The 55,802-nt window shown below is 60.4% G+C and carries 55 protein-coding genes and 2 tRNA genes (2 of these 57 running past the window's edge); 32 read left to right on the top strand and 25 right to left on the bottom strand.

Translation table 11 applies throughout. The annotated features are described in order from the left end of the window. On the bottom strand, positions 1-570 hold the 5' portion of the coding sequence (locus Q1A91_RS08820) for a radical SAM protein (RefSeq protein WP_299875794.1). Its footprint begins 378 nt before the window's first position; 570 of the gene's 948 nt are visible here — the first part of the coding sequence; its start codon is at positions 568-570; its stop codon lies beyond the left edge, outside the window. Positions 571-755: 185 nt separating this feature from the next. Between Q1A91_RS08820 and zwf the strand changes: the two genes are divergently transcribed. The 3 genes from zwf to pgi are packed head-to-tail and all read left to right on the top strand — an operon-like array spanning position 756 to position 4,476. Continuing rightward, complete coding sequence (zwf, locus tag Q1A91_RS08815; RefSeq protein ID WP_299876173.1) at positions 756-2,222, top strand: glucose-6-phosphate dehydrogenase; 1,467 nt, start codon at positions 756-758, stop codon at positions 2,220-2,222. After that, a complete protein-coding gene (gene pgl / locus Q1A91_RS08810) occupies positions 2,219-2,887 on the top strand; it encodes a 6-phosphogluconolactonase (RefSeq protein ID WP_299875792.1) in 669 nt (222 codons plus the stop codon). Before zwf ends, pgl begins: the two co-directional genes overlap by 4 nt. Then, complete coding sequence (pgi, locus tag Q1A91_RS08805) at positions 2,887-4,476, top strand: glucose-6-phosphate isomerase (protein ID WP_299875790.1); 1,590 nt, start codon at positions 2,887-2,889, stop codon at positions 4,474-4,476. Before pgl ends, pgi begins: the two co-directional genes overlap by 1 nt. Here the strand turns inward: pgi and Q1A91_RS08800 are convergent. Both Q1A91_RS08800 and Q1A91_RS08795 read right to left on the bottom strand, forming a co-directional pair. After that, positions 4,460-4,912, bottom strand: coding sequence for a GNAT family N-acetyltransferase (locus Q1A91_RS08800; protein ID WP_299875788.1), 453 nt, complete (start codon positions 4,910-4,912; stop codon positions 4,460-4,462). The genes pgi and Q1A91_RS08800 overlap by 17 nt on opposite strands. Continuing rightward, positions 4,912-5,391 carry a thioesterase family protein gene (locus tag Q1A91_RS08795; protein ID WP_299875786.1) on the bottom strand — a complete coding sequence of 160 codons (480 nt, stop codon included), beginning with the start codon at positions 5,389-5,391 and terminating at the stop codon, positions 4,912-4,914. The genes Q1A91_RS08800 and Q1A91_RS08795 overlap by 1 nt, the downstream gene beginning before the upstream one ends. Positions 5,392-5,478: 87 nt before the next feature. Between Q1A91_RS08795 and Q1A91_RS08790 the strand changes: the two genes are divergently transcribed. Next, on the top strand, positions 5,479-7,104 hold the full coding sequence (locus Q1A91_RS08790; protein WP_299875784.1) for a long-chain-fatty-acid--CoA ligase: 1,626 nt from the start codon (positions 5,479-5,481) through the stop codon (positions 7,102-7,104). Here Q1A91_RS08790 and Q1A91_RS08785 read toward each other — a convergent pair. Then, positions 7,101-7,358 (bottom strand): zinc ribbon domain-containing protein, encoded by a 258-nt coding sequence (locus Q1A91_RS08785; protein ID WP_299875782.1) that lies wholly within the window; start codon positions 7,356-7,358, stop codon positions 7,101-7,103. The two genes, Q1A91_RS08790 and Q1A91_RS08785, sit on opposite strands and share 4 nt — an antisense overlap. Positions 7,359-7,440: 82 nt before the next feature. Here Q1A91_RS08785 and Q1A91_RS08780 point away from each other — a divergent pair, with 82 nt between their 5' ends. Further along, the gene (locus Q1A91_RS08780; RefSeq protein WP_299875780.1) at positions 7,441-7,857 is read left to right on the top strand and encodes a MerR family transcriptional regulator; all 417 of its coding nucleotides are present in this window, start codon (positions 7,441-7,443) and stop codon (positions 7,855-7,857) included. Here the strand turns inward: Q1A91_RS08780 and Q1A91_RS08775 are convergent. From Q1A91_RS08775 to Q1A91_RS08765, 3 genes are all read right to left on the bottom strand, one after another. Next, positions 7,824-7,897, bottom strand: a tRNA-Gly gene (locus tag Q1A91_RS08775). The genes Q1A91_RS08780 and Q1A91_RS08775 overlap by 34 nt on opposite strands. Positions 7,898-7,947: 50 nt before the next feature. After that, on the bottom strand, positions 7,948-8,835 hold the full coding sequence (locus tag Q1A91_RS08770) for a class I SAM-dependent methyltransferase (RefSeq protein ID WP_299875778.1): 888 nt from the start codon (positions 8,833-8,835) through the stop codon (positions 7,948-7,950). Then, entirely contained in the window at positions 8,789-10,831 is a 2,043-nt protein-coding gene (locus Q1A91_RS08765; protein ID WP_299875776.1) for an ASKHA domain-containing protein, read from the bottom strand. The genes Q1A91_RS08770 and Q1A91_RS08765 overlap by 47 nt, the downstream gene beginning before the upstream one ends. Positions 10,832-11,037: 206 nt before the next feature. Between Q1A91_RS08765 and guaB the strand changes: the two genes are divergently transcribed. From guaB to Q1A91_RS08750, 3 genes are all read left to right on the top strand, one after another. After that, positions 11,038-12,486, top strand: a complete 1,449-nt coding sequence (guaB, locus tag Q1A91_RS08760; RefSeq protein ID WP_299875774.1) for an IMP dehydrogenase — start codon at positions 11,038-11,040, stop codon at positions 12,484-12,486. Between the two features lie 45 nt (positions 12,487-12,531). Continuing rightward, entirely contained in the window at positions 12,532-13,698 is a 1,167-nt protein-coding gene (locus Q1A91_RS08755) for an RsmB/NOP family class I SAM-dependent RNA methyltransferase (RefSeq protein ID WP_299875772.1), read from the top strand. A 174-nt stretch (positions 13,699-13,872) separates the two neighbouring features. Next, the gene (locus Q1A91_RS08750) at positions 13,873-16,110 is read left to right on the top strand and encodes an ATP-binding protein (protein WP_299876171.1); all 2,238 of its coding nucleotides are present in this window, start codon (positions 13,873-13,875) and stop codon (positions 16,108-16,110) included. 225 nt (positions 16,111-16,335) lie between these two features. On the opposite strand, the gene Q1A91_RS08745 is transcribed toward Q1A91_RS08750, so the two are convergent. Further along, positions 16,336-16,929: a gamma-glutamyl kinase gene (locus Q1A91_RS08745; RefSeq protein WP_299875770.1), complete on the bottom strand. Its 594-nt coding sequence runs from the start codon at positions 16,927-16,929 to the stop codon at positions 16,336-16,338. A 206-nt stretch (positions 16,930-17,135) separates the two neighbouring features. Here Q1A91_RS08745 and recA point away from each other — a divergent pair, with 206 nt between their 5' ends. From recA to Q1A91_RS08730, 3 genes are all read left to right on the top strand, one after another. Then, entirely contained in the window at positions 17,136-18,206 is a 1,071-nt protein-coding gene (gene recA, locus Q1A91_RS08740) for a recombinase RecA (RefSeq protein ID WP_299875768.1), read from the top strand. A gap of 140 nt (positions 18,207-18,346) precedes the next feature. Next, the gene (gene alaS / locus Q1A91_RS08735; protein ID WP_299875766.1) at positions 18,347-21,007 is read left to right on the top strand and encodes an alanine--tRNA ligase; all 2,661 of its coding nucleotides are present in this window, start codon (positions 18,347-18,349) and stop codon (positions 21,005-21,007) included. Between the two features lie 5 nt (positions 21,008-21,012). Next, positions 21,013-21,309, top strand: coding sequence for a DUF1330 domain-containing protein (locus Q1A91_RS08730; protein WP_299875764.1), 297 nt, complete (start codon positions 21,013-21,015; stop codon positions 21,307-21,309). Between the two features lie 126 nt (positions 21,310-21,435). Here the strand turns inward: Q1A91_RS08730 and typA are convergent, their stop codons facing one another. From typA to Q1A91_RS08715, 3 genes are all read right to left on the bottom strand, one after another. Then, positions 21,436-23,253 carry a translational GTPase TypA gene (gene typA / locus Q1A91_RS08725; protein ID WP_299875762.1) on the bottom strand — a complete coding sequence of 606 codons (1,818 nt, stop codon included), beginning with the start codon at positions 23,251-23,253 and terminating at the stop codon, positions 21,436-21,438. Positions 23,254-23,425: 172 nt separating this feature from the next. After that, a complete protein-coding gene (locus tag Q1A91_RS08720) occupies positions 23,426-23,761 on the bottom strand; it encodes a multidrug efflux SMR transporter (RefSeq protein WP_299875760.1) in 336 nt (111 codons plus the stop codon). A gap of 16 nt (positions 23,762-23,777) precedes the next feature. Next, positions 23,778-24,236 (bottom strand): Lrp/AsnC family transcriptional regulator, encoded by a 459-nt coding sequence (locus Q1A91_RS08715; protein WP_299875758.1) that lies wholly within the window; start codon positions 24,234-24,236, stop codon positions 23,778-23,780. A gap of 114 nt (positions 24,237-24,350) precedes the next feature. Between Q1A91_RS08715 and Q1A91_RS08710 the strand changes: the two genes are divergently transcribed. After that, positions 24,351-24,554: a DUF6356 family protein gene (locus Q1A91_RS08710; protein WP_299875756.1), complete on the top strand. Its 204-nt coding sequence runs from the start codon at positions 24,351-24,353 to the stop codon at positions 24,552-24,554. Positions 24,555-24,556: 2 nt separating this feature from the next. Then, the gene (locus Q1A91_RS08705; protein WP_299875754.1) at positions 24,557-25,351 is read left to right on the top strand and encodes a class II glutamine amidotransferase; all 795 of its coding nucleotides are present in this window, start codon (positions 24,557-24,559) and stop codon (positions 25,349-25,351) included. Positions 25,352-25,419: 68 nt separating this feature from the next. On the opposite strand, the gene Q1A91_RS08700 is transcribed toward Q1A91_RS08705, so the two are convergent. Next, a complete protein-coding gene (locus Q1A91_RS08700) occupies positions 25,420-26,634 on the bottom strand; it encodes an NADP-dependent isocitrate dehydrogenase (protein WP_299875752.1) in 1,215 nt (404 codons plus the stop codon). Positions 26,635-26,843: 209 nt separating this feature from the next. Here Q1A91_RS08700 and Q1A91_RS08695 point away from each other — a divergent pair, with 209 nt between their 5' ends. Further along, a complete protein-coding gene (locus Q1A91_RS08695; protein WP_299875751.1) occupies positions 26,844-29,060 on the top strand; it encodes an NADP-dependent isocitrate dehydrogenase in 2,217 nt (738 codons plus the stop codon). 39 nt (positions 29,061-29,099) lie between these two features. Here the strand turns inward: Q1A91_RS08695 and Q1A91_RS08690 are convergent, their stop codons facing one another. From Q1A91_RS08690 to Q1A91_RS08680, 3 genes are read right to left on the bottom strand one after another with little or no spacing between them, the layout of a single operon-like run. After that, positions 29,100-29,699: an HD family hydrolase gene (locus Q1A91_RS08690; protein WP_299875749.1), complete on the bottom strand. Its 600-nt coding sequence runs from the start codon at positions 29,697-29,699 to the stop codon at positions 29,100-29,102. After that, entirely contained in the window at positions 29,696-29,968 is a 273-nt protein-coding gene (locus Q1A91_RS08685; protein ID WP_299875747.1) for a hypothetical protein, read from the bottom strand. Before Q1A91_RS08685 ends, Q1A91_RS08690 begins: the two co-directional genes overlap by 4 nt. Continuing rightward, positions 29,968-30,621: an alpha/beta hydrolase gene (locus tag Q1A91_RS08680; protein ID WP_299875745.1), complete on the bottom strand. Its 654-nt coding sequence runs from the start codon at positions 30,619-30,621 to the stop codon at positions 29,968-29,970. The genes Q1A91_RS08685 and Q1A91_RS08680 overlap by 1 nt, the downstream gene beginning before the upstream one ends. Before the next feature lie 211 nt (positions 30,622-30,832). On the opposite strand from Q1A91_RS08680, the gene Q1A91_RS08675 reads away from it, so the two are divergent. The 12 genes from Q1A91_RS08675 to rpiB all read left to right on the top strand — a co-directional run bounded on the left by Q1A91_RS08675 (position 30,833) and on the right by rpiB (position 40,362). Further along, positions 30,833-31,294, top strand: coding sequence for an Rrf2 family transcriptional regulator (locus tag Q1A91_RS08675; RefSeq protein ID WP_299875743.1), 462 nt, complete (start codon positions 30,833-30,835; stop codon positions 31,292-31,294). Positions 31,295-31,403: 109 nt separating this feature from the next. After that, on the top strand, positions 31,404-32,504 hold the full coding sequence (locus Q1A91_RS08670; protein ID WP_299875741.1) for an aminotransferase class V-fold PLP-dependent enzyme: 1,101 nt from the start codon (positions 31,404-31,406) through the stop codon (positions 32,502-32,504). A gap of 21 nt (positions 32,505-32,525) precedes the next feature. After that, complete coding sequence (gene sufB / locus Q1A91_RS08665; RefSeq protein ID WP_299875739.1) at positions 32,526-34,058, top strand: Fe-S cluster assembly protein SufB; 1,533 nt, start codon at positions 32,526-32,528, stop codon at positions 34,056-34,058. Beyond that, a complete protein-coding gene (locus tag Q1A91_RS08660) occupies positions 34,058-34,243 on the top strand; it encodes a hypothetical protein (protein ID WP_299875737.1) in 186 nt (61 codons plus the stop codon). The genes sufB and Q1A91_RS08660 overlap by 1 nt, the downstream gene beginning before the upstream one ends. Beyond that, positions 34,240-34,551, top strand: a complete 312-nt coding sequence (locus tag Q1A91_RS08655) for a heavy metal-binding domain-containing protein (protein WP_299875735.1) — start codon at positions 34,240-34,242, stop codon at positions 34,549-34,551. Before Q1A91_RS08660 ends, Q1A91_RS08655 begins: the two co-directional genes overlap by 4 nt. Positions 34,552-34,572: 21 nt before the next feature. Continuing rightward, positions 34,573-35,508, top strand: a complete 936-nt coding sequence (locus tag Q1A91_RS08650; RefSeq protein ID WP_299875734.1) for an FkbM family methyltransferase — start codon at positions 34,573-34,575, stop codon at positions 35,506-35,508. Between the two features lie 49 nt (positions 35,509-35,557). Next, entirely contained in the window at positions 35,558-36,313 is a 756-nt protein-coding gene (gene sufC, locus Q1A91_RS08645; RefSeq protein WP_299875732.1) for a Fe-S cluster assembly ATPase SufC, read from the top strand. Beyond that, positions 36,313-37,593 carry a Fe-S cluster assembly protein SufD gene (sufD, locus tag Q1A91_RS08640; protein ID WP_299875730.1) on the top strand — a complete coding sequence of 427 codons (1,281 nt, stop codon included), beginning with the start codon at positions 36,313-36,315 and terminating at the stop codon, positions 37,591-37,593. The genes sufC and sufD overlap by 1 nt, the downstream gene beginning before the upstream one ends. Further along, positions 37,569-38,084, top strand: coding sequence for a YIP1 family protein (locus Q1A91_RS08635; protein ID WP_299875728.1), 516 nt, complete (start codon positions 37,569-37,571; stop codon positions 38,082-38,084). The genes sufD and Q1A91_RS08635 overlap by 25 nt, the downstream gene beginning before the upstream one ends. After that, entirely contained in the window at positions 38,084-38,665 is a 582-nt protein-coding gene (locus tag Q1A91_RS08630) for a YIP1 family protein (RefSeq protein ID WP_299875726.1), read from the top strand. The genes Q1A91_RS08635 and Q1A91_RS08630 overlap by 1 nt, the downstream gene beginning before the upstream one ends. After that, positions 38,665-39,885 (top strand): cysteine desulfurase, encoded by a 1,221-nt coding sequence (locus Q1A91_RS08625; RefSeq protein WP_299875724.1) that lies wholly within the window; start codon positions 38,665-38,667, stop codon positions 39,883-39,885. Before Q1A91_RS08630 ends, Q1A91_RS08625 begins: the two co-directional genes overlap by 1 nt. 27 nt (positions 39,886-39,912) lie before the next feature. Continuing rightward, complete coding sequence (rpiB, locus tag Q1A91_RS08620) at positions 39,913-40,362, top strand: ribose 5-phosphate isomerase B (protein ID WP_299875722.1); 450 nt, start codon at positions 39,913-39,915, stop codon at positions 40,360-40,362. Between the two features lie 25 nt (positions 40,363-40,387). Here rpiB and Q1A91_RS08615 read toward each other — a convergent pair. Both Q1A91_RS08615 and Q1A91_RS08610 read right to left on the bottom strand, forming a co-directional pair. Beyond that, positions 40,388-40,464, bottom strand: a tRNA-Arg gene (locus Q1A91_RS08615). A 137-nt stretch (positions 40,465-40,601) separates the two neighbouring features. Beyond that, entirely contained in the window at positions 40,602-41,171 is a 570-nt protein-coding gene (locus tag Q1A91_RS08610) for a DUF882 domain-containing protein (RefSeq protein ID WP_299875720.1), read from the bottom strand. Positions 41,172-41,495: 324 nt separating this feature from the next. Between Q1A91_RS08610 and Q1A91_RS08605 the strand changes: the two genes are divergently transcribed. From Q1A91_RS08605 to Q1A91_RS08590, 4 genes are read left to right on the top strand one after another with little or no spacing between them, the layout of a single operon-like run. After that, positions 41,496-43,109, top strand: a complete 1,614-nt coding sequence (locus Q1A91_RS08605) for a L,D-transpeptidase family protein (RefSeq protein ID WP_299875718.1) — start codon at positions 41,496-41,498, stop codon at positions 43,107-43,109. Positions 43,110-43,140: 31 nt separating this feature from the next. After that, positions 43,141-44,232 (top strand): UDP-3-O-(3-hydroxymyristoyl)glucosamine N-acyltransferase, encoded by a 1,092-nt coding sequence (gene lpxD / locus Q1A91_RS08600; RefSeq protein WP_299875716.1) that lies wholly within the window; start codon positions 43,141-43,143, stop codon positions 44,230-44,232. A 33-nt stretch (positions 44,233-44,265) separates the two neighbouring features. Further along, a complete protein-coding gene (locus Q1A91_RS08595; RefSeq protein ID WP_299875714.1) occupies positions 44,266-44,523 on the top strand; it encodes an acyl carrier protein in 258 nt (85 codons plus the stop codon). 3 nt (positions 44,524-44,526) lie between these two features. Beyond that, positions 44,527-45,735 (top strand): beta-ketoacyl synthase, encoded by a 1,209-nt coding sequence (locus tag Q1A91_RS08590; RefSeq protein WP_299875711.1) that lies wholly within the window; start codon positions 44,527-44,529, stop codon positions 45,733-45,735. Positions 45,736-45,794: 59 nt separating this feature from the next. Here Q1A91_RS08590 and Q1A91_RS08585 read toward each other — a convergent pair whose 3' ends face one another. Next, positions 45,795-46,406: an invasion associated locus B family protein gene (locus Q1A91_RS08585; RefSeq protein ID WP_299875709.1), complete on the bottom strand. Its 612-nt coding sequence runs from the start codon at positions 46,404-46,406 to the stop codon at positions 45,795-45,797. Between the two features lie 470 nt (positions 46,407-46,876). On the opposite strand from Q1A91_RS08585, the gene Q1A91_RS08580 reads away from it, so the two are divergent. Then, the gene (locus Q1A91_RS08580; protein WP_299875707.1) at positions 46,877-48,427 is read left to right on the top strand and encodes a helicase HerA-like domain-containing protein; all 1,551 of its coding nucleotides are present in this window, start codon (positions 46,877-46,879) and stop codon (positions 48,425-48,427) included. 78 nt (positions 48,428-48,505) lie between these two features. On the opposite strand, the gene Q1A91_RS08575 is transcribed toward Q1A91_RS08580, so the two are convergent. From Q1A91_RS08575 to Q1A91_RS08550, 6 genes are all read right to left on the bottom strand, one after another. Next, positions 48,506-49,843, bottom strand: coding sequence for a branched-chain amino acid ABC transporter permease (locus Q1A91_RS08575; protein WP_299875704.1), 1,338 nt, complete (start codon positions 49,841-49,843; stop codon positions 48,506-48,508). Continuing rightward, positions 49,840-50,850, bottom strand: coding sequence for a branched-chain amino acid ABC transporter permease (locus tag Q1A91_RS08570; protein WP_299875702.1), 1,011 nt, complete (start codon positions 50,848-50,850; stop codon positions 49,840-49,842). The genes Q1A91_RS08575 and Q1A91_RS08570 overlap by 4 nt, the downstream gene beginning before the upstream one ends. Next, positions 50,850-51,293: a hypothetical protein gene (locus tag Q1A91_RS08565; protein ID WP_299875700.1), complete on the bottom strand. Its 444-nt coding sequence runs from the start codon at positions 51,291-51,293 to the stop codon at positions 50,850-50,852. Before Q1A91_RS08565 ends, Q1A91_RS08570 begins: the two co-directional genes overlap by 1 nt. 11 nt (positions 51,294-51,304) lie before the next feature. Continuing rightward, the gene (locus Q1A91_RS08560; protein WP_299875698.1) at positions 51,305-52,123 is read right to left on the bottom strand and encodes an ABC transporter ATP-binding protein; all 819 of its coding nucleotides are present in this window, start codon (positions 52,121-52,123) and stop codon (positions 51,305-51,307) included. An 84-nt stretch (positions 52,124-52,207) separates the two neighbouring features. Beyond that, entirely contained in the window at positions 52,208-52,990 is a 783-nt protein-coding gene (locus Q1A91_RS08555; protein ID WP_299876169.1) for an ABC transporter ATP-binding protein, read from the bottom strand. 135 nt (positions 52,991-53,125) lie between these two features. Continuing rightward, positions 53,126-54,319: an ABC transporter substrate-binding protein gene (locus Q1A91_RS08550; protein WP_299875696.1), complete on the bottom strand. Its 1,194-nt coding sequence runs from the start codon at positions 54,317-54,319 to the stop codon at positions 53,126-53,128. A 232-nt stretch (positions 54,320-54,551) separates the two neighbouring features. Between Q1A91_RS08550 and Q1A91_RS08545 the strand changes: the two genes are divergently transcribed. Then, the gene (locus tag Q1A91_RS08545; RefSeq protein ID WP_299876167.1) at positions 54,552-55,601 is read left to right on the top strand and encodes a PQQ-dependent sugar dehydrogenase; all 1,050 of its coding nucleotides are present in this window, start codon (positions 54,552-54,554) and stop codon (positions 55,599-55,601) included. Here Q1A91_RS08545 and Q1A91_RS08540 read toward each other — a convergent pair. After that, positions 55,598-55,802 carry the end of a GlxA family transcriptional regulator gene (locus Q1A91_RS08540; RefSeq protein WP_299875694.1) on the bottom strand. Its footprint extends 800 nt past the window's final position, so only the last 205 of its 1,005 coding nucleotides appear in the window; its start codon lies beyond the right edge, outside the window — the gene reads right to left on this strand; it ends in the stop codon at positions 55,598-55,600. The genes Q1A91_RS08545 and Q1A91_RS08540 overlap by 4 nt on opposite strands.

The following is a 55,802-nucleotide window of genomic DNA, read 5'->3' as shown; positions in this document are numbered from 1 at the left end:
GACCGACCGGCCGGCGACGGCCATGCGGAAGCCGTTGTCGCGCAGCCAGTACATGCCTGCGAGGGTTTTCTCAAACGCGCCTTCGCCCCGTTCCGCGTCATGCAGGTCAGGCCGGTAGTGATCGACTGAGATGCGCAGCGTCAGCTTGCCGGGGTACTCCGCGTTCAACCGCTTCAACCCTGCCTGCATGGTTTTGCGCATCATCGGCCGCATGGCATTTGTGAGGATCAGCACCTCATACCCACGGGCCAGCGCGGCATGCGTGATCTCGATCATCTGGGGGTTCATGAAAGGCTCACCACCGGTGAAGGCGATCTCAGACACGGACCACTTCCGCTCTTCCAGCTGGTCGAGGTAATCGCGCACCTCTGCTGCGGTGATATAGACGAGCGCGTCGTTTGTCGGGCTCGATTCGATATAGCAGTTCACGCATTCGATGTTGCAAAGCGTGCCTGTGTTGAACCAAAGCGTCTGCGGATTGCTGAGCGCGACGGTCGCGCGCGGCTCTCCCTTGGCGGTGAGGGCAGGGTCCTGAAACTTGCCTGCATTGCCCGGTGCCAGATCTTTCATGTTTGGTCCTTGCCTCAAAGCCTGCGATATTGTTCCCTCAGCTAAGATATTTTGGCGCCTATGGAAAGCCCATGGGCGGTGGCGTGCACGACCTTGTGAAGCGCGCAGATATGCGTATGGTAGCGCTAACAGTAATTTGCCAGGCGGAGCGCGTGATGGCCACAATTCAGCATGAAATGCCACATATGGAATCCCGTGTTATTCCGGTGGAACCCTTCGATCTGGTGATTTTCGGCGGCACGGGTGATCTGGCGCGGCGCAAAATCCTGCCGGGGCTGTTCCGGCGGTTTTGCGCGGGGCAGATGCCGCGCGATGCACGGGTGATAGGTGCCGCACGCTCTGAGATTGATGCGGATGGCTACCGCGACATGGTGCGCGCCGCGATTGGCGAATTCAACAGCGATTTCAAGCATAAGCCCAGCGATCTTGATGCGTTTCTGTCGCAGCTTGAGTATGTCGCGATTGATGCGCGCGGCGAGGCAGGCTGGGCCGAGTTGCAGAAGCTGATCGCGGGCGAGGGTCGGGTGGAAGCCTATTATTTCTCCGTCTCGCCGGGGCTGTTCGGCGATCTGGCGGAGCGGTTGCACAAGTGGGGCATGGCGGACGCCAAGGCGCGGATCGTAGTGGAAAAACCCTTTGGCCGCGATCTGGAAACCGCGCAGGCGCTGAACAACACACTGGCTGAACACTTCCACGAACGGCAGATTTACCGGATCGACCACTATCTGGGCAAGGAAACCGTGCAGAACCTGATGGCCGTGCGGTTCGGCAATATGCTGTTTGAGCCGCTGTGGAACGCGCAATACGTCGATCACATCCAGATCACCGTAGCGGAAACCGTGGGCGTTGGGGGCCGTGGGGAGTATTACGACAAGTCCGGTGCGATGCGGGACATGGTGCAGAACCACCTGATGCAGCTTTTGTGCCTGATCGCGATGGAGCCGCCAGCGCGTTTTGATCCAGATGCGGTCCGGGACGAAAAACTTAAGGTGATCAGGGCGTTGGATCCCGTTCTTCCGCATCATATCAGCCGGGGGCAATATCAGGCGGAGGCCTGTAATGAGGCGGAAATGCCGGGATATCGCACGGCTGTCGGGGATCCAAAGTCCCGCACGGAGAGCTTTGTCGCGCTCAAGACCCACATCAGCAACTGGCGCTGGTCCGGCACGCCCTTCTACCTGCGCACTGGCAAACGCATGGCCGCGCGCTCCTCAGAAATCACGGTGGTCTTCAAGGAAACGCCGCATTCGATTTTCTCCGAAGAAGCGGGACGGCACCGCAATGTGCTGTCGATCCGGCTGCAACCGAACGAAGGGATCACACTGGGCGTGACGATCAAGGAGCCCGGACCGGGGGGAATGCGCCTGATTGACGTGCCACTTGATATGTCTTTTGCCGAAGCGCTGGGGGATGATAAGGATCATGTGGACGCCTATGAGCGGCTGATCATGGATGTGATCCGGGGCAACCAGACCTTGTTCATGCGCGGGGACGAAGTGGAGGCCGCCTGGGCCTGGACCGATCCGATCATTCAGGGCTGGGAAGGGCGCAATGAAGTGCCCAAACCCTATGACAGCGGGTCTGACGGCCCCACGGATTCGTTTGAACTGATGCGCCGCGACGGACGTGAATGGCGGGAGGTAAGCCCATGAACCTGCAAGAATATCCTGATCGTGAGATGCTGGCGATGCAGCTGGCAAATGTGCTGGCGAGCGAGCTGCGCAAGTGTCTGCTGGTGCATCCCTTTGCCTCTTTCGCGGTGCCCGGAGGGACCTCGCCGGGGCCGATCTTTGACATGATCTGCGCCACCGAACTGGAATGGGACCGGGTGCATGTGATGCTCACGGATGAACGCTGGGTGGCTGAGGATGATCCGCAGTCCAATGCGCGGCTGATCAAGGAGCGACTGCTGGTGGACCGGGCGGCAGCGGCGACGTTCATGCCGTTCTTCCGCGCGGGCAAAGATGCTCAAACGGGTGCCGCTGAAGTGGCCGACGGTCTGGCCGATCACATGCCGATCTCTCTGCTGATGCTGGGGATGGGGGACGACATGCACACCGCGTCGCTCTTTCCCGGCGCGCAGGGTTTGATGGCGGCGCTGGCGCCGGATGCGCCGCTTCTCTGTGCGGTGCATCCAGAGGGGCAGCTGCCCCGCGTGACCTTGCCCGCCCATGCGTTGCAAGGGGCGATGTCCAAACATCTGCTGATTTACGGTGACGCAAAACGCGCGGCGTTGGAACGCGCCTTGCATCTGCCTGCGCAGGAGGCGCCGATTGCGACCGTTCTGGACGGGCTGACCGTGCATTGGGCCGCGTGATGGAGATCTGGAAAACGCTTGAGAGCCGCCACGCCGCCATCGGGGCGCGTCCGATCCTTGCGCTGTTCGAAGATGACGGGCGCGCCGATGATTTTGCCGTGCAGACGCAACACATGCGTCTGGATTACGCCAAGACCAACATGGATCGCGACACCCGCGCGGACCTGCTGGCGCTGGCCGAAGCAGCCGGTGTTGCCGAGAAACGCGATGCGATGTTCGCCGGTGCGCAGATCAATGAGACCGAAGGGCGCGCGGTTTTGCACACCGCGCTGCGCAACCTTGATGGCGGTCCTGTTGAGGTCGATGGCGCGGATGTGATGCCCGGCGTACTGGACACGCTGGCGCGCATGCGCCGGTTTGCGGATGAGGTGCGGGCAGGGCAGATCACCGATGTGGTCAACATCGGCATTGGCGGTTCCGATCTGGGGCCAGCAATGGCGGTGGCTGCGCTTGCGCCCTATCACGACGGGCCACGCTGCCATTTTGTCTCCAATGTCGATGGGGCGCATATCGCGGATACGCTGCGCGGGCTGGATGCAAAGACCACGCTGGTGATTGTCGCTTCCAAGACCTTCACCACGATTGAGACGATGACGAATGCGCGCACGGCCAAAGCGTGGATGATGGACCATGGTGGAAACCCTGCGGTTCAGTTCGCAGCGCTCAGCACCTCCGACGACAAAACCGCCGCTTTTGGCATCGCGTCTGAACAGGTGTTCGGGTTTGAGGATTGGGTCGGCGGGCGGTATTCGGTCTGGGGGCCGATCGGGTTGTCGCTGATGATCGCCATCGGGCCCAAAGGGTTTGACGCCTTCCTGCGCGGCGCGCAGGCGATGGACCAGCATTTCCGCATCGCCACCCCGTTGCAGAACATGCCTGTGATGCTGGCGCTGGTGGGCATCTGGCACAATCAGATCTGCGGATACGCCACCCGCGCGGTGCTGCCCTATGACGAACGGCTGTCGCTGCTGCCATCCTATCTGCAACAGCTTGAGATGGAATCAAACGGCAAATCCGTGGCCATGGATGGCACCGCGCTGGCGCAGCATTCCGGCCCCGTGGTCTGGGGCGCGGCGGGCACCAATGGGCAACATGCGTTTTATCAGTTGATCCACCAAGGCACGCGGGTGATCCCCTGTGAATTCATGGTTGCCGCCAATGGGCATGAGCCGGAACTGGCGCATCACCATCACCTGCTGATGGCCAATTGTCTGGCGCAGTCAGAGGCACTGATGCGGGGCCGGTCGCTGGCCGAAGCCACAGGCATGATGGCCGATAAGGGTCTGGAAGGACAGGAGAAAGACCGTCAGGCGCGGCACCGGGTCTTCACCGGCAACCGCCCGTCCACGACGCTGGTATATGAGCGGCTTGATCCCTTCACGCTGGGCCAGATCATCGCGCTTTATGAACATCGGGTGTTTGTCGAAGGGGTGATCCTCGGCCTCAATTCCTATGACCAATGGGGGGTTGAACTGGGCAAGGAACTGGCCACGTCGCTGCAACCGGTCATCGAAGGCCGCGAAGACCCGGACAGCCGGGACCCGTCAACCGCTGCACTCGCCAAGTATCTGATTACGCACCGGGATTGAGGTCATAGGTTACCCACATCGTCCGGGTGGCAACCTTGTCATAGACACCACGGCCGCGGTAATTGTCATCCGCCGTGATCCAGCGCACGACGCCCCAACCGTGCTGGCGGGCCACCTCTGCAACACCTTCAATCAGCGCCTCCGCCGCGCCGGACCCGCGCCGTGCAGGGTCCACAAAAAGATCATCCAGAAAGCAATTGTCGATCGCGCGCAAGGGGCTCGCGAAGGGGCGGTAGTGTGTCAGGCCGATGATCTCTCCTGCCTCATCCACCGCAACCAAGCCGTTGCTTGTATGAGCCGGGTCCATCAGCCAGCCAAAGACTTTGTCCCGCATTTCAGGGGTTTGCGGCACACCGTAAAAGTCGGCGTAGCCCTTGTAGAGCACATCCCAGCGGGCCCGGTCCTCCGCCTTCAGGGCGCGTGTTTTCACTGACATCAACTTTCCTCCCTTGCGCCGTCCACTGCGGCAAACCGTTTCTTCACCGCCGCCGGAATGGCGTATTTGCCGCTGCCATCTGGTTGCAGCAGCACGATCACACAATCAAAGGTCGTGCGCAGCACGGCGCCAGACCAGACCTGTTGTTTCAATGAAAACGAGCTGTTACGCCACGCCGTGCATCCACATGTGGCGATGTAATCTTCATCCAGCACCATCTCCTGACGGTAGTGAATGGCACCCGACCGGATCACGATGCGCGGATCGTCCTCCCGGTCATATCCGGAAATGCCCCAGTCCTGCATGTAGCGGATGCGCATCCGCTCAAACCAGCTCATGTAGGCGACATTGTTGACGTGATGCAGCGCGTCGATCTCTGAAAACCGCACGCGGTCGGCCATGGCCAGCGGCTGCGGTGGGTCCAGACCAAAGGCGGCCTGCGTTTCGGCATCAAGCGGGGTGTGGTAGATCAGCGACATGACTTAGGGGTACGCGGGCGACGTCCTGCTTGCAAGAGCGCGCAGACCGCGCCACTCTGCCCGAAAATGCCCGGAGGAGGACCGCCCATGCACGGCCAGATGATGTCGCAACCTTTGCTGATTTCCAGCCTGATCACCCATGCCGAAACCTATCATCAGGACGGCGCAATCGCTTCGGTCAGTACCGGCGGCGGGATTGAGGAAACCTCCTGGGGGCAGGTGGCGCGCAATTCCCGCAAGCTGGCCTCCGCGCTGAGCAAATTGGGGCTGGAGCCGCAGGCGCGCTGCGGCACAATTGCCTGGAACAACCGGCGGCATCTGGAGATCTACTTTGGCACCTCTGGGGGCGGCTTTGTCTGCCACACGATCAACCCGCGTCTGTTTCCTGAACAGCTGGTCTATATCCTCAACCACGCGCGGGATAAGGTGTTGTTTATCGACAAGACTTTCGTGCCCCTGGTCGCCGCGATCCGCGACAAGCTGGAGCATCTGGAGCATCTGGTTCTGATGGAGGGGCAGGATGCCGGAGCGGCAGAAGCACTGCCGGGTCTGGTGTTCTATGACGATCTGATCGCATCGGGTGATGACGATTACGTCTGGCCGGAAATGGATGAGTTTACGGCCTCAAGCCTCTGTTATACCTCGGGAACCACGGGGAACCCCAAGGGTGTTCTCTATTCTCACCGCTCTACCGTGCTGCATGCCTTTGCGGTCAACCTTGCCGACAGCGTCGCCATTGCCGCGCGCGATGTGGTGCTGCCTGTGGTGCCGATGTTCCACGTCAACGCCTGGGGCGCGCCCTATGCCTGCGCGATGAGCGGGGCTGCGTTGGTGTTGCCGGGACCGGGGTTGGACGGGCCATCTCTGGTTGGGTTAATTGACCGCTATAAGGTCTCGATTTCATTGGGTGTTCCAACGATCTGGCTGGGCCTGCTGGGCGAAGCGCGCAAGAGCGGGAGCAAGTTGGAAAGCCTCAAGCGCACGGTTGTGGGCGGGTCGGCCTGTCCGCCGTCCATGATCACCGCCTTTCGGGAGGAATACGGCGTGGACACGGTGCACGCCTGGGGCATGACGGAAATGTCGCCCATCGGGACGGTCAACCAACCGTTGGCAAAACACAGTGACCTGTCCGAGGAAGACCAACACAGCCTGCGCGAAAATCAGGGGCGGCCGGTCTTTGGGGTCGAGCTGGAAATCCTCGATGATGAGGGCAATCCGCTGCCCCATGACGGAGAGGCGCAGGGCGCGCTGGTCACGCGGGGGCATTGGATTTTGGACAGCTATTTCCTGTCCACACGCGAGCAGACGCTGAGCAATGGCTGGTTCGATACCGGCGATGTGGCCACGATGGACCGGGACGGCTATGTCACCATCCGCGACCGGTCAAAGGACATCATCAAATCGGGGGGCGAATGGATCAGTTCGGTTGAGCTTGAGAACATCGCCATCGCGCATCCGAAACTGGCGGATGCAGCCGTGATCGGCGCGCGGCATCCCAAGTGGGATGAACGCCCGGTGCTGGTGGCCGTGAAAGGCGAGGGGGAAGAGCCGGATGAGGCTGAGGTCCTCGCCATTTTCGACGGCAAGATTGCCAAGTGGCAAATCCCGGACCGCGTTGTTTTCACGGATGTTTTGCCGCGCAATGCAACGGGTAAGGTCTTGAAGCGGAACCTGCGCGAGAGCTTTGGTGATGTGCTGATGGGTGACGCTTAAGCGTTTTTCCATCGCTCCAGGCGGGGAATGCCGCGGGTGAAGATCCACGCCATGATCCGCGGCATGCCGGAGCGCATCAGGGCCTCGACGCAGTGGTGCTGGAATTCCTGCACCGTCGCGTCGGGGTGGCGAAAGGCGCCGTCGTCGTAGCAGATGGAGCAAAAGCGCGTGCTCTTGCTGCCGTCCGCTTCGCGCCCGCCGCCTTCGGGATCTTTGGTCAGGGGCATACCGCAGCTTTGACATATATTGGCCATGGGGCTCTCCTTGGGTGATATTGAGCTATGGGAGGGATCATGGTATAAACCATGGACCATTGTCAACGGTTTTGGAGAAAACATGCGGATTGGAGAATTGGCCAAGAAGGCTCAGGTCAGCCGGGACACGATCCGGTTTTATGAACGCCACGGGCTGATCCGGTCAGATGTGGATGAGGCGGCGGGCAACGGTTACCGGATCTATCCCGAAGACGCGGCCATGACGCTGGAGGTGATCCGCGATGCGCAGGCCGCCGGGCTGAGCATTGCCGACATCACCGTGTTCATGGGCCAGCTTGCCGCGCAGACAGATGCGGATTTCGACGTGCAGGGATTTCTGGACGGCAAGATTGCCGAAGTCACCGCACGGCTGGACGGCGCGCAGCGTTTTCTGACCTTGCTGGAACGGACCAAAGTGGCGCTGGCCAAGGCACCGCAGGATGGGCTGGATGAAGTCCGGAAAGCTGGAGCGGGTAACGGGAATCGAACCCGTAACTAAAGCTTGGGAAGCTGCCGTGATACCTTTTCACCATACCCGCGCGCCAGTGATCTTGGGGTAATCGGGTGTGCCTGTGGCGTCAAGGGGCGCTTAGGGTCTGGTGGCGGAAAAGAGGTTGATCAGCGCGGGGATGCGGATGCCGTCCGGGGTCACGTAAGGATCAAGCGCGTCGATCAGGAACTCCATCATCTCCCGGCGCTGCGCCTCATCCGCTTCGAAATGCGACAGTGCCGCTTGGGCGGGACCAATCTGGCACATCAATGCGGCCACGTCTTCGGCGGTGCCGGGCGGGGTCAGGTCCATTTCGATTGCGTCGGCTGTTATGTCTGTCAGGTCGGCGCCGCGCAGGATCCGGGTCACGCGATCAATATCGCGCAGGGCAAAGGGGCCGGGCGCGTCCGGGTCGGTGCGTTCGCGCGGGCCGAGCACGATTTTGCTGACGGCGGCCGGCAGGGTGAAATAGGGGTTGGCAGGAATGGTGCCCCAGGTGGCGAAAACCATGCGGCCCTTTGGTTTCAAGGCTTTGGACATGTTTGCAAATGCGTCGTCAGAATTTGCAAAGAACATCACGCCGAAGCGGGACAGCAGGATGTCGCGCTGTTGATCGGTGAAATCCTCAGTCGCGGCGTCACACAGGGCGAAGTCGACATTCGGGTGATCCGCCCCCCGCCTGCGTGCCTCTGCCAGGAGCGAGGTCGAGATGTCAGCCCCCAGCACATGGCCGTCTGTCCCGACTTGGGCCCCCGCTTCAAAACTGCTGGTGCCGGCACCGCAGCCGATGTCCATCGCCCTCTCACCCGGCTTCAGCGCGGACCAGTCCAGCACCGCATCCAGAACCGGGGCCAAAGCGGTGTCCATCGTCTCGCGTTGATCAATCCAGATCTGGCCTGCGTCATCGCTCCAGAAATCGCGTTGTTCGCTGTTGTCCATATCAACCCCGCCGCCTGCGCCGACCTCCGCGTGCCGATCCTTCGCCATCGCCGGTATTGAAAGTCTGCTCGGGCAGGGTGACGATACCGCGCAGGATCGGGAAGGGTTCGACCGCGTTGGGAATGGCGGAGGCGTTCACGAAATGCTCCTGGAAGCGGGGCTCGATCGCCGTCTCGACCTTGTGGATGGCGCGCACGGTCGCTTCGATCTCACTGCGGGCTTCGCGGTTGAGAAGCGCAATGCGCGCGCCGGTGCCTGCGGCATTACCGGCGGAGGTGACCTTGTCCAGTGGCGCATCGGGGATCATGCCCAACACCATCGCGTGTTTGGTGGAGATATGGGCGCCGAAAGCCCCCGCCAAAACAACACGGTCCACCTTGTCGACGCCGAATTTGTCCATCAACAGTCGCGCGCCGGAATAGAGCGCGGCTTTGGCCATCTGGATCTCGCGGATATCACGGTTGGTGACCGTGATCCGTGGTCCACCGTCCGCGGTTCCGTCATAAACCAGATAGCTGTGTGTGCGGCCATCGAGGAAGACGGCGGGTGAGCCTGTCTGCTCTGGCGAACCGATCAGACCCGGCGCATCGACGATGCCGTGGATGCGCATCTCGGCCACCATCTCGATTATGCCGGAGCCGCAGATGCCGGTGACACCTGTGCTGGCAATGGCGGCAGGGAAACCGTCGTCATCAGACCATAGATCACAGCCAATGACCTTGAAACGCGGGAGTTTGGTCTGTGGATCAATCTCCACCCTTTCAATGGCACCGGGTGCCGCACGTTGACCGGAGGAGATTTGCGCCCCTTCAAACGCCGGACCGGTGGGGGATGAACAGGCGAGCACTTTCTCCCGGTTGCCCAGCAGGATTTCCGCATTGGTGCCCACGTCAACCACCAGCACCAGATCATCGGATTTCTCTGGCGCTTCGCTGAGGGCGACGGCAGCGGCATCGGCCCCCACATGGCCCGCGATGCAGGGCAACATATAGACGCGGGCAGAGGGGTGGATGTTCAGATCGAGATCATCCGCGCGCAAACGCAGGGCGTTGGACGTGGCCAGCGCGAAGGGCGCTTGTCCCAGCTCAAAGGGGTCAATGCCCAGAAAGAGGTGGTGCATCACCGGGTTACAGACAAACACCGCATCCACGATCAGCTTGGGATCCAGCTCTGCCTCTGCCGCGATCTGCGCAAAAAGGCCGTTCATGCCATCACGCACGGCGCGGGTCATTTCCTCAGCCCCGGTGGGGTTCATCATGCCGTAGCTGACGCGGCTCATCAGGTCTTCGCCAAAACGGATCTGCGGGTTCATCACGCCGGAGGAGGCGACGACCTCACCACTCGCCAGATCGCACAGATGCGCGGCGATGGTGGTCGAGCCGAGGTCCACAGCCACACCATAGACCGTGCCGTCGTGATAGCCAGGCCAGATGTGCATGATGCGGGGCGGGTTTTCATTGTCGCCCAGATGCACGGCAACGGTGACCTTCCAGTCGCCTTTGCGCAGGACAGGCTGCATCACTTGCAGGATATGCAGATCGGCGGCGACGTTCTCCAGCTCCCACTGGTCGCGCAGGGCGTCGCGCAGGCGTTCGAGATCACCTGAGGGGTCGTGCATGTCAGGTTCGGCCACTTCGACATAGAAGAGCTTGGTCGATGGGTTGAGGACGATGTCACGCGCTTCGACCCGCTTGCGCACCACCTGTTTGTGCACCTGGCTTTCGGGCGGCACGTCAATCACCACATCGCCCTGTACCGTCGCCTGACAGCCCAGACGGCGGCCCTTGGGCAGACCGCGTTTGTCGTCATAGCGTTGCTCGACCTTGTTCCATTCGGACAGGGCATCCTCGCGCACGGTGACCTTATGCTTGGGAAATTCCCCATAGCTGGGGGTGATCTGACATTTGGAGCAGATCCCACGCCCGCCGCAAACCGAATCCAGATCGACACCCAGCTGCCGGGCGGCGGTCAAAATCGGTGTGCCCACGGCAAAATGGCCGCGTTTGCCGGAAGGGGTAAAGATCACAAGGGGGTCGCTGCTCATCTCGGTCTGCCTTTGCCAATGCTTTCGGGCACCATAGCGGGCGGGAACATATTGAAAAGCCTGCCTGCGTCACTTCCCGGCCTGACCGCGTCAAGGGCTGTGGCAGATGCGGCAAATCGAGGCCGAGCGCGCCGCGCCCCCTTTCCATTCCGCGCTGTCCATGAGAAGGGTGCGTGCCAAATGAACCCATGCTGCGAGGATGTGTGATGGAGATTCGTGAGGCCCTTACCTTTGATGATGTTCTGCTTGTACCGGGGGCCTCTTCGGTGCTGCCGTCAACGGCGGATACCCGCACCCATGTGACGCGCGCCATTGCCCTGAACATTCCCCTGTTGAGTTCCGCAATGGATACGGTGACCGAAGGGCGCATGGCGATAGCGATGGCTCAGGCTGGCGGCATGGGCGTGGTGCACCGCAACCTTACCATCGAAGAGCAGGCGCGGGAAATCCGGCGGGTGAAGCGGTTTGAAAGCGGGATCGTCTATAATCCCATCACCCTCACGCCGGATCAGACCCTTGCGGACGCCAAAGCCTTGCAGGAGCGGTACAACGTGTCGGGTTTCCCGGTTGTGGACGAACAGGGCCGGGTGCTGGGTATCGTGACCAACCGCGACATGCGGTTTGCGTCTGACGATGCAACGCCTGTCAAGGTCATGATGACAAGCGAAAATCTCGCGATCCTCCATGAGCCCGCTGACCGGGCCGAGGCGCTGAGCCTGATGAAAGCCCGCCGGATCGAGAAGCTCTTGGTCACCGATGGCAGCGGCGTGCTGACCGGTCTGCTGACGCTTAAGGACAGCGAGCAATCGGTGCTGAACCCAACCGCCTGCAAGGATGCTTTGGGCCGTTTGCGGGTGGCTGCGGCGACAACCGTCGGGGACGCGGGGTTTGAGCGGTCGCAGGCGCTGGTGGATGCGGGCGTGGACATGATCGTGATCGACACCGCTCATGGGCACTCCGAAGGGGTGGCGCATGCGGTGACACGGGCCAAGAAGCTGTCGAACGAAGTGCAGGTGGTTGCGGGCAACGTGGCCACGGGCGAGGCGACGCGCGCATTGATTGGTGCAGGCGCGGATGCGGTGAAAGTCGGCATCGGGCCGGGTTCGATCTGTACCACCCGCATGGTTGCAGGTGTTGGTGTGCCGCAATTGACAGCGATCATGGATTGCGCGGCGGCAGCAGGCGACGTGCCGGTGATTGCTGACGGGGGCATCAAGTTTTCCGGCGATTTCGCCAAGGCGATTGCCGCGGGCGCGTCCTGTGCAATGGTCGGTTCGATGATTGCAGGCACGGATGAAAGCCCCGGAGAAGTCATTTTGTATCAGGGCCGTAGCTTCAAGTCTTATCGGGGCATGGGATCGCTTGGCGCGATGGCGCGCGGGTCTGCGGACAGGTATTTCCAGAAAGATGCGGCCTCCGACAAGCTGGTGCCCGAAGGGATCGAAGGGCAGGTGCCGTATAAAGGATCCGCGAATGCCGTTGTGCACCAATTGGTGGGGGGATTGCGCGCTGCGATGGGCTATACCGGCTGTGCGACGGTGCCGGAGATGCGCAGGAACTGCAATTTCGTGAAGATCACCGGCGCGGGTCTGAAGGAGAGCCACGTGCATGATGTGCAGATCACGCGCGAAAGCCCGAATTACCGAATTGGATAAGGTCTTCAACATGCTACATGCCGTCCTTGATGCCGGATCAGTGCAATGACACCCGGCGCACGGGTGGCAGGTGCCATCGAAATCCTGGGCGATATTGCCGGAGGGCTGGCTGCGGAACAGGCGCTGACCCGCTGGGCGCGCAAACGGCGGTTCGCCGGGTCAAAGGACCGCGCCGCGATCCGCGATCATGTCTTCGACGTGCTGCGTTGCCGGGCAATTGCCGCCCATTACGGGCAGGGCGAGGACCCGCGCGCCTTGATGATCGGGCTTTTGTATTTTCAGGATGCGCCATTGGACGCGCTGTTTGACGGTGCTGGCCATGCGCCTGAACCCTTGACCGAAGCAGAACGGGATTTTCCTGCCGAACCAACGGACAAGAGCGTTTTGTTCAACCTACCGGATTGGCTGGTGGCGCGGTTTGAAGCCGCTTTGGGTGACGACGCTGTGACAACCGCCATGGCGCTTCAGCATCAGGCACCGGTCTTTTTGCGGGTCAATCTGGCGGTGACTACGCGGCAAGACGCTCAGACCAGCTTGCGCGCGGATGGGGTGGAGACGGCGTTGAACCCACTGGCGGAGGCCGCGCTTGTCGTGACAGAAGGCGCGCGCAAGATACGGCAATCACGTGCTTTTCTGGGAGGCGAGGTTGAGTTGCAGGATGCGGCCAGCCAAGCGGTGGCCGCGATGCTGCCCGCCGGTGGGCGGGTGCTGGATTATTGTGCCGGCGGCGGAGGCAAGGCGCTGGCGCTGGCCATGGACCGCAGCCGTCAGGTTTTTGCCCATGACATCGACCCCAAACGCATGGCGGATCTGCCCGTCCGGGCAGAGCGGGCAGGGGCGCGGATTGTACAGATCGCCACAGCCGATCTGATGCAGGAGCCCCCCTTTGATGTGGTTTTATGCGACGCCCCCTGTTCCGGGTCCGGCGCGTGGCGGCGGGCAGCGGAAGGCAAGTGGTTGCTGACCCCGGAACGGCTTGATGAACTGACGGCGCTTCAGGACAAGATCCTCTCGCAAGCGGCTGAATGTGTTGCGGAAAACGGCATGTTGGCCTATGCAACCTGTTCCGTTCTTGAGGAAGAGAACGAAGCGCGGGCAGAGGCGTTTCTGACGCGGCATCCTGACTGGCAAATGGTGGCGTCACGGCGGTTTGACCTGGGCCCGGACGGGGACGGCTTTTTTACGGCGCACTTCCAGCGGGCGATTCAGTAGACAAAGTCAACTTTTGGTTGTATTCATCTGTGGTTAAGGAGCAATTAACCCTTCGTGCGCGTAATGGCTGTACGATTCTCTCTTATCAGGGGCAGCCATTTGACATCGCAGACAACCACCAAAAGCTGGACGGGCATGGCGCAGGCTTTCAGCCAGGGCGGCCGCCGCACGGAAATGTTGCTGGCTGCGGGTTTTCTGCTGGCGGTTCTTGCGCTGCTGGCACCCCTGCGCATCCTGTCGCTGGGGCTTGCAGGGGGCGCCGGGACGGTTGTGGTCTGCGCGGCTTTCCTCTGGTGGCGCGGGCGGGCCGCGACCCAGGTTGAGGTCGTGCAAAGCACTGCAATCACAGACTTTATTCAGAACGACGCGACACCCGGCTTCATTGCCAGTTCCGATGGTGCGATCCTCTCTGCCAATCCGGCTGCGAAGGCGCGGTTTGAGGTGGGTGAAAACAGCACGCTGGCTGCTGTGCTGAACGCCACTTTTGCGGATCCGGGTGGATTGCTGTTCCGCCTCCAGACCCGCGCGGCGTCCTCCGGTGCTGCGCAAGAGGATGTGATGACGCGCAGCGGACACATGCGGCTGTCGGTGCATGAAGCACCGGGCGCAGGTTTCATCTGGCGCATTGAACAGATCGCCGCGCGGTCCGGGCCAAAGACGGGGCAGGATGGTATTGCCTTGCCGATGGTCATGGTGGGCCGCAGCGGTGCGATCCTGTTCATGAACGATCCCGCCCGCGCGCTGGTTGGCGGGCGTGTCAAAGCCCTCGACCGGCTGTTTACCCAACTGCCGTTCACCCCCGGCCAGGCCTGTGAGATCACGACGGCGGATGGCCCCCAACAGCGCCTTGTGGCCGAGGTGGACGCAGGCGCCGGGCGGCGCGCGCTGTATTTCCTCCCCGTGGCGGAGACGGCCGCAGAAACGCAGGGCTGGCAGGCCTTTCATGATCTGCCCGTGCCGCTGATCAAGGTCGCACCGGACGGGAAGGTCCAGTCGTTCAACCGCATGGCCGCCCAGCTCATCGGGGTTTGCCTGACCGAAGACGCGCATCTGTCCGACCTGATGGAGGGGTTGGGGCGTTCTATCACCGATTGGCTGACGGACACCTTGGCGGATCGCATGGTGCAAAAGTCAGAATTCCTCCGCCTGACGCGGGCCGACAAGGAGGTTTTCGTTCAGGTTGTGCTGAACCCGATCACGGAAAATGGCGAACGCGCGCTCATTGCCGTCATGCATGACGCAACAGAATTGAAATCGCTTGAGGCAAAGTTTGTCCAAAGCCAGAAAATGCAGGCCATCGGGCAACTTGCCGGTGGCGTTGCCCATGATTTCAACAACCTGCTCACAGCGATATCGGGCCATTGTGACCTGCTGCTGCTGCGCCATGATCAGGGCGATTCCGATTACGCCGATCTGGTGCAGATCAATCAGAACGCCAACCGGGCCGCAGCGCTCGTGGGGCAACTCCTTGCTTTCTCCCGCAAACAGACCCTGCGCCCGGAAAAGCTCGATCTGCGCGATACGCTTGCGGATCTCACCCATCTCCTGAATCGACTGGTGGGAGAGAAAATCACCCTTACGCTCAGCCATGATCCGGTCTTGCAGCCCATCCGCGCCGACAAGCGCCAGTTCGAACAGGTGTTGATGAACCTCGTCGTCAACGCGCGGGATGCGATGCCCGGCGGGGGAGAGATCAGGATCGTCACCGAATGTGCAACTCTTGAGGATCCCCTGACCCGTGACCGGGTGACGGTTCCGGCAGGCGAATATGTCACCGTGCAGGTTGGCGATGACGGCACGGGCATCGCCCCGGACAAGCTGGAAAAGGTGTTTGAACCTTTCTTCACCACCAAACGCACCGGTGAGGGCACCGGTCTGGGGCTGTCGACCGCTTACGGGATCATCAAACAGACCGGCGGGTACATCTTTGCCGATTCCATCGTTGGCACCGGCACGACCTTCACCTTGTATTTCCCGGTGATGGAAGTGAGCAAACCCGCAGCGACCAAACCGGCGGCACCCGAGATCCGGCCGCTTGGAAAGCATGAAGATGGCGTCATTCTGCTGGTAGAGGATGAAGCGCCGGTGCGCGCCTTTGCCAGCAGGGCGCTGCGGCTGCGGGGGTACACAGTGCTGGAAGCCGATTCCGCAGAAGCCGCGCTGAAGACGCTGGAGGACCTCAGCCTCAACATCGATGTCTTCGTCACCGATGTGGTTATGCCGGGGATGGACGGTCCAAGCTGGGTGCGCGAAGCCTTGAAAGCCCGTCCCGAAGTGCGGGTGGTTTTTGTATCAGGCTATGCCGAGGACAGCTTCGGGGAGAAACAGACCCGGATTCCCAACTCGGTGTTCCTGCCAAAACCATTCTCGCTGAACGAGCTGACGGAGACGGTGCACCGACAATTGCACTGAATGCCTGCCCGGCGCCGGTAGACCCTGCCGTGTCGCCAGTGCGTTTGGGACTTTGACGACAGGCTGGGTTGGACAATCCGGTGGGCAGGGAGGCTCTGGCAGGAGGTTTGTGTGGGAACCAGATCGGGTCTGTCAGTTGCAAAAGGGGGGAAAGGACAATCACGCGGCGCAATTCAACCTTCTGCGGTCGTCGCCAACACGCCGCAAGGGTGGTGGATGCCAAGATCACTCAATCGAATCGTAGAGCGCAAATTCCTCAGCAAATTTGCGCCGGAAGCGGGTTTCGACATCCTTTGAGAGCGATAGCGGGATCGATGGAGAGACATTCTCCTGTTTGAGATCGAGCGTGACTTCCAGACGCTCCGCCAAGAACGCCTGCAACCGGGGCTGGTCTTCATAGCGAAAATAATGGGTGATGCCGGTGCCGTTGGGCTGGGTCTTCATGAAATTCAACTGACTGCCCACATCCGCAAAACCGGGCTTGTTGCCTTTCATATAGGCCAGAACAAAGTCGTCGAAACTGACGCCGAAGGTGTTGTTGGGCTTGCCCTTCATGAACGGGCGCTGACGATACCTGTACCAGCTGCCCAGCCAGGACACCGGCTCGCGCATCACGGCCATCAGTTCCAGTTCCACATCGCAGACCTTGAGGAACATCGGCCGGATGAATCGGTTGTAGCGATAGACGGGCGCGTGTTTCAGCATGGGAGGTTCGGAAATCACCATATCGGCCCGCGGCGCCAATGCGCTCTCGTAGGCGGTGGTGCCGGTTTTGGGAACAGACAGAAAGGCGAGCCTTTCCCTAAAGAAAACAAGCACCTGCACCCCTCCCAAAAGTAAATCCGCGGCTTCGCGCCCTTGTAAACTACTTCTTAACCAACTTCGCCAAAAGATGCAGAGAGAAAAAATTTGATTGAAATGTTCCTGCTTTGGCCTCATAGAGAACATTAGAGGAACAAAGAAAGCAGTCCCGCGGCCTTCCGATTGCGGAAGGGAGGCGGGTATGACACTAAGGGAATAGGCACATGGCAACGGCAGATCTTTTGACAATGGACAACAAGAAAACAGCAGAAAAGCAAAAGGCGCTGGACAGCGCGCTTGCGCAGATTGAACGGCAGTTCGGCAAAGGCTCCATCATGAAGCTGGGCGCGGAAGGTGCCATTCAGGACATCAAGGCAAGCTCCACAGGGTCGCTGGGGTTGGACATCGCGCTTGGCATTGGCGGTCTGCCGATGGGGCGTATTATTGAGATCTATGGCCCGGAATCCTCTGGCAAAACAACGCTGACGCTGCATTGTGTGGCGGAGCAGCAAAAGAGCGGCGGCGTCTGCGCCTTTGTGGATGCCGAACATGCGCTGGATCCGCAATATGCCCGCAAACTGGGCGTGGATATTGATGAGCTGTTGATCAGCCAGCCCGACACCGGGGAACAGGCGCTTGAGATTACCGATACGCTGGTGCGGTCCGGGGCGGTGAACATGGTGATCGTCGATTCCGTGGCAGCACTGACGCCGAAATCGGAACTTGAAGGCGACATGGGCGACAGCAGCGTCGGCGTGCAGGCCCGCCTGATGAGCCAGGCGATGCGCAAGCTCACGGGCTCCATCTCCCGCTCCAACTGCATGGTAATCTTCATCAACCAGATCCGGATGAAGATCGGCGTCATGTTCGGCTCACCCGAGACCACATCCGGCGGCAACGCCTTGAAATTCTATTCCTCCGTCCGCCTCGACATCCGCCGCATCGGCGCGTTGAAGGACCGCGACGAGGTTGTGGGTAACGCCACCCGCGTCAAGGTCGTCAAGAACAAGGTCGCAGCCCCCTTCAAACAGGTGGAATTCGACATCATGTACGGCGAAGGCATTTCCAAGATGGGGGAACTGCTGGACATGGGCGTGAAAGCCGGGATCGTGGACAAGTCGGGATCGTGGTTCTCCTACGGGGACGAACGGATCGGGCAGGGGCGCGAGAACGCCAAATCCTTCCTGGGCGAGAATGAAGCCATGGCGATGGAGATCGAAGACAAGATCCGCGCGGCCCATGGTCTGGATTTCAATGGCTCCGAAGACGACGACGTCGATATTCTGGAAGCATAATCCCGCCCTTCGCGGGAAATCTGCACCATCAATGGGGCGCGAGGCACTCTCGCGCCCCTTTTCGCATGTTCGGCCTGTGGACAGCCCCGCACACCAAGGCTATTTGAAAAGCTCACCTGTATGCCCGGAAAGCCAGACCCATGAAAACGCTCAACGACATCCGATCGACCTTCCTGTCCTACTTTGACAAGCAGGGCCACGCGGTTGTTGCCTCTGGCCCGCTGGTCCCGCGCAACGATCCGACGCTGATGTTTGCCAACTCCGGCATGGTGCAGTTCAAGAACCTGTTCACCGGGGTCGAGACGCGGGATTACAAGCGCGCGACCACAGCGCAGAAATGTGTGCGCGCCGGGGGCAAGCACAATGACCTGGATAATGTCGGCTACACCGCGCGGCACCATACGTTTTTTGAGATGCTGGGCAATTTCAGCTTCGGCGATTATTTCAAAGCCGAAGCCATTGCTTTTGCATGGGAATTGCTGACGGTCGATTTCGGCATCGACGCCAGCCGTTTGCTGGTCACGGTCTATCATACCGATGATGAGGCGGCGGAGATCTGGAAGAAGGTCGCAGGCCTGCCGGATGAGCGGATCATCCGCATCCCGACGGACGACAATTTCTGGCGGATGGGGCCCACCGGGCCCTGCGGGCCCTGTACGGAAATTTTCTATGACCACGGGGATCACATCCCCGGCGGCCCTCCCGGCACGCCGGAAGAAGACGGCGACCGGTTCATCGAGATCTGGAACATCGTCTTCATGCAGAATGAGCAGTTCGAAGACGGCACGATGAAGCCGCTGGAGATGCAGTCGATCGACACCGGCATGGGGCTGGAGCGGATTGGCGCGCTGTTGCAGGGCCAGCACGACAATTACGAGACCGACACCATGCGCAGCCTCATTGAGGCGTCGGGCCATGCGCTCAGCATTGACCCTTTTGGGGCGGGCAATGTGCATCACCGGGTGATCGCGGACCATTTGCGCTCGACCTCCTTCCTGATTGCCGATGGCGTGATGCCATCGAACGACGGACGCGGATACGTGCTGCGCCGGATCATGCGGCGCGCGATGCGGCACGCGCATCTGCTGGGGGCGCAGGATCCGCATATGTACAAACTGGTGCCTGCGCTGGTGCGGCAGATGGGCTCGGCCTATCCGGAGCTGGGGCAGGCCCAGGCCTTGATCACGGAAACGCTTGAGCTGGAAGAAACCCGGTTCAAACAGACACTTGAACGTGGGTTGAAGCTGCTCGCGGATGAAGTGGGCGGCCTGTCAGACGGCGCGGCCCTGCCGGGTGCGGCGGCTTTCAAGCTCTATGACACCTATGGCTTCCCGCTCGACCTCACGCAGGACGCGTTGCGCGAGCAGGGGCGTGAGGTGGACACCGACGGCTTCGATGCCGCCATGGCAGAGCAGAAAGCCAAGGCGCGTGCGGCCTGGTCCGGTTCAGGCGAGGCTGCGGATCCGACCGTCTGGTTCGACGTGGCCGATCAACACGGCACAACGGATTTTCTGGGCTATGACCTTGAAACCGCCGAGGGGCAGATCGTGGCCATCGTGTCCGGCGGTGCCGCTGTGGCGGATGCCGAAACCGGGGCGGAGGTTCAGATCGCTTTGAACCAGACACCGTTTTATGCGGAATCCGGTGGTCAGGTCGGCGATACCGGGCTGATCCGCACGGAAACCGGCGTTGTGACCATCACCGACACCCGCAAAACCGCAGGCGTCTTTGCCCACATCGGCCGGGTCAGCGAAGGGCGCGTGGAACCGGGGCAGGCGGCGGTGCTGGAGGTTGATCCCACGCGGCGCACCTCCATCCGGGCCAATCACTCCGCCACGCACCTGTTGCATGAAGCCTTGCGCGGGGCCTTGGGGGATCACGTCTCTCAGCGCGGGTCGCTGAATGCGGCGGACCGGCTGCGGTTTGACTTCAGCCACGCCAAGGCGTTGACGCTGGACGAGCTGGCCCAGGTCGAGACGGAGGTGAACAGCTACATCCGCCAGAACGCGCCGGTCGAGACACGGATCATGACCCCTGATGATGCACGTGCACTGGGCGCGCAGGCGCTCTTTGGGGAGAAATACGGCGATGAGGTGCGGGTTGTGTCGATGGGCCGCCAGCCGGGGTCTGGCAAGGGCAGTGACAAGGATACCTATTCGCTTGAGCTTTGCGGGGGCACCCATGTGCGTCAAACCGGTGACATTGGCGCTTTTGTTTTGCTGGGCGACAGCGCCAGTTCCTCCGGCGTGCGCCGGATTGAGGCGCTGACCGGAGCGGAGGCGATGGCGTGGCTGCGCGCACAGCAGACCGCTTTGGCTGGTGTGGCGGAGACGTTGAAAACCGCCAGCGCAGATGTACCAGACCGAGTGCGTGCGCTGATGGATGAACGCAAATCACTTGCCAATGAGGTGGCCCAGCTGCGACGCGAACTGGCAATGGCCGGGGGCGGCGGCACCGCCGCACCTGAAGCTGTGGATGTCGGCGGCGTGAAATTCGTGGCGCAGGTCTTGCAGGGCGTAACGGGCAAGGATCTGCCTGCTTTGGTGGATGAGCACAAGGACCGCCTGGGCAGCGGCGCGGTTCTGCTGATCGCGGACACCGGCGGGAAGGCGGCGATCGCGGCTGGTGTCACCAAGGATCTGACAGAGAAACTCTCTGCCGTGGATCTGCTCAAAACAGCGGTTGCCGCTTTGGGCGGAAAGGGCGGCGGCGGTCGGCCTGACATGGCACAGGGCGGTGCCGCCAGTGCCGAAAAGGCCGCAGAGGCCATCACGGCCGCAGAAGAAATGTTGAAAGGATAAGACCCATGGGCGCACTCTGGATTGCACATGTAACCGTCACGGATGAAGAGGCCTACAAGAAATACGCCGCCGGCGCCACGGTAGCGATTGCCGAACACGGGGGCACATTCATCGCCCGCGGTGGCCGCTTTGTTCAGCTTGAGGGCAAGGAACGCCCCCGCAATGTCGTTGCGCGGTTCCCCGATGTGGAAACCGCAGAAAAGTGTTACCATTCAGACGCCTATCAGGCGGCCCTTGAGCACGCCCGTGGCGCATCAGAACGCGAATTGCTGATCGTGGAGACGACAGACGAGCCGCTCTAAACCACCACCTCCCCCTCTTTTCTCCATAAATATCCCGGAGCGCGAGGCAGCGCCTCGCACCCCGATTTGGCGGAGACAAATCAATAAAATCATGTCGCGCCTTTGGCGCGCCAGTTTGAGCCCACCCTAGCTGGCTTTCGCCATCCGCTTACGCTCATGCGGGTCCAGATAGCGCTTGCGCAACCGGATCGCATTGGGCGTGACCTCAACCAGTTCATCATCATCAATGTAGGCAATCGCCTCTTCCAGCGTGAGGATTTTCGGCGTGGTCAGACGCACCGCTTCGTCCGTGCCGGAGGCGCGCACGTTGGTCAGCTTCTTGCCTTTCAGCGGGTTCACTTCCAGATCGTTCTCGCGGGAATGCTCGCCGATGATCATGCCGGTATAGACGTCCGCCTGTGCGCCGATCATCATTTTGCCGCGCTCTTCGAGGTTCCACAGGGCAAAGGCGACCGAAGTGCCGTTTTCCATGGAAATCAGCACGCCGGCACGGCGGCCGGGGATTGGCCCCTTGTGCGGGGCCCAATCGTGGAACACACGGTTCAGCACGCCGGTGCCGCGCGTGTCGGTCAGGAATTCGCCGTGATAGCCGATAAGGCCACGGGACGGCACATGGGCGATGATGCGGGTTTTGCCGGCACCTGCGGGTTTCATCTCGACCAGCTCACCTTTGCGGGTGCCGGTGATCTTTTCGATGACGGCACCGGAATATTCGTCGTCCACGTCGATGGTGGCTTCTTCGATGGGTTCATGGCGCACACCGTCGATGTCCTGAAACAGGACCTGCGGGCGGGAAATGCTCAGCTCGAACCCTTCGCGGCGCATGTTTTCGATCAGGACACCCATCTGCAATTCGCCCCGGCCTGCCACCTCAAAAGCATCACCGCCCGGCGTGTCGGAGATCTTGATCGCCACGTTTGATTCCGCTTCCTTCATCAGGCGTTCGCGGATCACGCGGGATTGGACTTTCTTGCCATCCCGGCCTGCCAGCGGGCTGTCGTTGATGCCGAAAGTCACGGTAATGGTGGGCGGGTCGATGGGCTGGGCGGGGATCGCCTCGGACACCGATTGATCGGCCAGCGTGTCGGCGACGGTGGCTTTGGTCATGCCGGCGATGGAAACGATGTCGCCTGCTTCGGCCATGTCGATGGCGGTTTGTTCCAGCCCCCGGAAGGCGAGGATTTTCGTCGCGCGAAAATTCTCGATGAGGGTGCCGTCGCGCGACATCGCCTTGATGGTCTGGCCCGCTTTGAGCGTGCCGGTTTCAACGCGGCCCGTCAGCATCCGGCCCAGAAAGGGATCTGCCCCCAGCGTTGTGGCCAGCATGGTGAAGGGTTTGTCGCGGTTTTCCACCTGGGCGGGGGCGGGCACGTGATCAAGGATCAGTTGAAAAAGCGCCTCCAGCCCCTTGCGGGGGCCATCAAGGCTGTGATCCGCCCAACCGGCACGGCCGGAGGCATACATGGCTGGGAAATCAAGCTGTTCTTCGGTGGCGTCCAGATTGGCAAAAAGGTCAAAGCATTCATCCAGCGCGCGGTCCGGCTCCCCATCGGGTTTGTCGACCTTGTTGATCACCACGATGGGACGCAGGCCCAGTTTCAGGGCTTTGGACGTCACGAATTTGGTTTGCGGCATCGGGCCTTCGGCAGCGTCAACCAGCAGCACCACACCGTCGACCATCGACAGGATCCGCTCGACTTCGCCGCCGAAATCGGCGTGACCGGGGGTGTCGACGATGTTGATGCGCGTGCCGTTCCATTCCACGGAGGTGGGTTTGGCAAAGATCGTGATGCCGCGTTCGCGTTCCAGATCATTGCTGTCCATGGCGCGTTCGGTCGTCGCCTGATTGTCGCGGTAGGTGCCGGATTGTTTGAGCAATTCGTCCACCAGCGTCGTCTTGCCGTGGTCAACGTGAGCGATAATTGCGATGTTGCGCAGTTCCATGGGGTCAGCCTTTGTCAGGGAGTTGCGCGGGCCATAGCGTGCAGGCGCAGCAAAGGCCAGCGTTAAAGCGTCATTGGAGATGGTGGTCCAAAGAGATTTTAGGCCTCTGGCAGGGTTTTTTGAACCATTTGGAAGGGGCGGCTGGTGTGGTGCGCTCTTGCTGGTGCGGTGATCAATGGCCGGTGGTATTGGAAAAAAGCTGGATGACAACGATGCCGCCGATGATCATCGCAAGGCCGAGCACCGCCGGCAGGTCGAGTTTCTGGCCAAACAGGACATAGCCGATCACCGCGATCATCACGATGCCGATGCCGGACCAGAAGGCATAGACGATGCCGACCGGCATGAACTTCAGTGTCAGCGCAAGGAAATAGAAGGCGAGGCTGTAGCAGACTACAACCGCCAGTGAGGGCCAGAGCCGGGTGAATTGCTGGGAGGCCTGAAGGGCTGTTGTGCCCAGAGTTTCCATGATGACAGCAATCACCAGCCAGAGGTAGTGGATCGACAAGAGGCCTCCTGCGCCGTCAGAGCGGCAGTTGCGTGGTTTCCTTGATCTCTTCCATCACGAAACTGGCCGAGACGTCCGACAGCGGCACCTTGCGGATCAGACGTTGATAGAGGCGATCATATCCCGCCATATCCGCAACCCGCGCCCGGATCAAATAGTCCAGATCCCCGGACATGCGGTAGACCCCGGTAATCTCGGGCATCGCACGGGTGGCGGCTGAAAATGTCTCCAGCCAGTCGGGGGCGTGGGCGCTGGTGCGAACCTGGATGAAGACCGTCAGGCCGAGGCCCAGTTTGTTGGCATCGAGCAGGGCCACGCGCCCTGTGATGATGCCTGCGGCCTCCAGCGCACGGATGCGGCGCCAGCAGGCGTTACGGGACAGGCCCACTGCGGCCCCCAGTGTTTCCAGGGATTGATCCGCATCACGTTGCAATTGCATCAGGATGCGGCGATCTGTTGGGTCAAGTTCATCCATATTCACCATATTGCGGGATAAAATCTCACAGTAAAGGAAAATCGGGTTATCTTTGGGAAATCTTCACCGCGCCCTGGTGATAGTTTCTGCGGCACGTCATCCAAGGAGCCTGACATGTTTGCACGCGTTTTTCTGAACCATCCCGCCAAAGTCGATGAGACCTTCTTTGAGCATATGCTTTTTGCATTGAAGTTCTCTGGGCTGCTGTTTGCAGCGGCCGGCGCGGCGCTGGTCCATGCGTTGATCCCGTGTCTGTTTGAGAAGACCGCCAGCCGGATCATCAAGACGCTGTATGAGCGCACACACAACCGGGGCTGATCATGTGTCGTTGGGCCGCATGGCTGGGCCAGCCATTGTTTCTGAGCGAGATGCTCACAGCACCGTCACATTCGCTGATCCACCAGTCGCGTGAAGCCAGCAAGTGCAAGACGGCGATCAACGCGGATGGGTTCGGGCTGGCCTGGTATGACCAGCGCCCCACGCCGGGGCTCTACCGCGATGTTTATCCGGCCTGGTCGGATCCGAACCTGCGGTCCTTGGCGGAACAGGTGCGTGCGCGGCTGTTTCTGGCCCATGTGCGGGCCTCCACCGGGGCCGCGACCAGCCGCAACAATTGCCATCCGTTTGTACACGGGCGGTGGGCCTTCATGCACAACGGGCAGGTCGGCGGGTTTGAGCAGTTCCGCAAGGAAGCTGACATGCTGATCCCGGCGCCCCTGTATGGCGACCGCAAAGGGGCGTCTGACAGTGAAGCGCTGTTTCTGGTGGCTTGCGGGTTTGGGCTGGATGCCGATCCGCAGGGGGCCGTGGCGCGCAGTGTTGGCCTGTTTGAAGAGATATCGCGCACCGCAGGCATTGGACCACATATGCGCGTGGGGGCGGCGTTCAGCGATGGACAGACCCTCTATGCGGTGCGGTATGCCTCGGACGATCGCGCGCCGTCGCTGTTTTACCAGTGGAATGCGCAGTGGCAGGGGTGGTCGGTGGTGTCCGAGCCCTTTGACACCGATCTGAGCGCCTGGACCGAAGTGCCCAAGGGCAGCTTTTGCCGGTTCACGGCAACCGATTGTGATATCGTCCCCTTTCAGCCAGAGGGACAGCGGCGGGCAGCCTGACAAGGGCGGTTGCGCATTTGAGAAGGGCCGCTGCGGTGCGGCCCTTTGATGTTGTCAGGGGAGGTGGATCAGCCCGCCAAGGCCTTGCCAAGGTTTTCGTCCACCTTCTCCAGAAAGCCCATGGTGGTGAGCCAGCCCTGGTCCGGACCGACAAGCAGCGCCAGATCTTTGGTCATGTGGCCGCTTTCGACCGTGTCCACCACGACTTTCTCCAGCGTTTCCACGAAGTTGGTCAGCGCGGTGTTGTCGTCCAGTTTGCCACGGTGCTTGAGGCCGCCGGTCCAGGCGTAGATAGACGCGATGGAGTTGGTCGAGGTCTCCTCTCCCTTCTGGTGCTGGCGGTAGTGGCGGGTAACGGTGCCGTGGGCGGCTTCGGCTTCCACAATCTTGCCATCTGGGGTCATCAGTTGCGAGGCCATCAGGCCCAGCGAGCCAAAGCCCTGTGCGACGGTATCAGATTGCACATCGCCGTCGTAGTTCTTGCAGGCCCAGACGAAGCCGCCGTTCCATTTCATCGCACAGGCGACCATGTCGTCGATGAGGCGGTGTTCGTACCAGATGTCCTTTTCCTTGAAGGCATCGGCGAATTCGGCATCAAACACCTCCTGAAAGATCTCCAGAAAGCGGCCGTCGTATTGCTTGAGGATGGTGTTCTTGGTCGACAGATACACTGGCCAGCCGATTTGCAGGCCGTAGTTCAGCGAGGCGCGCGCGAAGTCGCGGATGCTGTCATCGAGGTTGTACATGCCCATGAACACGCCCGCTGCGGGGGCTTGGTAGACTTCATGCTCAATCTCTGTCCCGTCGTCGCCCACAAATTTCATCGTCAGCTTGCCGGGGCCGGGGAACTTCATATCGGTGGCTTTGTACTGATCGCCGAAGGCGTGGCGGCCGATCACGATGGGTTTGGTCCAGCCGGGCACGAGGCGCGGCACGTTTTTGCAGATGATGGGTTGGCGGAACACCACGCCACCAAGGATGTTGCGGATTGTCCCGTTGGGCGAGCGCCACATCTTCTTGAGGCCGAATTCCTCCACCCGTGCCTCATCCGGCGTGATGGTTGCGCATTTGACGCCAACACCGTGTTTCTTGATCGCCTCGGCGGCGTCGATGGTGATCTGATCCTCCGTCTCATCACGGGCCTCAATCCCGAGGTCATAGTATTTCAGGTCCACATCCAGATAGGGCAGGATCAGCTTTTTCTTGATGAAGTCCCACATGATGCGGGTCATCTCATCCCCGTCGAGTTCGACGATGGGGTTGTCTACCTTGATCTTGGTCATGGAGGGTCCTTGGGTTTGGGGGCTTTCGCCCTCGCGTCTAGCGCATTTTAGGCAGATAAGAAAGGCTGTATACAATGGTACACATTGACATGCGGGAGAGGCTTGGGTACCGCAGGGGCAAATGTTGGACCACCTGTCAGAAACCCGTGCAGCCCGCGGTATTTTGAGACGGATGGCCCTCCCGCAGCCGATCACAGAAAGAGGATCTCATGGCCCAATCTCAGACCCCCGACATCATCTATACCAAGGTTGACGAGGCACCCGAACTGGCAAGCGCGTCGTTTCTGCCGATCATCCGTCGCTTTACCAAGGCAGCCGGGATTGATGTGGGCACGCGTGACATCTCGCTCGCCGGGCGGATCATCGCGACCTTTCCGGAGAACCTGACGGCAGAGCAGCGGCAAAGCGATGATCTGGCGTGGCTGGGGGAGTTGGTCAAAACGCCGCAAGCCAATGTGATCAAGCTGCCCAATATCTCCGCTTCTGTGCCGCAGTTGGTGGCGGCTGTGGAGGAGTTGCAGGCCAAGGGGTACACCTTGCCCGATTATCCTGAGGACCCGCAGAATGATGCGGAACGCGAGGTGCGCGCGCGCTATGACACGATCAAGGGCTCTGCGGTGAACCCGGTATTGCGGGAAGGGAACTCCGACCGGCGCGCGGCACGGGCGGTGAAGAATTTCGCGCAGGCCAATCCGCATTCGATGGGGACATGGGATGCGGCCAGCAAGACCAAGGTGTCTTCGATGCCGGGTGATGATTTTTACGCCAATGAAGTGTCCGCCACGATCAGTGCCGCACAGGCCGGGACCGCGCGGATTGAATTTGAGGGCGCGGATGGCGCTGTGACGGTGCTGAAAGAGGCATGGCCGCTGGAAGAGGGCACGATTGCGGATGCGACGTTCATGTCGGCCAAGGCGTTGTCAGCATTCCTCGCGGGCGCGATTGAGGATACCAAGGCCGACGGCACGATGTTCTCGCTGCATATGAAGGCCACGATGATGAAGGTGTCTGACCCGATCATCTTCGGCCACGCGGTCAAGGCGTGGTTGGGGCCGGTGTGGGACAAACATGGCGCGGCGATTGCCGCTGCCGGTGGTTCGCCGAACTCTGGGCTGGCGGATGTGCTGGCGGCGATTGAGACGATGGATAACGCGGCGGAGATCGTGGCGGAGATCGCGGCGCTTGCACGGCCTTCGATGTATATGGTCGACAGCGACAAGGGCATCACCAACCTGCATGTGCCCTCGGATGTGATCATCGACGCCTCCATGCCTGCGGTGATCCGCGCGGGCGGCAAAGGCTGGGATGAGACCGGGGCCAAGGGTGACACCAATTGCGTGATCCCCGACCGCTGCTATGCGACGGTCTATGACGAGACGATCAATTTCTTCAAAGCCAATGGTGCGTTGGATGTGACCACGGCAGGCGCGGTGGCCAACGTTGGCCTGATGGCCCAGAAGGCTGAGGAATACGGCTCCCACCCGACCACGTTCGAAGCGCCAGCAGATGGCGTGATCCGGATTGTCCTGGCCAACGGCGAAACGTTGCATTCCCACAGCGTGGAAGCGGGCGATATCTGGCGGTCGTGCACGGTCAAGAAAGCGCCGATCGAGAACTGGATTGAACTGGCGATGGACCGTCAGCGGCTGACGGGGTCTGAGGCGATTTTCTGGCTGGATGCCAACCGCGCGCATGATGCGCAGTTGATTGAGTACGTGAAACCCGCGCTGCAAGCGGCTGGAGTTGCTGATAAATTCCAGATCATGGCACCACGTGAAGCGACCGCTCAGTCATTGAAGACAATCACGGCAGGCAAGGATTCCATTGCCATCACCGGCAACGTGCTGCGCGATTATCTGACCGATCTCTTCCCCATTCTGGAACTGGGCACATCGGCCAAGATGCTGTCGATTGTGAAGCTGATGCAGGGCGGCGGATTGTTTGAAACCGGTGCGGGTGGCTCTGCGCCAAAGCATGTGCAGCAGTTGCACGCTGAGAACCATCTGCGGTGGGATTCCATGGGGGAGTTTTGTGCCCTTGGGGAGAGCCTGAACTTTCTTGCGGACGCGCGCGGCAATGCCAAGGCTGGCGTGCTGGGTGCGGCGGCAGAGGCCGCCACGCAAGGCATTCTGGATGACAACCGCTCCCCCAGCCGCAAGGCCGGGGAGCCGGACAACCGCCACAGCCACTATTGGTTCGCACGCTATTGGGCCGAAGCACTTGCCGCGCAATCAGACGATGCGGATCTGGCGGCGGAGTTTGCGCCCTTGGCCAAGGCGCTGGCGGAGGGTGAAGCAGCGGTTCTGGCGGAACTCTCGGCAGGCTCTGGTGCTGCGGCGGACACGGGCGGGTATTTCCGCAATGACGACGCCCGAACGGCGGCTGTCATGCGACCCAGTGCAACGTTGAATGCGATTATCGGGTAAGCGAGATGCCGGGTGGGCCTTTGCAGGTCTGCCCGGCGTTTACTTGTGGGTCGCGGCGTGCTGCGCGAAGAATGCCGCAATCCGCGTTTTGGCATAGGCCCACAGGCCCGGTGCACCGATGTTGATCTTGCTGCCGACGCGGTCCGCGATCTGCGCTTCACTGACGTTGTATTCCGTCCAGCTGCCACCACCGGACATCAGGTTCTGCATGGGCGGCTGAAAACGGTCGAGGGATTTGGCGAACTGTGCGGAAGGGCTTTCCGCGGCTTCGAATTCTTCCCAGACCGCACGCAATTCATCGCGCAGATCATCAGGCAGCAAGCCAAAGATGCGATCCGCGGCGGCTTGTTCCTGCGCCTCCATCGCGGTGATGTCGTGATCGCCAAAGATCGGATTGTCGCCTGCGTCGATTTCCACAAGGTCGTGCAGGATCAGCATTTTGATCACAAGCGTGATGTCCACACCCGGACCCGCCTGATCGGCCAGCACCAGCGCGTAAAGCGTCAGATGCCAGGAATGCTCCGCAGAGTTTTCCCAGCGCGAGTTGTCGCACAGGGTGGTGGCGCGCAGGGTGGATTTGAGCTTGTCGGCCTCGTTCAGAAAAGCGATCTGCTGATCAAGGCGTGCGGTGTCGTTCATTCGCCGCCTGCCGCACCCGCAGGAGGGTGTGCGTCGGCCGCAGCGGCCGCGCGGTGTTTCTTGATCTTGTCGACCAGAAAGGCGCGGGCCTTTTCATTGGCCATCCGGGTGCGCACGGCGGTCAGAAACGCTTCTTCGAGGGTTTGGGACGACGCCCCCAGCACGTCGCCCACTTCCATGAACAAACGGTCTTCGCCGGTCTCTCGCTGCACGGCCAGACATTCTTCGGCCAGTTTGTTGGCCAGTTCGATGACGACCGGGTCTGCCATCAGCGGGTCGTCTCAGTCAGGCGGCGTTTGACATAATCGGTGGAGCTGTTGATCAGCGTCTCCATATGCGGCTCTTCAAAGAAGTGGCCGGCACCCTCAACTTCCTGATGGGTGATGGTGATGCCCTTTTGTTCATGCAGTTTGTTCACCAGGCTCACGGTATCCGCGGGCGGGGCCACACGGTCAGCCGTGCCGTTGATGATCAGACCGGAAGACGGGCAGGGCGCAAGAAAGCTGAAGTCATACATGTTCGCGGGCGGAGAGACGGAGATGAAGCCGGTGATCTCCGGCCGGCGCATCAGCAGCTGCATGCCGATCCAGGCGCCAAAGGAGAAACCCGCAACCCAGCAGTGTTTGGAATTGTTGTTCATCGATTGCAGATAATCGAGGGCGGAGGCGGCGTCAGACAGCTCACCAATGCCTTGATCGTATTCGCCCTGAGAGCGCCCAACACCGCGGAAATTAAACCGCAGCACGGTGAAGCCCATGTTATAAAAGGCGTAATGCAGGTTGTAGACCACCTTGTGATTCATTGTCCCGCCAAATTGCGGATGCGGATGGAGCACGATGGCAATTGGTGCGTCACGCTCTTTTTGGGGGTGGTAGCGGCCTTCAAGCCGGCCTTCAGGTCCGGGGAAGATAACCTCTGGCATGGGCGTCCTGTCCTGTGGGTTCGTAAGGTTTTGATGCAGGCAACGGCCGTGTTGACGGCGCGGGGCGCAAACCTTAGAACGGTTCTAATCTGACTGTTGCATATGTTCCAGCGCAACAGGCTTTGCGTGTAGGCATTTCGCGTCACGGCGTCAATGTAAGGCGTAGGAAAACGGCCTGATCAGAAGGTCATGGGCTGCGGGGAGAGATCGGATGAAACTGTCAACCAAAGGCCGTTACGCGATGGTGGCACTTGCCGACATCGCATTGTCGGCGCAGGACGGGTTGGTCTCTCTGGGGGAGATTGCGGACCGGCAGTCGATCTCTTTGCCCTATCTGGAGCAATTGTTCGTCAAGCTGCGGCGCGCGGAACTGGTCACCTCGGTGCGCGGACCGGGTGGGGGTTACCGGCTGGCGCGACCCGCGTCGGAGATCCGTGTGGTGGATGTTCTTTCCGCCGTGGATGAGACGGTGGATGCGATGCACAAGGGGGCAGGGGCCTCTGGCGGGGCATCGGGCAGCCGCGCACAGTCCCTGACCAACCGGCTGTGGGAAGGGTTGAGCGCGCATGTCTATGTGTTTTTGCATCAGACGCGGTTGTCGGATGTGATTGCCAATGAGCTGGCCCCATGCCCGGCGGTGCCGAACCTCTTTGATGTGGTGGATGAAGGATGAGGAATCTGATTGCCGCGCAAGCGCGGTTTGATTTTATTGATTTGTCTGCGCCAAATCGGTTTTGCGAGACGCTGTCTCGCGCTCTGGGATATTTTTGGAGAAAAGAGGGTTGGTGAGGGTTTACCTCGATCATAATGCGACCACGCCTTTGCGGGCGGAGGCACGGGACGCGATGATTGCGGCGATGGATGTGGTGGGGAACCCGTCGTCGGTGCATGCAGAGGGGCGTGCGGCCAAGGGCCTTGTGGAGAAGGCGCGGGCGCAGGTGGCGGCTTTGGTCGGGTGTCGGGTGCAGCAGGTGATTTTCACGTCGTCGGCCACGGAAGCGGCGGCGTTGTCTGTGGCGCAGAAGGGGCGGCATGGCGGGGTCTTTGCGGCGCTGCCGACGGAGCATGATTGTTTGGGGGTTTGGAGTGAGGTGGCTTTAGCGTCGGTGTATGATCTGTCCGGCAGGGTGGATCCGGCGTGGCGGGAGACCTTGCCGCCCGGGTTGATTGCGGTTTCCGCCGCGAACAGTGAAACGGGGGTGATGGCACCCGGTTCGGCGGTTGTGGGCAGTTCGCCGGGCAAAGCTGTGGTCTGCGACATCACGCAGATGGCTGGGAAGGTGCCGGTTGTCTATGGGGCGCAGACACCGTCCTACGCCATCCTGTCCGCCCACAAACTGGGCGGGCCGAAGGGGATCGGCGCGTTGATCAATTTCACCGCCGATGATCCGGAGCCCATGCTGAAAGGCGGCGGGCAGGAGATGAACCGACGCTCAGGCACTGAAAACATGATCGGAATCGCAGGGTTCGGCGCGGGGGCTGAGGCAGCGGGCCGGGATGTGGCGGCCGGGCGGTGGGAAGAAATTGCCGAATTTAGAAATATTCTAGAACTAAGTCTTGAGGCTGGCTCAAATAAGACTATTTTTGTCGGGAAAGCCGCTGCGCGCCTGCCGAACACCTCCTGCATCCTCACCGAAGGATGGAAGGGAGAGACGCAGGTGATGCAGATGGATCTGGCCGGATTTGCGATCTCAGCCGGATCTGCCTGTTCCAGCGGCAAGGTAAAGGCCAGCCGGGTTTTGACGGCAATGGGCTTTGACGAGACACAGGCGGCAAGTGCCATCCGGGTGTCGTTGGGGCTGGAGACGACGAGAGATGAAGTTTTGCGCTTTGCGGATGCGTGGCTGGCGAAACTCAGGAAACACGAGCAACGGGCCGCATAGGCGTGCCAACGGAGAGGGAACATGAGCTTGGACATCGTTAAAGAGCATGACAGCGTCAAAGAGGGCGTGGATCAGGAAACCGTTGATGCCGTGCGCGAAGTGGGCGGGGCCTATAAACATGGCTGGTCTACGGACATCGAGATGGAATATGCACCGCTGGGTCTGAACGAAGACATCGTGCGGCTGATTTCCAGCAAGAATGAAGAGCCGGAGTGGATGACCGAATGGCGGCTGGAAGCCTATCGTCGCTGGCTGACCAAGGAAGAACCTGATTGGGCGATGGTGGATTATCCTGAGATCGATTTTCAGGACCAGTATTACTACGCCCGGCCCAAGAGCATGGCCGAAAAGCCCAAGTCGTTGGATGACGTGGATCCCAAGTTGCTGGAAACCTACAAGAAACTGGGCATTCCGCTGAAGGAGCAGGCCATTCTGGCAGGCGTCGAAGGCGCTGAGGAAATGTCGAACGAGCCGCGCAAGGTGGCGGTGGATGCGGTGTTTGATTCCGTTTCCGTGGGGACGACGTTCCGTGATGAACTGGCCAAGGCGGGGGTGATCTTCTGCTCCATCTCCGAGGCGATCAAGGATTATCCGGAGTTGGTGAAGAAGTATCTCGGGTCGGTTGTGCCGGTGTCTGACAATTTCTATGCGACGCTGAATTCGGCAGTGTTTTCAGACGGGTCGTTTGTCTATGTCCCGCCGGGCGTGCGTTGCCCGATGGAATTGAGCACCTATTTCCGCATCAATGCGGAGAACACGGGCCAGTTCGAGCGGACGCTGATCATTGCCGACAAGGGGTCCTATGTCTCCTATCTTGAGGGCTGCACGGCGCCGCAGCGCGACGAGTCGCAGCTGCACGCGGCGGTGGTGGAGATCATCATCGAGGAAGATGCAGAGGTGAAATACTCCACCGTGCAGAACTGGTATCCCGGTGATGAGAACGGCAAGGGCGGGATCTATAACTTCGTGACCAAACGTGCCGATTGTCGGGGCGACCGGGCGAAGGTGATGTGGACGCAGGTTGAGACAGGCTCTGCGGTGACGTGGAAGTATCCGTCCTGCATTTTGCGGGGGGATGACAGCCAGGGGGAGTTCTACTCCATCGCCATCGCCAACAACATGCAGCAGGCCGATACCGGCACCAAGATGATCCATCTGGGCAAGCGAACCAAATCGCGGATTGTCTCCAAGGGAATTTCGGCGGGCAAGGCGCAGAACACCTATCGCGGCTTGGTGTCGATGCACCCCAAGGCCAAGGAATCGCGCAATTATACCCAGTGTGACAGCTTGCTGATCGGTGACAAATGCGGGGCGCATACGGTGCCTTACATTGAGGTCAAGAACAACTCTTCGCGGGTAGAGCATGAGGCGACGACGTCAAAAGTGGACGACGATCAGATGTTCTATTGCCGGGCGCGTGGCATGGATGAGGAAGAAGCCGTGGCGCTGGTGGTGAACGGGTTCTGCAAAGACGTGTTGCAGGCGCTGCCGATGGAATTTGCGATGGAAGCGCAGGCGCTTGTGGCGATCTCGCTTGAGGGTTCTGTGGGGTAATGCCGAAGCTTGCGCGGAGCACTGCGGTTGCAACTGCCGTCTTCTTTGTTGTCATCCTCGTTGTCAGGGGAGATGGCTTTGGCAGCGCTGCACTCTGGTCCGCGATCTTTTCCAGCATCGTGTTTGCAATGGTCTACGCGGCAATTCAGGTCGCGCTCATCATGTTCAAAGGGGACCGTGAATGATCCTGACAACAACACATACCATCGAAGGGCGTCCCATCGCAGGCTACAAGGGCATTGTTGTGGGCGAGGCCATCATGGGGGCCAACGTGGTGCGGGATTTTTTCGCCTCGGTCACCGACATCGTCGGCGGGCGCTCTGGTGCCTATGAGACCAAGCTGAAAGACGCCCGCGACGAAGCCATGCGCGAGCTGGAAGAGCGGGCGGCGGCCTTGGGTGCCCATGCGGTTGTGGGAGTGGATCTGGATTACGAAGTGGTGGGCGACAGCATGCTGATGGTGTCCGTTTCCGGCACGGCTGTAACCCTTTGAGCGGCGGATCAGGATCAGCAGATGCCTACAGATAACGACATGACGATGGTTGAAGATCAGGAAACGCCCGGTGCGGCTGTGGCCGGGTTTCAGAACCGTCTGCGGTTCCTGATTGAAATGCTGGAGGTGGATCGGCCCCTGCGCATTGCCGATGTGGGCGCGAACCCGATCAATGTGCCGGACTATACAGAATTGCAGAAAATGGGCGGCTGTGAGGTTTGGGGGTTTGAACCGGAACCGACTGCCTTTGCCGAACTGATGAAAGACCCGCTGCCGGGGTCGCATTTCGTGCAGCGCGCGGTGGGCAAGACAGGCAAGGGGCTGTTTTACGGCCATCCACGGTCTGGGCTTGGCTCCATCCTGCCGATTGACAAGGCAGGCGTGACCTATCTGGGGCGGCCCGGGTGGCATGGCAAGCAGCGCGATCCGATTGAGATTGACCTGATCTCCCTCGACAAGATCCCGGCCAAGGAACTGCCGAAACCGGATGTGCTCAAGATCGACATTCAGGGCGGGGAGCTGGATGTGTTCCAGACCGGCCGTAAGAAACTGTCGGATGCGGTGGCTGTTGTGACCGAAGTGCGGTTTTCACCGATCTATGAGGATGAGCCGCTCTGGGGTGATCTGGATGCGGAACTGCGCGGGCAGGGGTTTGCCCTGCACAAGCTGATGTTCGCGAAATCCGTGCCTGCGGCCAGCAGCGTGCAGCAACAGATGTTCAAGCCACGTCTGAAGAACCAGCTGATGGATGGCGACGCGGTCTATATCCGCGACCCGCTGAAGATGGACGATTGGAGCGATGCGCAGATCAAGCGACTTGCCGTGGCGGCGGCGGGTGTGTTCGACAGCCTTGATCTGACGTTCCATTGCCTAGACGCGCTGATCGCGCGCGAGGTCTTGCCGGAAACGGCAAGCCAGGACTTTTTGAAACAACTGCCGAGATGGATGCAGCGCTGACCCGCTGTAGATGAAAAAGAGGCCCTATGTGCCTGTAAAGGAGAGAGAAATGCTGAGCATCAAGAACCTGAACGTGAAGCTGGAAGAAGAGGACAAGCAGATCCTCAAAGGTGTGAACCTGGAAGTTGAAGCGGGCAAGGTGCATGCGATCATGGGTCCCAACGGATCGGGCAAATCGACCTTGTCCTATGTGCTGTCCGGCAAGGACGGCTATGAGGTGACCGAAGGCAGCGCTGAGCTGGAAGGCGAGGATCTGCTGGACATGGAACCTGAAGAGCGCGCCGCGGCGGGCCTTTTCCTGGCGTTCCAGTACCCGGTGGAGATCCCCGGCGTGGGCAACATGACCTTCCTGCGTACGGCAGTGAACGCACAGCGCAAGGCGCGGGACGAGGAAGAGATGTCAGCGGCCGAATTCCTCAAGGCTGTGCGGGAGCGGGCGAAGTCGTTGAAGATCGACGCAGATATGCTCAAGCGCCCGGTGAACGTGGGCTTCTCCGGTGGGGAGAAGAAACGCAACGAGATCCTGCAAATGGCCATGCTGGAGCCAAAGATGTGCATTCTGGATGAAACCGATTCCGGGCTGGACGTGGACGCGATGAAACTGGTGTCCGAAGGCGTGAATGCGCTGCGCTCCGAAGGGCGGGGGTTTCTGGTGATCACCCACTATCAGCGTCTGCTGGACCACATCAAACCTGACGTTGTGCACATCATGGCCGACGGGCGGATCGTCAAATCCGGCGGACCGGAGCTGGCGCTGGAAGTGGAGAAGAACGGCTACGGCAACATTCTGGCGGAGATGGCGTAATGGGCGAAGCAGCACCAAAGCCAAACCCGACAGAGGCGATGATTGCCGCGCATGCCATGCCTGACACAGGCTGGAGCGTGGCCGCACGCAAGGACGCGCTGGCCCGGCTGCGCGCGATGGGCGTGCCGGACCGCCGTGATGAATATTGGAAGTTCACCCGGCCTGATACGCTGACCCAGATGCCTGCGCCGACAGCAGCGGTATTCGATCCCGATGAAGCACCCATTTTCGGTGACGTGGACCGTCTGCGGGTTGTCTTTGTCGACGGTGTGTTTGATGCAGAGGCCTCTGACGATCTGAGCCTTGAGGGGATCACGATTGAGCGTTTGGCGGATGCCACCAGCGATCTGCATTGGGCGCGGGATCTGTATGGCGCGCTTGAACTGCGGGGGCAGGATCCGGTGGAACGGCCACTGGCCGCGTTGAACACCGCCTTTGCAACCGATGGCGTCCTGATCCATGTGACGGGCCAGCCCAGCAAACCCGTAAGCCTGATTTACCTCCATAAATCAGAGCGTTCTGACGCGGTGCTACACCATTGCATCAAGTTGGACGCAGGGGCATCGCTGACGGTGCTGGAGAATGGCCCGGCGGCGGCGCGGTTCAACAAGCTGATGGAAGTGGAGGTTGCGGACAATGCGCAGTTCCACCACATCCGCGCGCAGGGCCGCGACCATGAACGGTGTGCGGCGACGCATATCTTTGCGCGTCTGGGCGCGGAATCGGTGTTCAAGAGCTTCACCCTGACCGCCAACGGTGTGCTGACGCGCAATGAGTGTATCCTTGAGCTGACCGGCGATGACGCGCAGGCCCATGTGGCCGGTGCCTGTGTGGGCGACGGCGCATTTCATCACGATGACACGGTCTTCGTCACCCATGACGCGGTGAATTGCGAAAGCCGTCAGGTGTTCAAGAAGGTGCTTTGCAACGGGGCGACGGGTGTCTTTCAGGGCAAGATCCTTGTGAAAGAAGGCGCGCAGAAGACCGATGGCTATCAGATCAGCCAATCCTTGTTGCTGGACGGCGACAGCCAGTTCCTCGCCAAGCCGGAGCTTGAGATCTACGCGGATGATGTGGCCTGTTCGCATGGTTCGACGTCTGGTGCGATTGACGAAGATGCGTTGTTCTATCTGCGCGCACGCGGCGTGCCGGAAGCCGAAGCGACGGACATGCTGACACTGTCATTCCTTGCTGAAGCGGTGGAAGAGATTGAAGCCGAAGAACTGCGTGATGAGATCAACGGCCGCATGGCCGAATGGCTCGCGCGACGGCGCGGCTGATGGCGCTGACCAGCGACATTGTTGCGACCTACAAAGGACCGTCCAAGGTAATTGGGCGGTTCTTGGCTCAGGGGCGGAACGAAGTGCGGGCGCTGCTGTTCGTGCTGATTGCGGGGGTGTTGATGTTCATCGCCGCCGCCCCCTATCAGGCGCGGGAAGCGCAGCTGAACCCGGCTGGCCCGTTGGAAGCGCGGCTCTACTGGAGCGCGTTTTTGTTTATATTTATCATACCACTGCTGCTCTATGGCCTGGCCGCATTAATCTGGGTCGTCACCAAAGTGGCCCGGATGCCGGTCAGCGGATTTGAAGTACGGTTTACGCTGTTCTGGGCGCTGCTTGCCTCCGCGCCGGTGATGTTGCTTTTTGGGCTTGTGGCCGGCCTGATCGGGCAGGGGGTGCAGTTGCAGCTTGTCAGCTTCATCTGGCTGGCCGTCTTCGGATGGTTCTGGATTTCCGGCCTGCTGGTCGCCGCCCGAACAGAGGCTGCGTAATGGACATCGCTTTGATGCCGCTGATCCAGACCACGCTGCGCCAGCCGCGTGAGGCGGCGGAATACATCATGTCGTTGGGGCTCAAGCGGGACGTGCTGTGGACCGGGTTGCTGTTGGGCGCGGCCCTTTATGCGCTGGTGATGCAGTTGATGCTGTATCTGTCGGAACCGACGATCGGCATTCCGTCCTTTGCCAGCCGACCACTAGTTCTGTTTGTGATCGTTGCAGGCGGCCTGGTCGTCTTTGTGCACGCCTTGCATTGGGTCGCCCGTGCCCTGGGCGGCACAGGTGATCTGTGGGACATGCTGAGCGTGATGGTCTGGTTGCAGATCCTGCGCGCCGTGGCGCAGTTGGCGCTGTTGATCATCACCCTTGCCTTGCCTCTTCTTGGTGTGCTTTTGACCATCGTTGTGGGCATCTGGGGGCTGTGGATTATGTTTAACTTCATCGCCGCTGCGGGCCGCCTGCCCACCGCCGGGCATGGCATCGCGGTTGTGGTGATCGCGGCTGTCGGGCTGGTGCTGGGGCTGAGTATCTTTTTGTCTTTGATCGGGCTGAGCGCCCAGGGAGTAATGAGCTGATGTTCGATATCAATCAGGTCCGTGCCGACTTTCCCATTCTGGCCCGTGAGGTGAACAACAAGCCGCTGGTCTATCTGGACAGCGGGGCCTCGGCGCAGAAACCGCAGGTGGTGATTGATGCGATCAGCCAGGCCTATTCGATGGAATATGCCAATGTTCACAGGGGCCTGCATTTCCTGTCCAATCTGGCGACAGAGAAGTACGAAGGTGTGCGTGGCATCATCGCGCGGTTCCTGAACGCGCCGTCGGAAGACAACATCGTCATCAACTCCGGCACCACCGAGGGCATCAACATGGTCGCTTACGGCTGGGCCATGCCCCGGATGGATGCGGGGGATGAGATCATCCTGAGTGTGATGGAGCATCACGCCAACATCGTGCCCTGGCATTTCCTGCGCGAACGGCAGGGGGTTGTGTTGAAGTGGGTTGATACGGACGCCATGGGCGCGCTTGACCCGCAGGCAGTGATTGACGCGATCACACCCAAGACCAAGCTGATCGCAATCACCCATCTTTCCAATGTGTTGGGGACCAAAGTTGACATCAAGGCCATCACGCAAGCCGCCCATGCCAAGGGGGTTGCAGTGCTGGTCGATGGATCGCAGGCGGCAGTGCACATGCCTGTGGATGTGAGCGATCTTGAGTGTGATTTCTACGCCATCACGGGCCACAAGCTGTATGGTCCTTCCGGGTCCGGCGCGATCTATTGCAAGTCCGAGCGGATGGCCGAGATGCGGCCCTTCATGGGCGGTGGCGATATGATCCGCGATGTCGCCAAGGACCACATCACCTACAACGATCCGCCCATGAAGTTTGAGGCAGGCACACCCGGCATTGTGCAGACCATCGGTCTGGGCGTGGCGCTGGAATACATGATGGATCTGGGCATGGCGGAAATCGCGGCCCATGAGGATCAGTTGCGCGACTATACGGTCGCCAAGCTGGGCGGTCTGAACTGGTTGCAGGTCTATGGCCATACACCGGACAAGGGCGCGATCTTCAGCTTCTCACTGGATGGTGCGGCCCATGCCCATGACATCTCCACCATCCTCGACAAGAAAGGCGTGGCGGTGCGGGCAGGGCATCACTGCGCGGCGCCTTTGATGGATCATCTCGGTGTCACGGCGACCTGTCGGGCCTCGTTCGGGATGTACAACACCACTGAAGAGGTCGATGTGCTTGTAGAAGCGCTGGAATTGGCGCATGAGCTTTTTGCATGACCTAACCGCACAACGGGACTGCTCCTTATGACCACCAACAAACGTATCGTTCTGTCCAGCGACCATGCCGCCATTGACCTGCGGCAGGCGATTGCCAAACATGTCGCGGCAAAGGGCTGGGAGGTGGTCGACATTGGTCCGACCACGACGGAAAGCACGCATTACCCCAAACATGGCGAAGCAGCAGCGCGGATGGTGGCATCGGGCGATTGTGCGCTTGGCATCATCGTGTGTGGGACGGGGCAGGGCATCATGATGGCGGCCAACAAGGTCAAGGGCATCCGCTGCGGCGTCTGTCATGACACGTTCTCTGCCGGGATGATCCGGGCGCATAATGACGCGAACATGCTGGCGCTGGGGGCCCGTGTGATTGGCGAAGGTCTGGCGCTGGACGTTGTGGATGCGTTTCTGACGACCGACTTCGAAGGCGGGCGTCATGGGCTTCGGGTCGACATGATCAAGGCGCTCGACGCGTAGCATTCAGGGTTTGAGGGGAAAGAGGTGGCGGACCATAGAGGATTCGAACCTCTGGCCTCTGCCTTCGGAGGGCAGCGCTCTATCCAGCTGAGCTAATGGTCCACGTCCTGATCTATACAGAAGGCATCGTGGGGCTGCAATGGGGAAGGCGCGTTCGGCCAGCGATCTTGTAGAGGTATGATTTAAAACAAAAAAGCGCCCCGAAGGACGCTTTTGGCTCGTAATTTCCGCGACGCGGTTTACCGTCCCCAGTTCCGCACAACGCCGCAATCCATATGCACGAAGTTGGAGCCGGAGTATTTGCCGACACCGCCACCGCGGCAGGCAATCGCAGCCTTCGCCATCTGATGCACGGAGCGGGAAGACAGACGCAGATCAGCCGCCTGACCTTTCATGTGGAGGGAATTCTTGGCCACCCCGCGCGAGCGGGAGCGCAGCATCGCGTTGGTCTTGGGGCTGCGGTAGCCGGACAGCAGCATATAGGGCTCATTCGCATCCATCAGATTGTGCGCCGCCGCCATGATGTCGATGGTGCGCAGATCCATGGTTTTCACCCCATCGGTCCGCCAGTCGCGCATGAAGTAGTTCACTTCCTTCACCGCGTCCTTGATGTACTTGCCTTCGATCCAGTAGATCATGTCGATACGCTCACCGGTGCGGCCGGAGTACATACGGATGCGTCGGATATCACCGCCGCCGCGCAGGAAACCTGCTGCGTTAGAGAACGTGGGTGCTGCCGCTACTGTGGTCGCTGCGAATGCGCCAAGGAGGGCGCGCCGGGTCATGCCCGATGTGCTTAACACTGCCATAGTTTCTATCTGTCCCGTCGTCTGCCTGGCCCATGATGTTACACGGGCGCGTCATCGTTTCCCCAGATGCAACATTGGTATGGCATAGCGGCAATTATGAACCAACCCGTGAAAGAAAAAGGTTCAATGAATTTGCAAGTTTAGGCGAAAAGTTGCGCATCGTTTGTGCAGGGGGCGCTCAGACCCCAATAAAACAAGTGGTTTTTGCGCATCATGGGAACAATTGAATCTTAAACTGGAGTAAATGTGAATAGACAGGCATTGGGGAATCTCCGAACATTAGAAGAACAAAAAGTGACGGTGTTCAAATTCGGGGTTTTTCAGATGACAGGTGATTCCATCCTGCCACGCTTTGGCGTGGTGTTTTCGGCCATTGCATTCGTTTTTATATCTTTTTTCACGCCCACCCCTGCCAGCGCGCAGGTTACAGCCTTCAAACAAGCCGTGGCAGAAGCGGCCGCGCGTGATGAGGACATCGCGGCGTTTTATCGTTCCACGAATTACGCGCCCTTGTGGACTGGCCCTTCGGACCAGCACCGCGCCCGTCGTGCGCAGTTGATGGCTGCGATTTCAACCGCGGACGATCATGGATTGTCGATTGCCCGCTATGATCCACAGGGGCTGATGGGCACACTCTCTGCCGTGCAAAGCCCCCGTGACCGGGGATTTGCCGAAGTGGAGATGAGCCGCGTTTTCCTGCAATACGCCCGCGACATCCAGACCGGCATGCTGATCCCCAACCGCGTGGACAGCCGCATCGTCCGCGATGTGCCTTACCGCGACCGCACCGCCTATCTGACCGGATTGGCAGAGGCGAAACCGGCGGCCTTCTTTCGCGCGCTGCCGCCCCGCAGTCTTGAGTACAACGCCCTGCTGAAAGAGAAGATCGCGATGCAGCGCCTGCTGGATGCGGGGGGCTGGGGTCCAACGGTGCCCGCCAAGTCGCTTGAGCCGGGAGACAGTGGCACTGCGGTCATCGCCTTGCGCAACCGCTTGATGGCGATGGATTATCTGGGCCGCTCCAACACCCAGACCTATGACAAGGCCATCACCGATGCAGTGCATGAATTTCAGGTTGCCCATGGGCTGAACGCGGATGGTGTGGCCGGTGCCGCCACCATGGCGCAGATCAACACAACCGTCGCCAAACGCCTGCAATCGGTCTTTGTGGCACTTGAGCGGGAGCGGTGGTTCAACACCGAACGCGGCAAGCGGCATATCCTTGTGAACATCCCCGATTTCACCGCCAAGGTGGTCGACGATGGCAAGGTCACCTTCCAGACACGGTCCGTGGTGGGGGCACGCACGGAGGATCGGCCGACGCCGGAATTCTCCGATGTGATGGAGCATATGGTGATCAATCCAAGCTGGTATGTGCCCCGCTCCATCGTCACGAAGGAATACCTGCCTGCGCTGCGCCGCAACCCCAATGCGGTGCGTCATATCCAGATCACGGACCGTCGCGGGCGGGTTGTGAACCGGGGGGCGGCGAATTTCAGCAAGTATTCCGCGCGCAATTTCCCTTATGCCATGCGCCAGCCTCCGGGCCCGCGGAACGCGCTGGGTCTGGTGAAATTCATGTTCCCCAACAAGCACAACATCTACCTGCACGACACGCCACAGAAGAGCCTGTTTTCGCGTGATGTGCGGGCGTTCAGCCATGGGTGTGTGCGTCTGAACGATCCGTTTGATTTTGCCTACACGCTGCTGGCCGCACAGGAGGACGATCCCAAAGGGTACTTCCAGCGCGTGCTGAAATCCGGTCGGGAGACGAAAGTGCTGCTGGATCAACCTGTGCCCGTGCACATCATCTACCGCACAGCGGTGACCAACGCGCGGGGCCATACTGAGTATCGCGCAGACATATATGGCCGCGATGCGCGGATCTGGGATGCGCTGTCAAAGGCAGGGGTGGTCTTGGGCGGCGTTCAGGGATAAGCCTCGGGGCAATTCCGAAGCGGGGTGCCCCATGCCACATTCTATCGCGGAAATAGCGGATGCCATCGGCGCGCAGGCGGTCGGGGATACCACCCTGACCATCGCCCGCGCGGCGGAGCCTGCAACGGCGGGTCCGGATGATCTGGCCCTCGCGATGAGCCCGAAGTATGCCGAAAGCTTGCCGGAGGGTGCTGCGCGTGCCGCCATGCTGTGGCCGGATGCGGATTGGCAGGCTATGGGGCTCAAGGCCGCCATCCTGCCGAACCGACCCCGGTTTGCGATGTCCGGCATGACGCGGATGCTGGATGCAGGGCAGGGGTTTCAGCCGGGCATTCACCCCTCCGCCGTGGTTGATCCCGCAGCAAAGCTGGGCCGGGACATCAGCGTGGGGCCGCTCGCCGTGATCTCTGCCGGGGCGGTGATTGGCGACAACGCGGTGATCGGGCCGCATTGCTTCATTGGCGTGGATGTGACGCTGGGGGCGGATGCCTACTTGCGCGAACATGTCAGCATCGGCGCGCGTGTGACCATCGGCGACCGGGTGATCATCCAGTCCGGCGCACGCATTGGCGGGGACGGGTTTTCCTTTGTCACGGCTGAGCCTTCGACGGTCGAATCCGCCCGGAAAACCCTGGGCGATCAGGGCGAAGCCAAAGCGCAGCCGTGGATCCGCATCCATTCGCTGGGCAGTGTGACGTTGGGCGATGATGTTGAGATTGGCATGGGCTGCACCATTGATTGCGGCACCATCCGGGATACGAAAATCGGCAATAACACCAAGCTCGATAATCAGGTGCACATGGGCCACAACGTGACCATCGGCGAAAACTGCCTGATCTGCGGGCAAGTGGGCATCGCAGGATCGGCCGTGATTGGCAACAACGTGGTGATGGCAGGCCAGTGCGGGGTGAATGACAACATCTTCGTGGGCGACGGCGTGATTGCCGGGGGCGGCACCAAACTGATGTCAAACGTGCCCGCAGGGCGCACCATGCTGGGCTATCCCGCCACGCAGATGGACAAACAGGTGGACATGTACAAAGCGATCCGGCGCTTGCCGCGCTTGCTGCGTGATGTCGCGGACCTCAGAAAGGCGGTTTTCAAACCGGGTGACGATGACTAAATCAGCCCCGAAGGCCAATACCAAGGAAACGTCATGAGCATTCAGGATCAGGTCATCGCGATCATTGCCGAACAGGCTGTGCTGGAACCCGAGGATGTCACGCTGGACAGCACGCTGGAGGATCTCGGAATAGACAGCCTCGGGCTGGTCGAAAGCATCTTTGCCATTGAAGAAGCCTTCGACATTTCCGTGCCCTTCAACGCGAATGCGCCGCAGGAGTCCGATTTTGACATTTCCTCGGTCGCCAGCATCATCACGGGCATCGAACGGCTGAAAGCCGAGCAGGCCTGAGTGGTGCACCGTGTTGTCATCACAGGTGCCGGCACGATCAACGCGCTTGGTCATTCCGTGGCTGACACCCTGGCTGCGATGCGCGAAGGGGTTTGCGGGATTGGCCCGTTGGATTTCCGCGACACCGATCGTCTGTCGATCCAGATCGGCGGGCAGGTGCGCGGGTTTGAAGCCGAAGGGCGCTATAACCGCCAGCAGATTTCGCTTTATGACCGATTCACCCAATTCACGCTGGCCGCCGCCAGAGAAGCGATTGAACAGTCGGGGCTGACGTTCTCCGGTGATCTGGCCGCGCGGTCCGGTGTTGTGCTGGGCACGGCGGGCGGCGGGGTGTCGACCTGGGACGACAATTACCGCGCCGTCTATGAAGAGGGCAAAAACCGGGTGCATCCCTTTGTGGTGCCCAAGCTGATGAACAACGCCGCCGCCAGCCATGTGAGCATGGAATGGAACCTCAAAGGCCCGTCGTTCACCGTCTCCACTGCCTGTGCGTCCTCGAACCACGCGATGGCGCAGGCGTTTTCGATGGTCCGGTCCGGCATGGCGCCGGTGATGGTCACAGGCGGGTCGGAATCCATGCTGTGCTTTGGCGGTGTGAAGGCCTGGGAAGGCCTGCGGGTGATGAGCCGCGATGCGTGCCGTCCGTTTTCGGCCAACCGCAACGGGATGGTGCAGGGCGAAGGGGCAGGGGTGTTCGTCTTTGAGGACTATGATCACGCCCGTGCCCGCGGCGCGGATATCCTGTGTGAAGTCGCGGGTTTTGCCATGTCTTCGGATGCCAGCGACATCGTGATGCCGTCAAAGAATGGGGCGGCGCGGGCCATGGCCGGCGCGTTGCAGGACGCAGGCATCAATGGCGAAGAGGTGGGCTATATCAACGCTCATGGCACCGGGACCGCTGCCAATGACAAGACCGAATGCGCTGCGGTCGCGGATGTCTTTGGCCCGCATGCGGATCGGTTGATGATCTCTTCGACCAAATCGATGCACGGGCATCTTATTGGCGGCACCGGCGCGGTGGAGCTGTTGGCCTGCATCATGGCCCTGCGCGACGGTGTGATCGCGCCCACCATCGGCTATGAAGAACCCGATCCCGAATGCGCGCTGGACGTGGTCCCGAATGAGGCGCGTGAGGCGAAGGTGTCTGTGGCGCTCAGCAACGCTTTTGCTTTTGGTGGCATGAACGCCGTTCTGGCACTGCGCCGCGTCTGACCCATGAAAAAGGCCGCACCCGAAGGCGCGGCCATATGATCATGTGATCGCGTTGGTGATTACGGCTGAATGACAGACACTTTGTCATAGCTGGCAGTAAAGCCCGTCAGCGACAGTTTCAGCTGAACTTTCTGATCTGGTGCCAAGGCAGGAACAATTGTGATGACCGCTTCATTGCCGCGTTTGAACGCCGTCACATCCGCAGGCGTAAGCCCCATGCGGGCGTAGCAACCGACAGGATTGCAGAACGCAAACGGATACCGGCGGCCTTTGGCCCCATCAATAGAGATCGTCATCTGGTCGGTCAGCGACGTCTCAAGCGGTACGATGATCGTGCCGCCCGCTTCAGCCTTGCCGCCTTCGGGCAGCCGGAACAAGGACACTTCCGCAACCGGAGCCCCCTCACCATCGTCCAGAAGCTGATACATCTGGCAGGGATCTTCGGCTTCTGTCTTGATACAGCGCAGTTCCCACGAACCAATCACTTCAGCCGTATAGGGTTTGCCCAGATCGGGATCCTTGTCGGCGTCCTCACCAAGAGGCAATTGCGATTCAATGTCATTGGTTGCATCGGTATCCGCTTCTGCGTCCGTGCTTTGCGCCAGGACGGAAATGGGGGTCAGCACGGCAAATGCCGCCGCAAGGGAAAGGGATTTCAGGGTCATGCTCATGTTGTTTTCCACACCTACTCTCGTTTTTTGGGGGTCTAGCATGATGGTACAGGAATGTCAGTGGGTTGGCGGCGAAAATCGACCGGATCAGGCGGGATTAGGCTGGCTGCCACGCAGGAAAGAAAAAGGAGCTGCAAAGCAACTCCTTCCTCGATTTGGTTCTCCCCATCGGACTGGGCCGACTTATGACGCAACGTTACGAGAGCGACATTGAACGGTCAACCGGAAATATGTGACGAAAGTCCACTAAATAACAGGATTGTGACGCGCGTGGAGGGAAGAGCACCGTTCCACTCCCGCCAAAGGCGAAAAGTGCCGCGCCCGAAGGCGCGGCCAGTCTGACAGGGAGGAAGTGCCGCCCGCCTAAAGGACATGTTGGCAGGCGACACAATCACTATGGCGCGTAGAGGTTAATTAAGTATGCTCACCGCGAACATGCGGCAAGCAATGCCGCAACAGGGGGTTTTTACGTGACAAAAGACATCTTTATTGGCGGCGGCGGCGAAGCATATGCCACGCAGCAGTTTCTGAACATCGGTTACGCAAACCGTCATGGTTTGGTTGCCGGGGCCACCGGTACGGGAAAGACGGTCACCTTGCAGATCCTGGCCGAAGGGTTTTCTGCCCAAGGCGTGCCGGTGTTCCTGTCGGATGTGAAAGGGGACCTCAGCGGCCTGGCGAAATCGGGCAGTGCGGAACACAAGCTGCACGATGCCTTCACAAGCCGCGCGACCAAGATCGGCTTCACCGACTATACCTATGATGCCTTTCCGGTCACCTTCTGGGATCTTTACGGCAAGCAGGGACATCCGGTACGCACCACCGTATCCGAAATGGGCCCGCTGCTGCTGGCGCAACTTCTGGGGCTGACGGAGGCGCAGGAGGGTATCCTGAACATTGCGTTCCGCGTGGCGGATGAAGATGGCCTGCCGCTCCTGGACCTCAAGGACCTGCAAGCGCTGCTGGTCTGGATCGGTGAGAACGCCAAACAACTGGCGCTGCGCTACGGCAATGTCTCTTCCGCCTCTGTTGGTGCGATCCAGCGACGTTTGCTGGTGTTGGAAAACCAGGGCGCGGCTGAACTCTTCGGGGAGCCTGCGCTGGCGCTTGAAGATCTGATGCGGACGGATACGGACGGGCGCGGTTCGATCAACATCCTTGCCGCCGACCAACTGATGGGCGCGCCCAAGCTCTATGCAACTTTCCTTCTATGGCTGCTGTCGGAGCTTTTCGAAGAACTGCCCGAGGTGGGCGACCCGGACAAACCCAAGCTGGTCTTCTTCTTTGACGAAGCGCACCTGCTGTTTGATGACGCGCCCAAGGCGCTGGTCGACAAGGTGGAACAGGTTGCCCGCCTGATCCGCTCCAAGGGGGTTGGGGTCTATTTCATCACCCAAAATCCGGCTGACGTACCCGAAGACATCCTTGGTCAATTGGGCAACCGCGTCCAGCACGCCCTGCGCGCCTTCACGGCCAAGGACCGCAAGGAACTGCGCATGGCCGCCGAGACCTATCGCGAAAACCCCCGGTTCGAGACCGAAGAGGCGATCCGCGAAGTCGGCGTGGGGGAGGCGGTGACCTCTTTCCTGCAAAAGAAGGGGGTGCCGGGCATTGTGGAACGCACGCTGATCCGGCCGCCATCCTCCCAACTGGGTCCGATCAGCACGGGCGAACGTGCCGCCCTGATGGCACAATCGCCCATGGCCGGAAAATACGATCAACGGCTGGACCGCAACTCCGCCTTCGAGATGCTGCGCGCCCGTGCCGACAAGGCCGCCGCCGACGCCGCCAAGGCAGAGGAAGAAGCAGAGGAAGCCGCGACACCCTCCCTGCGGGAGTTCAACAATGCGCGTCGCTATGCAGGCAAGGGGGTGGCGCGGTCATCCTCCCGCGCACCCCGGCGCAAATCGCAGGACGGGTTCGGTCAGGCCGTGGCGCAGGTTGTGATCAAGGAACTCAAAGGCACCACCGGCCGCCGGATTGTGCGCGGCATTCTGGGTGGGTTGTTCAAGGGGCGCTGACAAGGCACGTCGGCCGCAGGTTCACTGCGCACCGATGGTCTGGGAATCTGGTGTGGTGGTGCGCAGTGAATGCGCACCCTACTTTTCGGGGATCAATCCGCGGGGGGAGAACCTGAGCACCAGGAGCAGCACCAGACCCATCGTGAGCAGCCGCATGTGCGCGGCAGATTCAATGAGGTGTTCTTTCAACGCCGATCCTTCTTCCATGCCGGCCGTGATCAGGTTCATCAACCCCAACCCCATCGGCTCCACCTGCACCCAGAGGAACCAGATCAGGAACCCCCCGAGGACAGAGCCGAGGTTGTTGCCAGAGCCACCTACAATCACCATTACCCAAATCAGAAAAGTGAACCGCAGCGGCTGGTAGGTGCCGGGGGTCAATTGCCCGTCCATTGTCGTCATCATTGCCCCCGCGATGCCGCAGATGGCGGAGCCCAGAATGAACACCTGCAAGTGCCGCGCCTTGACGTCCTTGCCCATCGCCTCGGCGGCGGTTTCATTGTCGCGGATCGCCCGCAACATCCGGCCCCAGGGCGAATGCAGCGCGCGCTGGCTCATCCACATGAGCAGGACCAGCACCACAGCGAACAGCACGATGTAGCACACCTTGACCCAAAGCGTTGAGGCTTCAACCGGGCTCAGGCCCCAACCTGCCGCGCGCTCCACAAATGCCGGATCGTTCTGGAGCGTGACCTCATAGGGCACAGGGCGGGGGATGCCGATCACGTTCTTGACGCCCCGCGTCAGCCAATCCTCGTTCTTCATCACGGCGATGATGATTTCCGCAATGCCCAGCGTGGCAATCGCCAGATAGTCCGAGCGCAGCCCCAAAGCCGTCTTTCCGATGACCCAGGCCGCAGCGGCCGCAAACAGGCCGCCCAAAGGCCAGGCCAGCAACATGAACAGATCCGCATCCACACCGAATTCAGCCCAGCGGGGATTGATCCCGCCAAGGTATCCGGTCTGCGCAGGGTTGATGTCTTCGATCCGGTCAACAGCCGGGTCCAGCACGCCCCGGAAGATGAAAAACCCCGCAACGATGATGACGAGCATGGCCAGTGTGCGTCCCCAGCCGGGGGGCATGCGTCGGTAGGTGTAGATCGCCAATGCGATGGTCGCAGCTCCAAGCGCCAGCGCGCCAAGCACGATGAACCCGCCTGCGGACATCGCACCCGGCGTCGACGGCATCCCGACGATAATCGCAGCCAGGCCGCCAAGGGCGACAAACCCCATGATGCCGACGTTGAACAACCCCGCAAATCCCCATTGCAGGTTGACGCCAAGCGCCATGATGCTGGAAATCAGCCCCATCGCGATGATCAGCAGCGCTGAGTTCCAGCCCTGAACAACCACCACACCGGCGATGAGAAAGGCCATTAACCCGAACAGCACCGTGTTTCTGACAGTCTCGCTCATACCGATTGCCCCTTGAACAGTCCCGTGGGTTTAAACAGCAACACGATCAACAGGATCACGAAGCTGACGGCGAATTTGTAGTCCGTGCTGAGAAGCTGCACGAGGCCCGACGGCTCAAGCGGTTCGGGCATGAGGTACACCAGCACCTTTTTCCACGCATAGGTGATCGTGACTTCGGAGAAAGCGATCACGAACCCACCTGCAATTGCCCCCAGCGGATTGCCCAAGCCCCCCACGATGGCGGCGGCAAAGATCGGCAGCAGCAGTTGGAAATAGGTGAAGGGTTTGAAGGACTTATCAAGGCCGTAGAGCACGCCTGCAATGGTGGCGAGGCTGGCCACGATGATCCATGTGATCATCACCACACGTTCGGGATTGATCCCCGACAGCAGCGCCAGATCCTCATTGTCGGAATAGGCGCGCATGGACTTGCCTGCGCGCGTCTTGTTCAGGAACCAGAAAAGTGCTGCCACAACGATGATCGCCGTCACGATGGTGATGCCTTGCGTCGTCTTGAACGACAGCCCTTCAGGCAGGCCGGTGCTGGCCTTGAACTCCCGCGCGGAGATGATGAAGCGTTGGCCGTCAAAGAAGTTCTGATCGTCCGCACCAATGACGAAGCGGGTCAGGCCATTGTAAATGAAGGTGATCCCAAGGCTGACGATCACAAGGATCACCGGCTTCGCCTTTTGCACGCGGTAAAAGCGGTAGATCATCCGGTCCGTGCCCAGAAGCAAGCCGATGGCGAAGAGGATACCGAAGGGCAGGGCGAGCAGGGCGGTGGGCAGTGGGCCCAGTGAGATGCCCCAGCTTTGGAAGAGCCATGTTATGAGGACCGTCGCCATGGCGCCCATCGCCATGGTGTCCCCGTGGGCGAAGTTCGAAAACCGCAGGATGCCGTAGACCAAGGTGACGCCGAGCGCGCCGAGGGCGAGTTGCGAGCCGTAGGCGACGCCGGGGATGAAGACGAAGTTCGCGAAGGCGATGAGGGCGTTTAGGAAGTCCATTATTCGATTACCTCGCACATGCCTTCGAATGTAACGTGTCCGGATCCCCCAGCTGCAACTGAAACCAAAATTGCATTGCTTTCAAAGAAGGTTGCCAAAGTGAGTTGCGGCCCATTGCTGTGTTCCGATCTCCAGTTCGTGATCACCCACCTCCTCCCATTCGGTCCGGCCGCCGCCTGACGCTCACCGATGCCAACTGTTGTTCCCAAACTTGATACAAACCCAAAGCGATTAGGCTCCTTTTGCACCGACATCCGCAGAAAACCGAATGGTGTGTAGTCATCCATTGACGGTGGCTCGGTAATTTCGCCACCGGTCGCTGCGAGACTAGATAGGAAACACTTGTATTTCTCGTCCTGTTGCACGGTGTCGGACGCAGAAACTCCTGTCGACACGCATGCTGCAACGCCAAGGGAAAAAGCACATGCGGGGTTTCTGGTCATTAATCCCATCCTCATCCCCCCAAAAAGCTCTTACGTACCTCAGGATCGGCCAGCAGTTCCTTGCCCGTCCCCGAATACGCATTCGCGCCCTGCACCAGCACATACCCCTTGTCCGCAATCTCCAACGCCTGCCGCGCGTTCTGCTCCACCATCAGAATGGGGATCCCCGTGCGCGCGACCTCAATGATCCGGTCAAACAGCTCATCCATCACAATGGGCGACACGCCGGCCGTCGGCTCATCCAGCATCAGCACCTTGGGTTGCGTCATCAACGCGCGGCCCACTGCGACCTGCTGGCGCTGACCACCTGACAATTCGCCCGCTGCCTGCAAGCGCTTCTCCTTGAGGATCGGGAACAGGTCATAGACCTGCGCCATCGTATCGGAGAAATCATCGGTGCGGATGAAGGCGCCCATCTCCAGATTTTCCTCCACCGTCATGGAGGTGAAGATATTCGAGGTCTGCGGCACAAACCCCATGCCCTTGGCCACCCGGTCCTGCGGGGACAAACCGGTAATATCCTCGCCATCCAGCCGCACGTGACCTTGCCGCATGTCGAGCATGCCAAAGACCGCCTTCATCCCCGTCGATTTCCCCGCGCCATTGGGGCCCACGATCACGGCGATCTCGCCCTGATCGACGGCAATGGTGCAATCATGCAGAATGTCCGGTCCCGCGCCATAGCCTGCGGTCATGTTCTCCCCAATCAGGAACGGCCCACCGGGGGAGGCGAAGCTTTCGCCGCTCGCCTCGGGTATCCGGCTGCCCATGCCCTTGGGATTGGTAATGGAGGCATCCTTGTTGCCACGGTCGCCATAGGCATCAGACATCCCGCTTCATCCTTTCATAAATCCCTCGGGGGTCCGGGGGCTGGCCCCCGGTCCGACGACAGACGCGCGTGCGCTGCTGCATGCTCATGCGCCCACCTTGTCTTTATTCTTCAACCCAGTCCCCAGATACGCCTCGATCACCTGCTCGTTCGCTTTGATCTCATCCAGCGTGCCTTCGGCCAGCACGTGGCCTTCGGCCATACAGATCACCGGATCACACAGACGGCCGATGAAATCCATGTCGTGTTCGATCACCACGAAGGTATAGTCGCGTTCCTTGTTCAGGCGGATGATCGCATCCCCAATGGTGTTCAGCAGCGTGCGGTTCACGCCGGCGCCCACTTCGTCCAGAAAGACGATCTTGGCATCCACCATCATCGTGCGGCCCAGCTCCAGCAGCTTTTTCTGCCCACCGGAGATTTGCCCGGCCTTTTGTTCGGCCAGATGTTCGATGGTCAGAAACTCCAGCACTTCATCGGCTTTCGCCTTCAGCGCGCGTTCCTCATCCGCGATGCGTTTTCGCCCGAACCATGTGTTCCACAACGTCTCTCCCGACTGGCCGCCGGGAACCATCATCAGGTTCTCGCGACAGGACATCGAGTGGAATTCATGGGCAATCTGAAAGGTGCGCAGCAATCCCTTGTGAAACAAATCATGCGGGGCAAGGCCGGTGATGTTCTCACCGTCCATGTGGACCGTGCCGGAGGTTGGTTGAAGAACGCCCGCGATCACGTTGAAAAGTGTGGTTTTTCCCGCACCATTGGGACCGATCAATCCGGTGATCGACCCCCGTTCGATGCTGAGCGATGCCCCATCAACCGCATGAAAGCCGCCAAAGTGCTTATGCAGATCGTCGACGACGATCATCTTGTCGGTCTGCTGACCCATCGCGTGTTCCCCGTGTCCCAGTGGTTGCCGAAACAGCCCGTCAGCTTTTTGCTGATCGTTATGCAAATGCAGCCCACGTTTTACGCGGGCTGCATCCAGTCAGGCGGGCCTGACTTACTTGAAACCGATGGTTTCGTTCTTGCCGTCTTTGACTTCGATCATGCGGTAGGTGCCTGCGGATTCGCCGGGGCCAATCAGCTCAACCGCTGACGCGCCGACGTAATCTACATCGGTGCCTGCCTTGATCAGCTCAAACGCCTTGGCCAGCTCACCGGGATAGATCTTTTCGCCGGGCGCGTTGGCCACTTCGAGGATCTTGTCCTTGTAATCCGCCGGATCGGTGCTGTCCGCCGCCTGCATCGCCATCAAGAACAGCGCGGCCGCGTCATAGGCTTCGGGCGCGTAAGGGGAGGTGCCGTCAAAACCGGCGTCCTTGGCCATCGCCACAAAGGTGTCGATGCCGTTGCCCTGAGAGCCTGCAATCTGACCGAAGGAGCCGTTCAGATCCGGGCCGATGTTCTTGGGCAGGTTTTCACCAATCATGCCGCCGGGCAGACCGAAGGTGTCCCAGGCGCCTGCGTCCAGGGCGGATTTGATGATGCCTGCACCACCCTGATCAAGGTAGCCCGCAACAACCAGCAGGTCGCCACCGGCAGAAGCCAGCGCGCCGACTTCGGCAGAGTAGTCTGCCTTGCCGTCTTCATGGGCCGCAACGATAGTCACTTCGCCGCCAACCGCCTTGAAGGAGGATTCAATCGCATCCGCCAGACCCTTGCCATAGTCGTTGTTGGTATAGGTCAGGGCGATGGAGTTGATGCCACGCTCCTGAAGGATTTCCGCCATCACCTGACCTTCACGCGCGTCGGATGGGGAGGTGCGGAAGAACAGGCCGTTGTCTTCCATGGTGCTCAGACCGGGCGATGTGGCGGAGGGTGAGATCATCACCATACCGTTTGGAATCGCGACGTTTTGCAGCACAGCGCCTGTCACACCGGAGCAATCCGCGCCGATCAACCCGTTGATGCCTTCCGCGATCAGACGTTCGGCAGAGGCCACCGCCAGACCGTTGTCGATGCAGCCGGAATCCGCACGGATTGGCGTCACTGTCGCCGCATCCAGCAGCATGCCGCTGTCGGTGGCTTCTTTCATCGCCAGTTCGGCACCCATGGCCATCGGACCGCTGAGCGATTCAATCGGACCGGTGAAACCAAATTCAATGCCCAGTTTGACTTCTTTCGCATGGCCGCCCGCCAGGGCACCAGTTGCAATGAGTGCTGCGGCCGTTGTGGCCAATAGCATCTTTTTCATGTGTATCTCCCATATTGGAACGTATTGTTCGCCGAAGACGGTAAGCAAAGCCCTTGAAAAAGAAAAGCCATTTTTCCGCCAACGCCTCTTGTCCTGACGTCGCTGTGAAAGGATCAGTCTGGAAATTCTGCGCTCAAACCATACCTTTGATCAGACAGGTAACCGCAGACAGCAGAGGGCAGGGCTCATGTCGATCTTGAAGGGTTTCTCAGGCGTGGTGTGTTCAGCTGGCATGCTTCTGGGCGTGGCATGCGCGCCCGCGGCCGCCGCCGACATCTCAATCACGCCGCTGGTGACGGGTCTGGACACACCCTGGGCCGTGGCCCCCTTGCCCGGTGGCGGGGCGCTGATCACATTGAAAGACGGCGTTTTGCTGCATGTGACTGACGGGACCGTGACCGAGGTTGCCGGCGTGCCCCCTGTGGCGACGCGCGGGCAGGGCGGGTTGCTGGATGTGACCCTTGCCGCCGATTTCGACACCACGCGCACGGTGTTCATCACCTATTCCAAGCCCCAGGGGTCAGGCAGCGGGACCGCTTTGATCCGGGCTGACCTTTCGACCGACGGCACGCGGCTTGAAGACGTGACTGAGCTTTTTGCCATGAAACCGGGCAGCAGCGGCGGGCGTCACTTTGGCAGCCGGGTTGTCGAGGCGCGGGATGGCACCTTGTTCGTCACCATTGGCGACCGGGGGGACCGTCCCTCCGCGCAGGACACCCTGCGGCACAACGGCAGCGTGGTGCGGGTGACGCGGGACGGGCAGGTGCCTGCCGACAACCCGTTCGTGGGCCGGGCTGACGTCCTGCCGGAGATCTGGTCCTTCGGGCACCGCAACCCACAAGGCGCCGGGTTGGACCTGCAAGGCAACCTGTGGGTGTCGGAACATGGGGCGCGCGGCGGGGATGAAGTCAACGCGGTGAAGGCCGGCGCTAACTACGGCTGGCCGGTGATTTCCTATGGCAAACACTACTCTGGCCAGAAGATCGGGGAGGGGACGGCCAAGGCCGGGATGGAGCAGCCTGCGCTCTATTGGGATCCGTCCATGGCGCCTTCGGGGCTGCTGGTCTATTCCGGCAAGCTCAACCCCGACTGGCGCGGCGACATTCTGGTGGGCTCGCTCAAGTTCGACTACATCGCCCGTCTGGACGGCACGCCGCTGACTGAGGTGGAGCAGATAGAAACCAATGAAACCAGCCGGGTACGCGACATCGTTGAAGCCCCTGACGGGTCGATCTGGTTCATCTCGGTGGGCAATGGTGCCGTTTACCGGATGGTTCCCTAAATCGACAACCGCGTCGCGTGGCTGCCGCGTTCGCGGTAGGGCGTGGTGTCATAATGGGCGCGGTAGCATTTGGAGAAGTGCGAGGGTGAGGCAAAGCCGCAGGCCAGTGCCACGTTGATCACGCTCATATCCGTCTGCATCAGCAGGTTGCGCGCCTTTTGCAGCCGCAACTCCATGTAGTACCGCTTCGGCGACCGGCTG

Origin of the sequence: uncultured Sulfitobacter sp. (genome assembly GCF_947500075.1) — a bacterium.
Taxonomy (GTDB): Bacteria; Pseudomonadota; Alphaproteobacteria; order Rhodobacterales; family Rhodobacteraceae; genus Sulfitobacter.
This window is presented reverse-complemented; position numbering and strand designations above follow the sequence as displayed.

Coding starts and splice junctions, on each gene's coding strand:
- zwf (WP_299876173.1), top strand. CDS start 756: ATGGAATCCCGTGTTATTCCGGTGGAACCCTTCGATCTGGTGATTTTC.
- pgl (WP_299875792.1), top strand. CDS start 2,219: ATGAACCTGCAAGAATATCCTGATCGTGAGATGCTGGCGATGCAGCTG.
- pgi (WP_299875790.1), top strand. CDS start 2,887: ATGGAGATCTGGAAAACGCTTGAGAGCCGCCACGCCGCCATCGGGGCG.
- Q1A91_RS08800 (WP_299875788.1), bottom strand. CDS start 4,912: ATGTCAGTGAAAACACGCGCCCTGAAGGCGGAGGACCGGGCCCGCTGG.
- Q1A91_RS08795 (WP_299875786.1), bottom strand. CDS start 5,391: ATGTCGCTGATCTACCACACCCCGCTTGATGCCGAAACGCAGGCCGCC.
- Q1A91_RS08790 (WP_299875784.1), top strand. CDS start 5,479: ATGCACGGCCAGATGATGTCGCAACCTTTGCTGATTTCCAGCCTGATC.
- Q1A91_RS08785 (WP_299875782.1), bottom strand. CDS start 7,358: ATGGCCAATATATGTCAAAGCTGCGGTATGCCCCTGACCAAAGATCCC.
- Q1A91_RS08780 (WP_299875780.1), top strand. CDS start 7,441: ATGCGGATTGGAGAATTGGCCAAGAAGGCTCAGGTCAGCCGGGACACG.
- Q1A91_RS08770 (WP_299875778.1), bottom strand. CDS start 8,835: ATGGCGAAGGATCGGCACGCGGAGGTCGGCGCAGGCGGCGGGGTTGAT.
- Q1A91_RS08765 (WP_299875776.1), bottom strand. CDS start 10,831: ATGAGCAGCGACCCCCTTGTGATCTTTACCCCTTCCGGCAAACGCGGC.
- guaB (WP_299875774.1), top strand. CDS start 11,038: ATGGAGATTCGTGAGGCCCTTACCTTTGATGATGTTCTGCTTGTACCG.
- Q1A91_RS08755 (WP_299875772.1), top strand. CDS start 12,532: ATGACACCCGGCGCACGGGTGGCAGGTGCCATCGAAATCCTGGGCGAT.
- Q1A91_RS08750 (WP_299876171.1), top strand. CDS start 13,873: ATGTTGCTGGCTGCGGGTTTTCTGCTGGCGGTTCTTGCGCTGCTGGCA.
- recA (WP_299875768.1), top strand. CDS start 17,136: ATGGCAACGGCAGATCTTTTGACAATGGACAACAAGAAAACAGCAGAA.
- alaS (WP_299875766.1), top strand. CDS start 18,347: ATGAAAACGCTCAACGACATCCGATCGACCTTCCTGTCCTACTTTGAC.
- Q1A91_RS08730 (WP_299875764.1), top strand. CDS start 21,013: ATGGGCGCACTCTGGATTGCACATGTAACCGTCACGGATGAAGAGGCC.
- typA (WP_299875762.1), bottom strand. CDS start 23,253: ATGGAACTGCGCAACATCGCAATTATCGCTCACGTTGACCACGGCAAG.
- Q1A91_RS08715 (WP_299875758.1), bottom strand. CDS start 24,236: ATGGATGAACTTGACCCAACAGATCGCCGCATCCTGATGCAATTGCAA.
- Q1A91_RS08710 (WP_299875756.1), top strand. CDS start 24,351: ATGTTTGCACGCGTTTTTCTGAACCATCCCGCCAAAGTCGATGAGACC.
- Q1A91_RS08705 (WP_299875754.1), top strand. CDS start 24,557: ATGTGTCGTTGGGCCGCATGGCTGGGCCAGCCATTGTTTCTGAGCGAG.
- Q1A91_RS08700 (WP_299875752.1), bottom strand. CDS start 26,634: ATGACCAAGATCAAGGTAGACAACCCCATCGTCGAACTCGACGGGGAT.
- Q1A91_RS08695 (WP_299875751.1), top strand. CDS start 26,844: ATGGCCCAATCTCAGACCCCCGACATCATCTATACCAAGGTTGACGAG.
- Q1A91_RS08690 (WP_299875749.1), bottom strand. CDS start 29,699: ATGAACGACACCGCACGCCTTGATCAGCAGATCGCTTTTCTGAACGAG.
- Q1A91_RS08685 (WP_299875747.1), bottom strand. CDS start 29,968: ATGGCAGACCCGGTCGTCATCGAACTGGCCAACAAACTGGCCGAAGAA.
- Q1A91_RS08680 (WP_299875745.1), bottom strand. CDS start 30,621: ATGCCAGAGGTTATCTTCCCCGGACCTGAAGGCCGGCTTGAAGGCCGC.
- Q1A91_RS08675 (WP_299875743.1), top strand. CDS start 30,833: ATGAAACTGTCAACCAAAGGCCGTTACGCGATGGTGGCACTTGCCGAC.
- sufB (WP_299875739.1), top strand. CDS start 32,526: ATGAGCTTGGACATCGTTAAAGAGCATGACAGCGTCAAAGAGGGCGTG.
- Q1A91_RS08660 (WP_299875737.1), top strand. CDS start 34,058: ATGCCGAAGCTTGCGCGGAGCACTGCGGTTGCAACTGCCGTCTTCTTT.
- Q1A91_RS08655 (WP_299875735.1), top strand. CDS start 34,240: ATGATCCTGACAACAACACATACCATCGAAGGGCGTCCCATCGCAGGC.
- Q1A91_RS08650 (WP_299875734.1), top strand. CDS start 34,573: ATGCCTACAGATAACGACATGACGATGGTTGAAGATCAGGAAACGCCC.
- sufC (WP_299875732.1), top strand. CDS start 35,558: ATGCTGAGCATCAAGAACCTGAACGTGAAGCTGGAAGAAGAGGACAAG.
- sufD (WP_299875730.1), top strand. CDS start 36,313: ATGGGCGAAGCAGCACCAAAGCCAAACCCGACAGAGGCGATGATTGCC.
- Q1A91_RS08635 (WP_299875728.1), top strand. CDS start 37,569: ATGGCTCGCGCGACGGCGCGGCTGATGGCGCTGACCAGCGACATTGTT.
- Q1A91_RS08630 (WP_299875726.1), top strand. CDS start 38,084: ATGGACATCGCTTTGATGCCGCTGATCCAGACCACGCTGCGCCAGCCG.
- Q1A91_RS08625 (WP_299875724.1), top strand. CDS start 38,665: ATGTTCGATATCAATCAGGTCCGTGCCGACTTTCCCATTCTGGCCCGT.
- rpiB (WP_299875722.1), top strand. CDS start 39,913: ATGACCACCAACAAACGTATCGTTCTGTCCAGCGACCATGCCGCCATT.
- Q1A91_RS08610 (WP_299875720.1), bottom strand. CDS start 41,171: ATGGCAGTGTTAAGCACATCGGGCATGACCCGGCGCGCCCTCCTTGGC.
- Q1A91_RS08605 (WP_299875718.1), top strand. CDS start 41,496: ATGACAGGTGATTCCATCCTGCCACGCTTTGGCGTGGTGTTTTCGGCC.
- lpxD (WP_299875716.1), top strand. CDS start 43,141: ATGCCACATTCTATCGCGGAAATAGCGGATGCCATCGGCGCGCAGGCG.
- Q1A91_RS08595 (WP_299875714.1), top strand. CDS start 44,266: ATGAGCATTCAGGATCAGGTCATCGCGATCATTGCCGAACAGGCTGTG.
- Q1A91_RS08585 (WP_299875709.1), bottom strand. CDS start 46,406: ATGAGCATGACCCTGAAATCCCTTTCCCTTGCGGCGGCATTTGCCGTG.
- Q1A91_RS08575 (WP_299875704.1), bottom strand. CDS start 49,843: ATGAGCGAGACTGTCAGAAACACGGTGCTGTTCGGGTTAATGGCCTTT.
- Q1A91_RS08570 (WP_299875702.1), bottom strand. CDS start 50,850: ATGGACTTCCTAAACGCCCTCATCGCCTTCGCGAACTTCGTCTTCATC.
- Q1A91_RS08565 (WP_299875700.1), bottom strand. CDS start 51,293: ATGACCAGAAACCCCGCATGTGCTTTTTCCCTTGGCGTTGCAGCATGC.
- Q1A91_RS08560 (WP_299875698.1), bottom strand. CDS start 52,123: ATGTCTGATGCCTATGGCGACCGTGGCAACAAGGATGCCTCCATTACC.
- Q1A91_RS08555 (WP_299876169.1), bottom strand. CDS start 52,990: ATGATCGTCGTCGACGATCTGCATAAGCACTTTGGCGGCTTTCATGCG.
- Q1A91_RS08550 (WP_299875696.1), bottom strand. CDS start 54,319: ATGAAAAAGATGCTATTGGCCACAACGGCCGCAGCACTCATTGCAACT.
- Q1A91_RS08545 (WP_299876167.1), top strand. CDS start 54,552: ATGCTTCTGGGCGTGGCATGCGCGCCCGCGGCCGCCGCCGACATCTCA.